The sequence below is a fragment of the Vibrio sp. ArtGut-C1 genome, from assembly GCF_002105475.1.
GTDB lineage: Bacteria > Pseudomonadota > Gammaproteobacteria > Enterobacterales > Vibrionaceae > Vibrio > Vibrio diabolicus.
Genome location: NZ_NCTH01000001.1, coordinates 1 through 57,671, shown reverse-complemented (window position 1 = coordinate 57,671; position 57,671 = coordinate 1). Strand labels below are relative to the sequence as shown.

The window sequence follows — 57,671 nt, the reverse complement described above, 5'->3', positions numbered from 1 at the left end:
CGCTGCGCTCCGCAAGCGTGACGTTAATGCGTTGCGCAGTTGCCGTTGAACCAGTGAATGCCACACCAGCAATAGCATCATGAGAAGTCAGTGCATGACCAATCTCAGCGCCGCGACCAGTAAGTAACTGAATCACACCAGCAGGGAAACCCGCATCAAGCATTAATTCAATAGCGCGAGCGGCAATTAAGCTTGTTTGCTCAGCAGGTTTTGCAACCACAGTGTTACCTGCAATCAGTGCTGCCGTTACCTGACCAAGGAAGATAGCCAGAGGGAAGTTCCAAGGGCTGATACACACAAACACACCAAGACCTTCACGGCTAGAAATGCGTTTCACACCATCGAAACCCTCTAGCTCAAATGGCTGTAGGTTTTGCGCTTGTTTCGCGTAATAACGACAGAAATCCACTGCTTCACGAACTTCATCAATACTATCGTGAATCGTCTTGCCCGCTTCTTTGTGACAAATCGCCACCAGCTCAGCTAGGTTTTCTTCCATTAAGTCAGCAAGCTTTTCTAAACAAGCCGCTTTTTGCTCAACAGGAACACCTTTCCAATCAGAGAAAGCGGTTTGCGCCGCATCAATTGCAGCGGAAACATGATCAAGTGTTGCAAATGCCACCTTGCCGACTTCAATTCGGCGATCGTACGGTGCGGTGATGATCTCAGCCGCATTTTCCTTGATCATGCTTTCGGCAAAACGCTCACCATTGATCATCGGGCCTGCAACCCACTGATTGTCCATGAAGCTTTCTACTTGCGCTTCAAATGGCTTCGCCTCACTGTCGATATCAATGTTGACGCCGTATGAGTTCTTACGCTCAGGGAAGATATCGGCAGGTAATGGGATCTTGTCGTTGTGTAGCGTGTCAAAACCCGTCAACACATCAACAGGATGATGAGTCAACTCGTAAATCGGACAACGCGCATCAACCAGACGGTGTACAAACGAGCTGTTTGCGCCATTTTCCAGCAGACGACGAACCAAGTACGGAAGAAGATCAGCATGGCTACCGACAGGAGCGTAAATACGTACTGGCTGACCATACATTTCCATTACATGGTTATACAGAGAATCACCCATACCATGTAGACGCTGGAACTCGTACTCTTTGTGCTCAGCCATAACGGCGATTGCCGTCACCGTGTGAGCATTGTGGCTTGCAAATTGCGGATAGATATTACCGCGAACACCTTCGCTAAGTAGGAAACGAGCACAAGCTAGGTACGCAACGTCCGTCGCTTCTTTGCGAGTGTATACCGGGTAATTAGCGTAACCCGCTTGTTGAGACCACTTGATTTCGCTGTCCCAGTACGCGCCTTTAACCAAACGCAGCGGAATAAGGTCACCCTGCTCTTTTGCCAATGCGTTTAGCCACACCAAGACTGGTAGAGCACGTTTTGAGTAGGCTTGAATAACCAAACCAAACTTGCCCCAACCTTTCACAAGATCGCTACGGTACACTTTCTCAAATAGCTTCAGAGAAAGCTCAAGGCGATCCGCTTCTTCTGCATCGATTGTGATTGCAACGTCGACTTCGATTGCACGTTTCAATAGCTGCATTAGTGAGTCATACAACTCTGTCATTACACGTTCTTCATTTGCGACTTCGTAGCGCGGGTGTAATGCAGAAAGCTTGATGGAAATCGAAGGCGCAGGACTGGTGTCATTGCCGTAAGTCTCTCGACCTACCGCTTCGATCGCCATTAGGTAATCTTTGAAGTACTTGTTCGCGTCCGCTGTGGTTAACGCCGCCTCACCTAACATATCAAATGAGTAGGTGAAACCTTTGTCGCGCATTGGGCGACCGTTCTTTTGCGCTTCTTCGATCGTACGACCACGAACAAACTGGTGACCCATGATCTTCATTGCCTGATACATGGCTTTACGAATCACAGGCTCAGAGAATTTATTTACCAGACGGTTTACAGCCTGACCTGGGCTCTGGGTGCCTTGCTCACCAAGACCAACCACTTTACCTGTTAGCATGAGGCCCCATGTTGATGCGTTAACAAACACAGAGTCAGAGTTTTTCAGGTGAGATTTCCAGTCTGCGACGCTCAACTTATCTTTAATCAAAGAATCTGCTGTCGCGGCATCTGGGATGCGCATTAATGCTTCTGCAAGACACATCAGCAAGATACCTTCTTGAGTATCTAAGCTGTATTCCAACAACAGAGCATCAATCATCTGGATTGACTTCTTATCGGCACGAATGGCTTCGATAAGTTGGGTCGTTTGGGTAGTGATCGCCGATTTTTCATCCTCTGTCGGCGTCGCTAGTGGCAATAGTTGCTCTAGCCATTGAGACTCGTCCACCATATACAATGGCGAGATCAGTGACCACAACTTATCAAGCGGCTGCCCGATAAATTCCGGTGTCAACACGTTCGTAGCTGTAAACATGTGTGTTCCTCAATCTCACTCCTCGAAAACCGCTTCGAGGATTATCAATGGCTGGCAGTGTATTTTGAGGCCGATAAGAATACTTGTCAAAAACTACGACATTTTTGCCAAAAACTCGCTTTTATAACAAAACATCCACATAGTCACATTCAAATAGGTAATATTTTGTGTTGTAAATTTTAATTTTTTCATTGCATTCACAACAAAATGTCAGGAATATCAATAAGATTTTTGTGAAGCGCTCGTTCTAAGAGAAAATGTAGGATCAAGTGGCATATCAGTCACACCAAAGGACAGAGAATTTAACAAAACGAGAGATAGGTCACGTGAATAAAACACAAAAAAACCATGCATATTGCATGGCTTTGTTCTGATTGCTGCTAATTTGACCTAAAAATACGCGTTGTTATCCAACTTGTTTTTTATAGCGGGATGGCGATATTCCCTGTAAGCGAGTAAAAGTATGAGTAAACGTACTCTGGCTTGAGAAACCAGTGAATTCGGCAATTTGCCCTAAAGAAAGGTGGCCTTGCTCGATTAATTCACGAGCCATGTCGATACGCTTTCCGAGAACATATTGATGAGGTGTAATCCCCATCTGCTCCTTAAACAAGCAATGGAACTGACTTTCCCCTAGAAACACTCGTCCCGCTAACTGAGCCACACTGATTTTATGGCTAAGGTGCTGCTCGATGTAGCGATCAATCGCCTCCAAATCAAAGCGTGACTCTTTTCGGCTAGTCTCAAATGCCGAGATATGGCGCTGCATTAATGCAATCACGGTGTCGTTGCACGCGCGACTTAACAGCAGGTCGTCCGGATGGTTTCGCATTTCCTGAACCAACATCTGTATCAGCTTCTGAATTTGACCGTCTAACTGAAAGTAGACATGGTCTCTTTCTAGATTATTGATTTTCTGCAGCATTTCAGGATCATCATTTGTCGGTTTTGGCATATTCAGCACCAAAATATCCGATTGATTAATGACGCCACCGAAAGCATGATCAGAGCATGCGGTTACCACACAACCTTGGCCAGGACCGACAAGATTACCTCGTCCACGCACTTCAAATTCGGCTTGTCCTTTTAAACCAATCACGATCTGTGTGTAAGAATGATCATGGCAGTCCATATAAGACGGAAGTGTGATCAGTTCTGCTGGCTTAGGCAGCATAATCTCTTGATATGGCGGGGCTTTGGGGTTATCTGAATCACTCATTTTAAACAGTCGTCTTTACACGGTCAGCTTACGTCTTGGCATCATATACCTTCCTTGTTGGGTTGCAACTTTTCCCCAACTCAATCGCACAAGATCAAAACAGCATGATCAAGTTCGTTTACATGATCATAGTTCCGGAACGATGATCATGCGAGGTTAACTTACGGTCAATGAGCAACCAATTTTATTAACAAAAACGGATAGATAGAAGCACCTTACGTATACATAACCAATAGATATAAAGATCCTTGTTACCGAACAATCCGTTATTTGGTAGAACACTGCGGTTCAAAATAGATAAATCGCCTCATAAACAGATCAAAGCCACATCTTGAAATCAACATAGAGGGATTTCCCCCCTTACTAATATGCTTCTGATTCAATACATTAGTCCTCGAGCTTTAAGATGCATACGATCTAAAGCTCTCGGTATCTCATTGATACCTCTAACTTACTTAGCAGACCCTCGCTAGGTAATTTAGAACCTCTTCTACACGTCGACAAGATTATATCTTGTGTTGCCAGCCCGTCTTCAGGCTGGCTTTTTTTTTCGCTTCTCAACAATGAAAACAATGGCATAAGCTGATATTATAGCTTTCGTCTCACTGTCCCTCTCATATGACTTAGGCGCCGTTCTCCCTCTCGATGAGTGATATGAACGCCAACTAAATTACAACTGAGTTGTAGGAAGCATGATCAAGGACGATACGAGTTGTAAGCCGAACCTCAGGCGGACATCCGTGAGCGCACATATCTGTAATGAAACAGACCATTTTCCCAATTAAATTCTTCGTTCAATTTCGTTGTTGTTTATCACTGTGTGACGAAAATATCGAACACCATGAACTTAATTGGATTGAGCGCCAATCAACGAACGTGTTCTAGCAACATGACTGCCTACTTGGCAATGTCAATATTAACAACGCAACACGGACGTCTCTGTATTGGTAAAAGCAGTATGTAGTGAGTCCTTTTGTGAATATTTCAGTCGATACCATAGAACAATCCCTCCTTAAACAGCTACCAGGTTGTTGGGGATGCAAAGATAAAGATTCGGTATTCCGCTACGTAAACCAGGAATACGCAGAACTGTTGGGACACACGTCGCCCGAGGAGTGCGTCGGTAAAACTGATTTTGAGATGGCGAGCCCAACCACTGAATGTGCACAAGAATTTCAACGCCAAGATAAACACGTTATCGAAACTGGTGAGTCACTCAAAATTCTTGATATCCACCCTTATCCAGATGGCCGATGGCGAGCCCATATCTTTACTAAAACACCGTGGCGAGATGACAATGGTAACATCGTAGGGACCATTTTCTACGGAAGAGAGCTCACCGACACCGCCGTGATTGAAGTCGGGTATTGGGTTTGTCGTGCAATCAGCACCAACCCTAATCAGCAATCCATCTTTCGTTTCTCTGATTTACAACCAAAACCAGAGAAGCTCACATGTCGCGAGCAAGAAACGCTTTTCCTCTTGCTCTACGGCAAGAAGCCACAATTCATCTCTCAGGTCATGGGCATATCAACAAAAACCGTTGAAGGTCACGTCGCACGCTTACGTAATAAGTTTGCAGCGAACAGCAAGAACGAACTAATAGATAAAGCCATGGAAGCAGGCTACGGCTCTGTTGTACCCAAAACGCTGCTTAAGCATCAATTATCGGTAGTGTTGAATGGAGAGCGATAATTCGCGCCACTTTCTACCTACAAAAACACCGCCCAAGTGGCGGTGTTTGTTTATTCATGAGGCAAGAGAGTTTATGGCGCTAGACGGTCAATATCCCAACTTCCATCATGTTGGGAGAAAAGAAAGCGATCATGAAGACGGTGTTCACCACCCTGCCAAAACTCAATGCTCTGTGGTTTTACGCGAAAGCCACCCCAGAAGGTTGGAACCGGTATTTCACCCTTCGCAAATTTCTGTTTTAGCTCTAAAAACTTACCTTCTAATACACCTCGAGCAGAAATACGGCTACTTTGCTTGCTCGCGATTGCGGCTAATTGGCTCTCTTTTGGACGAGAAGTAAAGTATTTCATATTTTCTACGGCGGTGAGCTTTTCCGCCACACCTGTAATATGAACCTGGCGCTCTAACGGATGCCAAGGGAAGTGCAAACTAATATTGCTGTTATGCTCAAGCTGCTGGGCCTTGCGACTGCCTAGATTGGTGTAAAATACAAAGCCATTTTTGTCGACGTTTTTTAATAGAACAATGCGTTGAAACGGCATGCCATTTTCATCAACCGTTGCAACTGTCATCGCAGTCGGGTCCGTTAAACCCGCTTCAACTGCTTGCTCTAGCCACAGATTAAATTGATCAATAGGATCAGCTTTCAAATCTTTACGACGTAGCCCACCTTTGGTGTACTCACGACGAATATCAGCAAGTTCCATCTTTACTCCTTCACTCGTTTTTGTCGATTGTGCTCCCGATACTGAGGAAATACAAGGACATCATTGTGCTTGTTATCGTTGCCGCTCACAGCATCACAGTGTGTCATTTGATACCATGACACAAAAAACCAGTGAGCTGATCGTGAACTTACTCAACCCTAAAGCCCTACGCCATTTTCTACTGCTGCTGTATGCCGTTGGCATTTCAGGGCTTGCGCTTACTCATCATTACGCAACTCAATACCAACATGATCAGTGGCAACAAAAGCTAGAGAGGCAAGCGGCGCAAGTGTCGCAAGAAGTCGACTACGAGCTGGCAAAGTTTGAACAGATACCAAACCTATTAAGTCACGATCCGAGATTACTCAAAGCAGTAGAACGCGGATCGCCCTCTCACGAGCTCAACCTATTGTTAGCAGATTGGTTGAAACAAAGTTTGGCCGATACGATTTACGTTCATGACCGCACAGGGTTAGTCATTGCCTCAAGTAACTTTCAGCAAGAAGATACGTTTGTTGGTTCCAGCTTTAGCTATCGTCCCTATTTTAAAAATGCGCGACGCGGTGAACCCGCTCAATATGTCGGGTTAGGCGTTCGTTCAAATAAACGTGGGTACTTCTTCTCATCTCCGCTTTGGGTAAATGATGAGGTCGTTGGCGTGATCACGGTAAAAGTGAATTTGGAGCAGTTAGAACAGCGTCTTTCGCAAACCACGACGGACGTACTCATCACGGATAAACACAATGTCGTGTTTATGAGCAATTTGCCTAACTGGCGCTATCGTGCACTTTTCCCGCTGTCACCAAGTGCGATAAACGAGCTTACCGAAACGCGTCAGTATGGCGATACCTTACCAGAGTATTTTGGTGAGCTTACCGCGCAAAGTGGCGTCACCGAGTTTGCTGATAATCAATTGCTCCTCTCACCCAATTACCTCGCATACGCGACACATGTATTGGATAAAGGATTTCGCGTCGTTGCCTTGATAAACCACAACACCGTCCTTGCCGCCGTTTTACAGGCTGATATCGTCTTCCTGATTCTATATGCGCTCATTGCGCTGATTGCGTTGGCGTGGTTCCAAACACTCGTGAACAAGGCACGCCTAACCGACCTTAATGTGAGCCTAGAAGAAAAAGTGGTGCAACGGACACTAGTGCTGAGTGAAGCCAACCAAAAGCTACAACAGACCATCCGCCAATATGAGCAAAGCCAACAAGAGCTTAAACAAACACAACAAGAACTGACTCAAGCCGCGAAATTGGCATTGTTGGGAGAACTTTCTGCCAGTATTAATCATGAGATAAATCAGCCACTTTCCGCACTAAGAACCTATACCGAAAACTCGCAGCGTTTGTTGGCAATGGAAAAATACCCAATGGTCGCCGACAACTTGGGCAAAATGCTGACACTCAATGACACCATTTCGGAAGTGATCGCTCGCTTAAAAGTCTTTACTCGGAAAGCCACGCACGATTCACACAATGAAATCGCGGTACTGCACGACGCAGTACATACTGCCACCAGCATTTTGAGCAACAAACTCATTAAACAAGGGGTGACATTAAAAGTCCCAGCCATCGATTATAATGTGAAGCTAGCAATTCACAGCGTTGAGTTAGAGCAAGTTCTGATCAATCTCTTCCACAACGCTGCACAAGCGATGGAAAACTACTGCATTGATCCGCAAATATCTATTGCCGTTCAGTGTCATGATGACAGCTGTGACATTCTTGTTTCCGACAACGGGCCCGGCATGTCGGACGAAGCCCTAGCAAAAGTCTTTGACCCATTTTTTACGACTAAGCCAGAGGGCTTAGGATTAGGTTTGACCATCTCCAAACGCATTTTAGAAAGCTATCACGGTTCACTCAGTGCTTATAAACATCAGAACACGGAACAACAAGCAGGAGGCATGACCTTTATCGTGACACTGCCAATCGCTATCCAAAACCAACGCAACCCAGAAGTGGAAAACAACCATGAATAATCCCGTTTTCTTTGTTGATGATGAACCACATATTCGTGATGCCGTCGCTCAAGCACTGCTTATTGAAGGGATAGACGTCACCTGCTTACCAAACGCCGTGGAAGCCTTACGCGTTATCGACCCAAATACGCCAGCGATCATCATCACCGATATCCATATGCCCGTGATGGATGGATTGGAGTTCATGCGAACGTTGCGAAGTAAAAACGATCACTTTCAATTTATCGTACTTACCGGACATGGAGATGTGAAAACCGCGGTAGATGCGATGAAAAGCGGCGCGTACGACTTTCTCGAAAAGCCTTTTTCAACGGAACAACTTATGAAGTCGCTCAATAACGCTGGTGATAAGTTGAATCTATTGCAGGAAAACATCTGGCTTAAAAAAGAGCTCGACATGCAAACTCACGTTGGTCCGAAAATGATTGGTCACAGTAAAGCCATGGTGAGCATTCGTCGCGCTTTGATCAGCGCACCAACGAACCAGCCGCTCATTTTTGTTGGTCAAGATGGCACAGGTCGCCGGCTCGCCGCGCAATTTGCCCACGACATACATGCAACGCCAGACAGCGAGTTAATCGCCGCTTCTGGTGAGGATCTCTATGAGCTTTCATTAGAAGCCCTCGATAAAGCCATACATCGCTTGATTGAAGGAAAAAGCCATTGCAGCTTGTACTTACATAGTGCTGAGCATGTCTCATATGAACAATGGCAATGCTTATTTAACCACCCGAAACTTGAGCGTGTTTTTGGTGCGACAACCCAAGTTGATCCGTCTATCAAAGCCCTGGCTACTCTAATTCACTTGCCGACACTCGATGAAAGAAAAGAAGACATTGGGCCTTTATATAAGCACTTTGTACGCCACGCAGCGAGCCGTTATCAGCTTCAACCGCCACACATTAGCTTAGAAGAAGTCAAACATCTGACCGATTTAGAATGGCCAGAAAATATTAAGCAGCTACGCCAATTTGCAGAACTTCGCGCGCTCAAGCCAGATACCTTCCGAATGGAAGATTGGAACAGTGAAAAAAGTATCGAAATTCAGAGTATGACTCAGCGCACAGAATACTTTGAATATTGCTTATTATTCGATGCACTACAAAGACACCGAGGCAGACTCAAAGAGGTTCAACTAGAATTACAGGTATCACGCAAAACCTTGTACGACAAACTAAAAAAACATCAGTTGGATAAAACCAAGTTCAAGGCGCAATAGCCATACTCTGACGATATCTTCACTTTTCTTTTGCTAGAGAAGCATTGAAAACGCTCATTCGGAGAGAGAATGGTCTTCGTCTCATATTTTTATTCGCCGAGCATACTGACATGATCGGTTAATAATAATAAGATCAAAAAGATAATCAGCATTTATATAAGCAGGGACTGTGATGAGCCGAGATAACTACAACAAACTCAACAATGAAGAGTTGGATTTTGTTGACGACAAAACTGCAGCATTGCTCCTCAACACCCCCAACAGCGCACGTTTGATGCTCTGGGTGATGGTGTTGTTTTTTATTGCTGCAATAGGCTGGGCATCTTGGGCTGAAATCGACCAGGTCACTGTTGGTCAGGGAAAAGTCATTCCCTCTTCACAGATTCAAGTTGTACAAAACTTAGAAGGTGGCTTAGTCAAAGAAATTTTAGTCAAAGAAGGTCAGTTGGTTGAAAAAGGTCAGCAGTTACTTCTTATCGATGACACTCGCTTTCGCTCTGATTTTCGTGAGCGTGAACAACAAGTTGCCAACCTAACTGCGTCTGTGCTGCAACTCTCAGCTTCGATCAACAGTGTTGCCGTGAATCGTGATTTTGAAACGGAAAACTGGCGCCAAAGCGTAGTACTCGATTATGGCAAACTGACCTTTCCGCCAACTTTAGAAGAAACTCAGCCGAAACTCACTCAGCGCCAGAAAGCAGAGTACCGCGAAGATTTAGACAATTTACGCAACCAACTTTCGGTGATTGACCAACAAGTTCAGCAAAAGCAGCAGGACTTAGTAGAGATTGAAGCGCGAGTAAGGAACTTACGTCAAAGCTATCAATATGCAAAGAAAGAATTAGACATCACCAAACCGTTGGCTGATGAAGGTGTTGTACCTCGTATTGAATTACTCAAATTACAACGCCAAGTCAACGACACCCGCCGCGAAATGACTTCCAGTGAGCTCAAAATCCCGGTACTAAAGTCAGCAATTCGAGAATCCATGCTTAATCGCATCGATGTTGCGCTCAAATTCCGCTCTGAACAGCAAGAGAAACTCAATAGCGCCCAAGACCAGTTATCTGCCTTGGTTGAATCAGCAGTGGGTTTAGAAGATAGAGTTAATCGAACCGTTGTGAACTCGCCAGTAACAGGCAAAATCAAAACGCTGAACATCAACACCGTTGGGGGTGTTATCCAGCCAGGCATGGATATCGTCGAAATTGTACCAACTGAAGATACGTTATTAGTAGAAGCGAAAATTGCGCCCAAAGACATTGCATTTTTGCGCCCGGACCTACACGCCATCGTGAAGTTTACGGCTTACGACTTCACTAAGTACGGCGGCTTAGAGGGTGAATTGGAGCACATCAGCGCAGATACAACCCAAGATGAAGAGGGAAATAGCTTTTACATCGTTCGTGTCCGCACCGATAAAACGAATTTTGGTCAAGATGCAGATTTACCAATCATTCCAGGAATGACGGCATCGGTCGATATCATCACAGGGAAGCGAACCGTTTTGGAATATCTACTTAAACCGATTTTAAGTGCCAAAACGAACGCCTTGAAGGAGTAAATCACACCAAGGTACTCACAACGGCGAGTATTGAGCGATAAGTGATTAAATAAAAAGCACTTGTTTCTCACTGACGAACCCTTTAGAAGAGTATACTTGTGATATGAGTCGAATATGCGATCCAATTTGAAGCGTAAAGTTACATTATTAATCAGTTTAAGTTGTTTTTCGTTCCAAATTGGTGCGTTAAGCAGTAAAGAACAACAATGGGTCAATACGGTCACAGCGGTGTACGGCGAACGTGCGGGATTGCGCGTAAATACATGGCGAAAAAACCTCGACTTATTTAAACAATTAGAGACACATGAACAGCTCGCTGGCGTCAACGACTTTTTTAACCAGCTGTATTTTGTTGACGACATAAAACTGTGGGGAAAGACAGATTATTGGGCTACGCCACTCGAATTTTTAGGGAGTAATGCAGGGGATTGTGAGGATTTCACCATCGCCAAGTACTTCTCGTTACTCGAGCTAGGAATACCAGATTCTAAGATGCGTTTGATCTACGTAAAAGCCATCGAACTGAATCAGTTTCACATGGTATTAGCTTACTACCCAACCCCAAGCTCTGAGCCGCTCATTCTCGACAATATCAACCCTGATATTGTCCGAGCCTCTAAACGTAGCGACTTGCTACCGATATACAGTTTTAATGGTACAAACCTGTGGTTGATGAAGTCTTCTGCTAGCACTGGAGAGCTGGCAGGGAAAGCATCACGGTTGAGCCTTTGGAATGACTTACGCTCGCGCGAACGTAAGTTGCAGTTAAATAAACCTAAAATTAACTATGACGAGTGAGAAACATGACCCTATATAAGAAGCTTGTAGTGGGAATGGTTACGGTCTTTATACTCTTGTTGGCATCAGTATTCGTAATCCAATTCAACACAACTCGAGACAGCTTGGAACAACAGCAACGTTCAGAGGTCAACAACACCATTAACACCGTAGGTTTGGCATTAGCTCCTTACCTTAAAGACAAAGATAAAGTCGCGGTAGAATCCGTGATTAATGCTCTGTTTGACGGCAGCACCTACTCGGTTGTTCGCCTTACCGCTTTGGATTCTGACTACCAAATCGTGCGCACTTACCCGGTTAAACCAAGTACGGTGCCACAATGGTTTATCGACATGAATCTATTCAAAGCCATTCACGATAAGCGCGTAGTGACCAGTGGTTGGATGCAACTTGCTGAAGTGGAAATCATTAGCCACCCAGGAGCTGCTTACGAGCAGCTCTGGCAAGGCTTTATTGGTTTGTTATCTGCATTCAGTGTCATTTTCCTGGCTGGTTTAATTGCTATTTCGTACATCCTCCGTCGCTCACTAAAACCATTAGCGGCCATCGTGAAGAAAATGCATGAAATCGCTAATAACCAATTTGGTGAACCACTTGCTCGTCCAAGAACTAAAGATCTGATCGCGGTCGTAGATGGCATTAACATGATGTCTGCTCAAATTGAGCTGTCATTCAAAGAGCAAGCGAAAGAGGCACAACGACTGCGTGCTCAAGCTTACCTCGACCCTATCTCCAAACTGGGTAATCGCTCGTTCTACATCAACCAAATAGACCAATGGCTTGCAGAGCAAACGCAAGGGGGTATCGCGCTACTCCATGCAGAATACATTGGTGACATTTACGAGACAAAAGACTACCAACGCGCCGATGCCCACGTAAAAGAGCTGTCTCAACGTCTGAAAAACACCATTGATGTGCCGGGAGCTACCATTGCACGCCTGTCTAGTGATGAGTTTGGCCTGCTTTTCCCACACATGGATGAAAGCGAACTACGCATTTTGGCGGACAGCATCGTGAACTGCGTTAACGGGTTGAACACTGATCCAACCGGTCTAGCCAAACCAAAAGCAGCCTTAGGTGTTGCGCATAGTAAAGACCAAAAAACGCGCTCTGAAATCTTATCTATGGTGGATAATGCGCTCTCGAAAGCCAAAGCTCAACCAGACAAAGCTTACGGCTTTATCGGCAGTGACACACCTTCTAACTTAATGGGTAAACAGCAGTGGAAAGCGCTGGTTGAAGAAGCGATTCATAGCGATTGGGTTAAATTCCGCTTCCAAGCAGCGAAGAACACTTGGGGTAAAGTGTTCCATAACGAAGTGTTCTCAAGCATCGAAAAAGAGGGCGAAACGTTCCGTGCCAACCAATATTTATTCGCACTAGAGCAGTTAGACGCCACCAATATTTTCGACCAGTACGTTATTGAGTCGATGATTAAGATGCTAGAAAGTGGCGAGCTAACCGATCCTGTCGCGATCAATATTGCGCAAAGCAGCTTGTCTCAGCCATCGTTCATTCGCTGGACCACCAGCATGTTAGAAAAACACGCAAAAGTGGCCTCTAAGCTACACTTTGAAATTCCAGAGGAGTGTTTTATTGATCAGCCTCACCACACGGCGCTGTTATGTAATGCCATTCGCCAATCCGGAGCTGAGTTTGGCGTAGATAACTATGGACGTAACTTCCAATCATTGGAGTACATCCAAGAGTTCCGCCCTAACTATGTGAAGCTCGATTACCTATTCACACACAACTTACACGACGAAAAACAGAAATTCACGCTAACGTCGATTTCTCGTACTGCCCATAACCTAGGCATTACGACTATCGCGTCGCGTATTGAAACTCAAATCCAGTTGGACTTCCTCACCGAGCATTTTGTTGAGGTATTCCAAGGATTCATCGTCGACAAGGAATAAAAAGGTTTACCACAGATGAAAGACCCTTTACTGAATTCGCTCATCTACGTTAGCCGTTACTATGGGTTAGCTAACTCGCCAGAAGCGCTGGTCAATGGCCTTCCGCTTTCAGACGGCAAGCTAACTCCATTTTTGCTACCAAGAGCAGCGGAAAGGGCCGGATTGGTTGCCAAGGAAAACCGCGCAGAGCTGGAGAACATCTCCAGCCTGATTCTGCCGGCAATCTTAGTTCTTAAAGGCGGTGACTCATGCGTTCTCAACAGCATTAACGCGGAGACACGCGAAGCCGAAGTCACCACCTTAGAAAGTGGAATGGTGCCAATCTCCATTCCATTAGAAGACCTACTTGAGCAGTACACTGGTCGCTACTTTTTAGTTAAAAAGCAATTCCGTTTCGATGAGCGCTCTCCCGAGGTGCTCAAAACCAACGAAGGTCACTGGTTTTGGTCAACCTTGTGGCAGTCAAAACGTATCTACCGCGATGTTTTAATCGCCTCACTTCTCATCAACCTCTTTGCCGTTGCCGCCCCGCTGTTCACTCGTTTGGTGTACGACAAAGTGGTACCGAATCTCGCGTTTGAAACCTTATGGGTATTGGCAAGCGGCATCTTTGTTGTCTTTCTATTCGATTTCATACTCAAATCGTTGAGAAACTACTTTATTGATGTCGCAGGAAAGAAGTCTGACATTCTGATTTCCTCCAAACTGTTCAGCAAAGTGATGGGCATCCGAATGGAGTCCAAGCCGCCTTCGGTCGGCGCATTCGCTCGCCATCTTCAAGAGTTTGAATCTATTCGAGAATTCTTCACGTCTGCAACCGTCAGTGCCCTAATTGACCTGCCTTTTGCTATTCTTTTCTTAGTGATTATATGGCTAATGGCTGGCGATCTTGTATATGTTCCAATGGTCGGAGTGGTCATTTTGATTGTCCATTCGCTACTGATACAAGGACCGCTGCGTCGCTCTATAGAGGAAGGGTCACGCTTAGCATCGCAAAAATACGCCAACTTAATTGAGAGTCTAGCGGGGCTAGAAACCGTAAAAATGCTCAGCGCGCAAAGCCAATTCCAATACCGTTGGGAAGAAGCGGTGGCGCACATGGCGAACTGGAACATCAAAAGCCGCCGCATTACCGACAGCATCCAGAATGCGGCAGGCTTCGTGCAGCAAAGTAGTAACGTTGGGATGATCATTCTCGGTGTTTATCTGATTGCAGAGGGCGAGCTCACTATGGGTGGCTTAATCGCCGCAACCATGTTGAGTGGTCGCGCCATAGGGCCTTTGGTTCAGCTGTCTTTGCTCTCAACGCGCTACAACCAAGCGAAGTCTTCTATGACGATTATCAATCAAGTCATGGAAATGCCAGACGAGCAAGAAGAAGGGAAACGCTACATCCATCGCCCAATCATCCAAGGTAAGATTGAAATTGATCGCGTAACGTTTCATTACCCAGACTCTCCTGTCGCGTCTATACGTAACATTTCTCTCACGATAAATCCTGGAGAAAAAGTCGCGATAATCGGTCGGATTGGTTCGGGTAAGACAACGTTAGAGCGCTTGATTATGGGCTTGTATAAGCCAACAGAGGGGCACGTACGTATCGATGATACTGATATTGCACAGCTTCACCACGTTGATGTTCGACGTAACATCGGCTGTGTGCCTCAAGATTCGAATCTATTCTTCGGTTCGATTCGCGACAATATTACCTTGGGTCGTCCACTAACCGATGACCGAGACGTGCTTGATGCAGCAAACCGTGCAGGCGTGACCGCATTTACACAATCGGATCCAGCTGGTTTAGAACGTCAAGTAGGTGAAGGTGGTGCGATGCTTTCTGGTGGTCAACGTCAAGCCGTCACGATCGCTCGTGCATTTTTGGGCCGTCCTCCCGTCCTACTCATGGATGAACCGACCAGCGCGATGGATAACCGCTCTGAAATGCATATTAAGCACCAGCTATCTCAGCTCAAACCGAGCGAAACATTGATACTGATTACGCATAAAACGTCGATGCTCGACATCGTTGATCGAGTTATTGTGATGGAGAAAGGCAGCATCATTGCTGATGGTCCTAAAGCGCAAGTGCTGAATGACTTGAAGCAAGGCAAAGTACGTGCGGTTAGCTAACCGAAATTAGCATTTAGAAAAGAGAAAGGCCCCGTTTACACTCATGTTTAACGGGGCTTATTTTATTGAGAGTCCAAGATAGTTAAGCTCTTCAAGCGCTATCCAAACGAGCACTAGCCCCACAATCACGACCAACATCATAATCGCCTTTTCATCTTCTTCCATTTGATAGATATCCTAGCAAGCCATTTCACTCAACACGTCTTAGGTTATCAGGACAAAAATCATATTCAGCACGTTTATACGCTCCTATCCTCATACAATACCGGATATGAGATACAGCTCAAATATTAAACACTTTAAAACCGCATCAACTTTGGTTGAATATATGCGGTGAGCGCAAACAGAAGTAAAGCTCTGCACACTATTGATAAAACTCTACAACTCTCCGTAGGCTCTAGGGCTAAATTCCTAGGTAGAGAGACGAAAATGGAGAGAAAAATTTGTGATTACTTACATCAGAAAATCAGCTATAACAGCGGTTTTCTTAATATCGTCGAGTTGAAGAAATGAATGATTGGATCCATCTAGATCAAGTGAGCCAGTATTTCACCGCTGGCTCTCTCGGGTACAAAGTCTTAATGGGCATTATTGTCCTGATTGCTTATCGCATTCTGAAGAGAATCGTCAATCGAGCCATTTTAAACTTAGCGACCTCAAAAGGTGTAAAAAAGGCCCGCCTGAGTTTTATTCAGCGTTGTTTTAACGTCGTGCTTTTATTTTTAACCGCGTCTGTTTTTGCCATTATCACCGGGATTGGCTATGGCGATGTGTCATTGTTCCTATCGTCCATTTTCGCCGTATTGGGTGTGGCGTTTATTGCGCAGTGGTCAATTCTGAGCAACATCACTGCCAGCTTTTTGATCTTTTTTGTCTTCCCATACCGAGTGGGCGATCGCATTAAAGTCGTAGACAAAGACGAAGACATCAGCGGCGAGATTCAAGAAATCAGTATGTTTCACGTGTTAATTAAGCACGATAACGGTAACTTGATCACTTACCCAAACAACCAGATTTTGCAAAAAGCGGTACTAAAGCTGGCGAAAAACAAGCCAGAGCCAAGTAAAGCAAAGTCTCGGATTTATACTCGCAGAAAGAAATAACCCACTAAAAAGCCGATGTATCTACATCGGCTTTTTAGTATCAACTGGTGGTCACAAATAACCCAAAGTTAATGGCGAAAAACAGTGAAGAGACAAAACGTATAAGCTGAAAGGTCACCACTGTATTCTTTCATGATAAAAACATGACACATCGCCGAAACCAAAAGCGCCACTTTAACCAAAGTAAGCTTCTTCTTTACGAACCTTAAATAAATACAAAAAATAGAGATGGTGCAAGCAAAGAAAAAATCGTCACTAGTTCCGCCTATTACTCATCACTAGTATCGGTACCTTTATCATCGTTTCCAAGAGAGTTTTCTACATAGGCTTTTTTATTCCACTTTCACCCTCTAATAAAGAGTCAAAAATATTGGTATGGTAATTAATAAAAAGTAACCGATGACCGCGCCCCTCATAACAGGAAACTGTAGCCAAATACCTGCGCACTGCACCACAGAGACCAGAAAAGCCATTACAATAATCGCTTTAAATTTGAGCAGAACCGAATTGGTAAGCAAAGGCAATGAATAGACCAATGCAAAAGGGATAAAAACATAAATAGTCGAATAATCGCCGCTAATAGAAAGCTCAGTGTGCAGCATAACTACCAACATCAATAGTAGAAACAGTGATACGCCCCTCGATAAAACGATCATCTACTCATCCTTTTTAAGTATACCTTTAACACTTTAATACACGACATGTCAGCGCTACATCATTGAGCTCTATCCTTTATGCAACAAGAGCTAGCACCAATACTTCCGTAATACGTTAATTTATATACATGTTAATAGAGGGATATACTTACAAAATCCTGCTTCGGTTATATACTGATCTTGATAGATCATTTCTTTTCCTAAATATATCTGTTGTAACTCAATATTTTTTCCCTGATCATAACTAGCATCATAGGCACCGGAAGCAGTTAGTGTTGTTGTACTTAAAAGTTGTGTTTGTAACCATCTGCACATCTGCGGTGACAGGCTATCTGCATAATATAGTAGATTGCTTTTTTTATCTTTAATTATCGCAACTTTTGTCCCATTTCCCCATCCCCTAGAATCAGCACAAAGCACCTCATCCAAGCTCAAGTTTACAGTCTTAAATGTACTAGTATCAGGTGTTGTACAAAATAGCCAAGCTAAAAATAGGGAGAAAAACGTAAAGAGACTACCTATTTTCAAAAGTCTTACTATTCTATTCATTATATTCTCCTATTGTTTTTATTGTACCAACGCCATCAGTCAAATTAGAGATTGAATGCTGATCACTTACCCAAACAACCAGATTTTACAAAAAGCAGTGCTAAAGCTGGCGAAAAGCAAGCCAGAGCCAAGTAAAGCAAAATCTCGTATTTATACTCGCAGAAAGAAATAACCCAAAGTTAATGGAGAACAACAGTGAAGAGACAAAACGTATAAACTGAAAGGTCACCGCTGTATTCTTTCATGATAAACACATGACACATCGCCGAAACCAAAAGCGCCACTTTAACCAAAGTAAGCTTCTTCTTTACGAACCTTAAATAAATACAAAAAATAGAGATGGTGCAAGCAAAGAAAAAATCGTCACTAGTTCCATCTTCCTTAAAATACAAGGACATGGTTTTAGTTAAGCTTATATTTTTAGCTTCATTATGAGCCACCCACTAATATTTAGCGAGATAAGGGCAGAAAAGAGGTAAAAAACAAGACTGACCGAAACAAAAAGTAGTGCATGCACTTTTTCTTCTAAGCTCTCTGGATGAACATTCATATCCACATCAAACACCCCCGCTATAAAGTGTGCAAATACCGTGGAAGAGGCTGTAGAAAGGCCTCCTACCATAATGATAATAATCCCTCGCCTTAAGAAACGATGAAATGTACTTTTCCCGCCTTGGATCAGGTCTGAGTTTACATATTTTAATCTATTTTTCCGCCTATTAATCATCACTAGCATCGGTACCTTTATCATTGTTTCCAAGAGAGTTTTCTACATCTTTAAGATCTTCCTTTAACGCTTTTATACACGACATTCATCGTCGTTGCATTCACTGTAGTTATGCCGTCGACTTACCCTATAAGAAAGCTCTTTAGATACCAATTCGTACTTTATCTATCTCAAATCTCTTCTTGACCTCAACTTAGCTTGAGGTTTTAGCCTTAGTCGCACGATTAAAAATCAACAATGAAAAAAGGAACCATTGTGTCCAAAATTGCGATTATTTATTTCTCTAAAACCGACGTTACTGGTCAGCTTGCTCGCGCGATTGCCGCAGGTGTTGAACAACAAGGCATTAAGCAGCAAGATGAATGTGAAATCCTCTCTCACCGAATTGAAGGCAGTGAGATTATTGAGGGACGTTTTGTGAACCCTAAACTAATGGATGAACTTGCTGAGTGTGATGCGATTATCTTTGGCTCACCGACCTATATGGGCGGTGTAGCAGCGCAGTTTAAAGCATTTGCAGATGCAAGCAGTGAATCTTGGTATTACCAAAAATGGGCGAGCAAAATCGCGGCTGGCTTTACCAGTGGTGGGGCAATGAATGGCGACCAATCTTGCACATTACAATATCTACAAACGCTCGCTAACCAACACGGCATGATGTGGGTCGGGTTGGATAAGATCAGCAATTCTGGGGAGCAAAACCTGAATCGTTATGGTGTACAAGGTGGTATTGTTGCACAAGGTGGTGAAGGTGGTCAGTTGCATGCTTCTGATGTTGCAACGGCGGAGTATCTTGGCAAACGAGTCGCAATGCTAGTGGACAAGCTCTCCGCTCGCTAACAATAAACAGAAGCCCCGTAAGACACATCTTCGGGGCTTCTGTTTATCGCTTGTTTTGAGCGCTACTTCTTGATGTAGAGATCTTTCGAGTAGATGCGCCCTTCTACGTTATTCTTTGCAAAGCCACCCACGGTTGGACGAACCAAACGTGCTTGCATGTAGTAATAGATTGGCGCGATGGGCATATCTGTCGCCAGCAACCGTTCAGCTTGGTCGTAAAATCCTTGGCGCGCTTTCTCATCGGTTGCAGCCAATGCACTGTTCATCGCGTTGTCGTACGCTTCACTGCTGTAACGTGCAAAGTTACCCGAAGAACCTGAGCGAAGTAAGCTCAGGAAAGTAGACGCTTCATTGTAATCACCGCACCAGGAAGCACGCATCACATCGAAATTGCCTTGTTTACGCGCCACTAAGTACGACTTCCACTCTTGGTTTTCTAACTCCACGTTTGCACCGAGATTTTTTTGTAGCATCGACGCTATCGCAACCGCGATCGATTTGTTTACCTCACTGGTGTTGTACAGCAATTTAAAATCGAGCGGCTTGTCTTGGCTGTAACCCGCTTCTTTTAACAACTGACGCGCTTTCTCGTCACGTTGTTGCTGACTCCACTTACTGTATTCAGGCGGCGTCGCATCAAACCCGGCGGTGTACTGATGCGCAAAGGTATAAGCAGGAAGGTTGCCCACTTGCGTGACACCATTCGTAATCACATCACGCATGATGGAGTACGACACCGCTTGACGCACTCGCGCATCATCAAATGGCGGACGAGTGGTATTGAACGCGTAGTAATACGTGCACAGTAATGGCACCACCGTGTAAGCCTGCTTATAATCTTGTTTAAGCTTCTGCGCCATATGAGTCGGCACATCTGACGTGATATCCAGCTCTCCTGCCGCATAACGATTGATCGACGCGTTTTGGTTTTCAAACGGAATGTAAGTCACTCTGTTTAAATGCGTATCTGCGTTGTCCCAGTAACTTGGATTCTTAACCAGTTCAATGCGCTCATTCACGACCCACTTATCCAATGTGAATGCACCATTGCCAACAAATTGGTCTGGATCGCTCCACGGCTTTTCGCGGTTTTTCACTGTGGCTTGATGCACTGGCATCATGGACGTGTGCCCAGTCATAGCAACAAAGTACGGAACTTGACTGTCCAACTCAAAACGTAGGGTGTATTTATCCACCGCCGCGATACCGAGATCGTCCAGAGGCTTTTTGCCCTCTGCCACATCGGCGATGTTTTTGATCTTGGTGAGCTTGAGATACCAAACATTTGGAGACGCGGTCTTCGGATCCACCGCTCGGCGCAGTGAATAGACAAAATCATCCGCCGTCACAGGCTCGCCATTCGACCATTTTGCGTCTTTGCGTAAGTGAAAAACAAAGGTTTGGTTGTCCTTGGTTTCCCATGATTCTGCCACACCGGGAATGATGTTTCCGTCACTATCTTGAATCACAAGACCTTCAAATAAGTCACGAATCACATGCATTTCTGGCAGACCTTCGGCTTTCGCTGGGTCAAGCGTCGCCGCCTCTGCGTCATTCGCACGTACTAAATGCTGTTCTGCGGCAAGTTGAATGCCTTTAGGTAAGGTCTCCGCAGCAACTGATGTAGCAAGAAAAGGGGTGAATAAAGAGGAAATCAGCAACGCCGTTGAATGTTTTTTAAAATCCATATCGTTTTTCGTTCTCCTAACGCGTCTTGTGAAGCAAGTGCCACAATTAACATTTCAACCGTTGACGAGTTTAAACGGTTCAGTTTAGCTAGGTGTAATTAGCTTAGATATTGATACTACTTCATCAATCAGGAGATTACGGTGAGTCTAATTCCAAGAACGGAAAGAGCGACATTTTTAATTCGGCCAACAACATACGGTCATTCCGTGCTTGGTGCGCCATTACTGTATTTTCCGGCGCAAGTCGAAAGTGCTTCGCGAGGTTTGATTTTGGCAGGCACTCACGGGGATGAGACAGCCTCGATTACAGGTTTGTCCTGTGCGCTAAGAAGCTTGCCAGCTAAAAACTTACGACATGATGTGATTCTGTCACTGAATCCGGACGGCAACCAGCTAGGCACACGCGCAAATGCAAACCAAGTGGATCTCAATCGCGCGTTTCCAACCCAAAATTGGACTGAGCATGGCACCGTGTATCGATGGAGCTCTCACACACCCATTCGAGACGTAAAGGTGAAAACAGGCTCTAAAAACCAGCTAGAGCCAGAAGTTGGCGCATTAATTAACTTGATTGAACTACGCAAGCCAAAGTTTGTTGTGTCGTTTCATGAACCGCTGGCGTTTGTGGATGATCCCAAACATTCCGTCCTTGCCAAATGGCTCGGCGAGCAGTTCCAACTGCCAATCGTTGACGATGTCGACTACGAAACACCCGGCTCATTCGGCACTTGGTGTAGTGAACGTGATTTACCTTGCATCACGTTGGAGTTACCGGCAATTTCTGCCGATCTCACCATTGAAAAGCATCTCCCCGCCTTTATTGCTTTACTGATGCACGATCCGGATCTTTAGTTCGCTGTTGGTTAAGCGATCATGTGAGGATCTGTTTGATGTCGGTACTGATATCGCTGATCAACTGACGGGCACTGTCGTCTCTTTGCTGAACCAAGATGATAAACAGCAAATCGGTGATCACGTTTTGCGCGGTGCGTGAAGCAATGGATGAGCTGCGATGTTCCGTTTCATTGGCAATCGTATCAAACGTAATATCGGCAATACCGCGCAAGCGGCTTCTCCCAGGAGCAGATAACGCAATCACCTTCGCGCCCTGCTCTTTTGCCGCTTCTGCCGCGACGAGAATTTCTTTGCGCTCACCCGAAAACGAGATTGCGATCTGAACATCTTCTGGAGAGAGCGTGCGGGCAACAGCAATCTGCACGTGGCTGTCTTGTTCAGAAAGCGCCGTAATACCAAGTTTAAGCAGTTTAAAGCTTAAATCCTTCGCGGTCAGGGCTGAGCCCCCAATCCCGACCACTTGCACTCGACGCGCTTCACTCAACCATTTCACCGCTTGGTGACACGCTTCGTAAGACAGCGTATTGGTGGTTTGAAACATAGCATCGGTTTTCGCTTTCACCAGTTTCTGTGAAATAACCGCAATGGGGTCGTCAGCCAAAATATCACTGTGCAGCGGTGTCGACTGCATCGCATGCTTACGGCCAATCTCTTCATTCAGAGCTAATTTAAACTCGCTGTAACCTTTAAAGCCGATACGCTGAGTAAATTTCACAATGCTCGATTGACTCACTTTTACTTGCGCCGCAAGTTCTTGGCTGGTGAGCAGCGCCGCCTTTTCTGCGTTTTCAACAATCCAATCGCCGACCAAACGACCACTTTGCGAAAGCTGAGTACGCCTCGCGACTATCTTATTGATAACTGACACAACAAAAACCTCAAAAATTTTAAATAAATTATTCCAAAACAAAAATAATTGGAGTTTGATTTAACTCCATGATTATTCTAACCAAGCCAGTTTATACCGGATGTAATGGACGTATATTTTCTCTCATTATTCCAAATTTCGCCTGCACAAAGAATAACCTCAAGTGTGATTTTTATCACCAAAACAGAATATTTTATTCCATAGAATCGCCCTCAGATTGAACATTACGAAGAGTGTAAAACATGAAAATTGATTTAAGCCGATTGGTGACAGAAAGCCGTAATCCAGCCAGTGCCGAGATTGATACGCTTTCGACCATCGAGATGCTGCAAGTCATTAATGAAGAGGATCAAAAAGTCCCGCTCGCGGTAAAAGCGGTGCTACCACAAATTGCAGAGACAGTTGATGCAATTACCCAAGCTTTTGCAAATGGTGGCCGTTTAATTTACATGGGAGCTGGCACATCAGGCCGCTTAGGAATTCTTGATGCGAGCGAGTGTCCTCCTACCTACGGAACGCATCCAGATATGGTAATTGGCTTAATTGCTGGTGGACATCAGGCGATTTTGAAAGCGGTAGAAAACGCAGAAGACAACGCGAAAATGGGTCAAGACGACTTAAAGGCGCTTCACCTCACCAAGCATGACGTGGTTGTAGGCATTGCAGCAAGTGGCCGCACACCTTATGTGATAGGTGGTTTGGAGTACGCTAAATCCATCGGAGCTACGACCGCATCTATCGCTTGTAATCCAGAATGTGCCATGGCAAAAGCGGCCGACATCGCGATTCTGCCGATAGTTGGCGCAGAGGTTGTCACTGGATCTTCTCGCATGAAAGCCGGCACCGCACAAAAACTGGTGTTAAACATGCTTACAACAGGCGCAATGATTCGTAGCGGCAAGGTGTTTGGTAACTTAATGGTGGATGTAGAGGCCACCAACGCCAAGCTCATTCAACGCCAAACCAACATTGTTGTGGAAGCAACCGACGCCTCAAAAGAAGAAGCAGAGCGAGCATTAAATGCCTGCGATCGCCACTGTAAAACCGCCATCTTAATGATTTTGGCCAATTTGGATGCCGAACAAGCCAAATCACGCCTCGCCGCGCACAACGGTTTTATTCGCGCAGCACTAAATAATAACTAAATAATCCGAGTTCTGAAGGATAGACCCTATGGCAAAAATAACTTCAAACACAGTATCGCAGTTGCTGTCCGCAGTGGGTGGCAGCAGCAACGTAAGCAAATGTGGTAACTGTATGACGCGTTTGCGTTTATCGCTCGCCAACAATGGCTTGGCTGACCAGTCTGTTATCAAGCAAATTCCCGGCGTAATGGGTGTGGTGGAAAGCGATGAGCAGTTTCAGATCATTCTCGGTCCCGGAAAAGCTCAACAAGCGGCTGAGATGATGAATCAATTGATCGACAGCTTAACCTCTAGTGACAGTGAAGAACCAGATATGCCGCAACAAGATCTTTCTGCCGTCGCGGCCGAGCAAAAAAAGCAGATGAAGAGCAAACAAACCAGTGCGGTTCAGCGTTTTTTAAGCAAGTTTGCTACCATCTTTACGCCGTTGATCCCTGGTTTTATTGCCGCTGGTTTGTTGCTAGGTTTTGCGACGTTATTGGAACAGATGTTTGTTCTCGACCAGACACCAAGCCAGTTTATGCTGGATTTGATCGCCTACATGAAAGTCTTTGGTAAGGGTCTATTTGCTTTCCTAAGTATTCTGATTGGTTACAACGCGCAGCAAGCGTTTGGCGGCTCTGGTGTTAATGGTGCCATTCTCGCCTCTTTGTTTGTACTGGGTTACAACCCAGAGGCTACATCCGGCATTTACTCTGGCATGAACGAGTTTTTCGGCTTTGCGATTGATCCGCGCGGCAACATTATCGGCGTACTTTTGGCGGCGATCATCGGTGCGCAAGTCGAGCGTAAGGTTCGTCAATACATGCCAGATGATCTGGACATGATCTTAACGTCCGTTATCACTCTGTTGATCATGGGTGCGGTAACCTTCTTGATCATCATGCCAATCGGCGGCGAGCTGTTTAAAGGGATGTCTTGGTTGTTCCTCAACTTGAACGATAACCCATTAGGTGCTGCAATCTTGGCAGGTTTGTTCTTAATTTCTGTGGTATTTGGCATCCACCAGGGTTTTGTTCCAGTGTACTTCGCATTGATGGAAGCACAGGGCTTTAACTCGCTGTTTCCTATCCTAGCGATGGCTGGTGGCGGTCAGGTTGGCGCGTCAATGGCGCTGTATTTCAAAGCCAAAAAAGACGCTCTACTGCGCACTCAAGTTAAAGGCGCTATTATTCCTGGCCTTCTAGGTATTGGCGAACCATTGATTTACGGCGTGACATTACCACGCGTAAAACCATTCGTTACCGCTTGTATTGGTGGTGCTGCGGGCGGCTTCTTTATCGGCTTAGTTTCTTACCTTGGCTTGCCAGTTGGTCTTAATACGGTGTTTGGCCCGTCCGGTATCGTGGCGATTCCTCTCATGACATCAGAAAATGGCATCTTCCCGGGCATGATGGTGTTTGTTGCTGGCCTGCTTATCTCTTACATCGTCGGCTTCCTCGCGACTTACTTCTTTGGCTGCAAAGACGTCGATTTAAGCTAAATCATTCTTCCCCTATAGGAATGGACTAGCTCGCGCCCTTGGCAAACAAGGGCGCACCCTCTCTCTACTTCACGACAATTTTTCTTATTCCGTTACTCGGAAGGGGCTTTGTCGTACCTAAAACAACAGAAATGAAAGGTCGTTAATCATGAAAAAGCACATTTTGACTCTACTTATCCCAACATTGATGGCATCAAACGCAATGGCAGCGCAGCTGTATCAAGCGGAAGATGGGTCAGTTTTAAATATTTACTCTCGTCTTGGTTTCAATGTCACCAGTAAAAATGATGAGCACGGCGATGCAAATGGCGAGTTTGATGGCCGTATTGGTTTAAACGGTTCACAAACCATCAACGAGTACGCGTCGATCATCGGCCAAGCGCAATACCAAGTGGGTGCCGCTGAATACGCAAACCAAGTAAACGACAAACCGTCTCTGACCGCACGTTATGTATGGGCGGGGATTGATGCGAAAGATTATGGTCGCATTACCGGTGGTCGCGTGGCATCTGGATTGATTATGTTTACCGACATTGGTGATGTGTTCGCCTCTTCCGATGTTTCTATGGCGCGCCAAGCGAATAAAGTCGACAAAACCGCGACGCAAGTTTTCCGTCAAGATGGCACGCTGCAATACCAAAACAGCCTAGGTAATTTCGATTTTTCTGTCGCGTACATTTTAGGAAACAACACTTCTGAACTCGACTACGGTTACAACACTGCACTGCGTTATACGCTAGATATGGGGAATTTGGGTACCTTGGCACCAGTGGTGGCGATGCAGAAAAATAAAGGTGATGCACGTGAAAGCAACGACACCGATTACACATTCTGGGGCGCAGGTACGCGTTACTACCTAGGTGATTTGATGTTGGGTGCGTTGTACTCGGAAGATGAACTAGAGGGCTATTACTCACAAACCAGTACCGACAAAGTGATGGAACTGACGGCGGTTTACAGTGTAAATGACAAATGGGCACTGCGTGCTGGTTATCGTTCTTTAGAAAACAGTGAGGGTGACGAGCTAGAGCTGAAAGATACAACGCTAGAAGTGCAATACAAACTGACGCCTCGTTCTTCTATCTACACAAACTACGTTGATCGTAACGGCTCGCGTGGCTACAGCAATGGACAAGAAGTCTCGTTTGGCGGTGCGCACGCAGACGAAAGCTACTACCACTTAGGTCTGCGTTACGAGCTGTAAGCACGATACTTAATGTAAGTTAGCTGGATCCATGAGCTTCTTCTGTGTCCGATCAGTAGTTATTGCCTTTAATGCTGATTTGAAGAAGCTCACCCTCGTAATATGTTTTCTTCGTTACCTGTTTTAACCAACACGCCTGCACCAGGAAAACTGGTGACAGTATTTTCGCATTCCTTTGCTTCCTCTATTGTTGCTAAGTTTGTTGTCGCAATTCGCCGACAGAATATATGTTCCTAAAGTGATCAATGAACGCTCGCGTTCTTCTTGGTAAGTGCTCACGTTTTGGGTAAAGCAGATAAAGCGGCAAAATCGCATCCGTTTGCCAATCTGGCAGCAAACTCACGAGTTGTTCTTTTTGTGCAAGTTCGAGTTTAGCCAATGCAAATTCATCTAACATGGCAACACCACAGCCAGCCAAAGTAGCATCCAACATGGACTGGACAAGATTAAAACTCAGCACACTTTCTAACTCAATGCTGCACTGCTGCTGAGTTTGCTTATGCGTAAACGTCCACTTATCTAACACCAAGTCGCGACTTTTATAGAGGATGTGCTCCAAGTCACCAAGCTCCTCTGGCGTACTTACATTTGGTTTATCAGCTAAATACGAGCGATGAGCGATCGGTTTACAGTGTAAAGCGCGTAACTGATGGCCGACGTATCCCTCAGGAGGAGTATCGATAAAGTAGAATGCGATATCAAACCCAGCTTCAATCAAGTCGAGAGGTGTCTCTGTGAAGATCACTTCGACGCTCACTTGTGGATGCTGCAATCGAAACTCGATCAATGTTTGGCTGAGTAACGCGGCTCCGAAAGAAGCAGACGCCGCTATTCTCAATTTTCCCGATACGATCTCGTTTGCCATGACTTGCTCATTGATCTGCTCAGCGCCTTCGAGCAGTTGCTTTACCTGCTGATAAAACCGCAAACCATCGTAGGTCAAATTAAACTGGCGCGTAGTTCGCTGAATAAGCTGCACCGACAATATCTCTTCAAGCTGTTTAAGTTGCCGACTTACATGCGCATTCGAACAATTCAGGCGCTTTGCCGCGCCAGCAATACTTCGCTCCTCACACAAAGCGACGTAAAGTGGTACGTAGCTGAGCCATTTTATTTCCATACAGTAATTCTGAATCTCTAAAATCAAACTACTGGAAATAATAGAAAGCCTCTAAACTCTGTACAACCTAAATTTGAAAGGATGAGTTATGAGTGTTTTCGACACGTGGTTAAAAGGTCAAATCATTAAAGATCACATCACTAATCCCAATATCATCGTTGGCGATTACAGCTATTACTAGGGCTTCTATCATCAAAAAAGCTTCGAAGAGCAAGCGGTACGCTACTTGTTGGGTGACCCCGTCACACTTCAAGAATGGCAAAGTAGGGAACCCGATAGCATCGACAAATTAATCATTGGCAAGTTTTGTTCCATCGCTTCTGGAGCCACCTTCATGATGGCAGGAAATCAAGGTCATCGCATTGACTGGATTTCGACCTTCCCCCTCTCTCCTGAAGAATTTGGAGAAGGCGTACAAGACGGTTTCGAGCGTGCCGGAGACACGGTGGTGGGGAACGATGTTTGGATTGGCAGTGAGGCGATGATCATGCCCGGAGTAAACATCGGCGATGGAGCCGTCATCGGAGCACGCGCCCTAGTGACGAAAGACATCCAACCTTATTCGGTGGTGGTTGGAAACAACCAAGTCGTACGTCAACGATTCAGCGATAAAGAGATTGAAACTCTACTCAATATCCAATGGTGGAACTGGCCAATAGAACAAATTAAACAAGCAATGAAAGTAATGTGTAGCAGCCAAGTCGGTGCGCTTGCGGACTACTATCAAGAGCACATTGTCGATTTTTAGTTAAACAAAAGCCCACACATCTTGTTTCGACATGTGGGCTCAGTAAGTAAGAAAGCTTAAACCGCAGCGACGTCCTCTTCTTCCAAGTTCGCCGAGACTTGAATTTCGTATTGATTGAAACGGAACGAACAACCGCCATGAGTACGCTTTGTCGTTACTTGCTCGTCGCCAAACTGCACCGTCACACGAGTGAAGACACGCTCTTTGGCTTCGACAATATTTTCTTCTAACGCGACTTCAAAGTCATGTTCCGTTTGTTCTAACTTTTGCTTTATCGCTTCAAGCTGCTCGTTGTTTTGTGTTTTCATCACATCAATCTGAGCTTGTTCTTCGTTGGTACGTTCGGCTTTAGGACGTTTCTTAAATTCGAGCTCTTTACGAATCACATCCATCGTTCCTTCTTGAGCACGTTTGTATCGATCTTTGAGCTCTGCTAATCGCTCCTTAAATGCAGAATATCGCGCGAACGCTTCTACCTTAGTGGCGGTGTCGCCTTCTACGCCCAATTGTAAACACACCACTTTGTCACCGACTTTTGCATCCCCGCCGCTGAGCGTACCGTTCCTACCGTTCGCATCCAGCACCGTCAGATTGCGCCCACAAACAATATCGTTATTCATGCTGTGCACCGCCAACTCAATATCTTCGCCGGCTTGCAAATCACAATATTGGGCGTAGCTGGCACGAATCGAACCTTTGGCTTTGACGTGACAACTCTTTGGCTGACCATCACTCACGGTGTGGCCAATGATCCCTTTACCGACTTGGATGTCGTCTTGTGCTTGTACGTCAGCCGATTCAATGAAGCCGCCTACAGTAATAGAGCCCGTCGCTTTAACAATCATTCCGGATTCAATGTTGCCACCGATAATCACATTCCCTTTGAATTTCACGTGACCTGTATTCACGCCAACGCTATTGAGACAGAGTGCGTTATCAACTTCAATGGTTTTGTCTTTAATTAGAGGCGTACCGGATACCGATGCAATCAATAGGTTTGGGTCGTGCTTGCTTATCTCGGTGCCCTTGCCTGGCTTCATTGGGCTGTCTTTCCCGGCTTGTGGAGGAATCACTCGCCCTTGAACAGTAAAACCTGGCGTACCTTTGGTCGCAGGCGTGCGGCGCATCACCTCATCGCCTACGTCAACCGCGATAGTTTCACCGAGGTTACGTAAATCAATTTTGTCGCTAGCAGATTGGCCGTCTTTGGGTTTGAGGATGCGTTTGGTGATGTCTTTAACGAGAGGAGTAAAAAGAGCGTCTTTGCCTTTGATAGGTTGCTTACCAACCGCTACAGGTTGAGAAAAAGTTTCGCCTGGTTTGAGCTGAGTGCTGACAACCAACACTTTCTTCAAAGCCAGTTTGTTGATGCCTTTCGAAACTCGCGCTTGAGCAAGGGCTTGAACAATCTCGGGGCCACGTAAACCTCGGCCTCCGTACGCGCCGACAACGTTCATACTGGCGAGCATGTCATTATTCGATAATTCAACCTCAACTTGCGCGTTGCGTTTTTCCGCAATGACGATGCCTTCGTAGGCCTCGGCTTTACGTTCTTTGGCGCAGTTAATGAATCTCACGACTTCCCCCTCAACAACAAACATCTTTTCAGCGTTCATTGCGACGAGCTGCTCGTTTAATTCATTTTGATTTAGCTCACCACCGAGGTCCACTTCTCCCGGAAGACGGGCTATCACCTTGGTCTTATCTTCAGATAACTCAAGACACAGCTTCCACATACCCTTACCACTTTGCTTCCCATCAACACTTTCAGTCTACCCAAATCCGTTTTCTGAACAAACCTCGCATTTCTTATTATAAGGCTCACGTCACTAAAGAAAGTAATCCATCAATAACGGTTAAACAGATATTAAGAGAGCATTTCGATTTAACCTAAAGCTCAATCAAAATACACACTGAAATAAAAAGGAGCTGGATTTACAATGTAAAATCAGCTCCTAATAATTTCATTTACAGTGTAAATCTCACCTTATTGTTTACAGTGTAAATCGTTCCAAATGTGCTTTACTTCGTCCCTTAGCTGCTGCTCAACTTGCTTTCTTCCAGGTAGCCCAAATTGCTGAGCACATTCAGTCCAACTACGGTTAAGAAAAAGCTTACTGATCATCAAGTCGGAAGCGGAGTTCAAACCTAAGTTAAGTAACCACTGCTGAAGCCAAGCAGACACGGACTCATAACTGTTACCACCATCAGCATAGCATTCAATTAGTAATAACTTAGCGGGATGAAGTGGACTCATTCCCAAAGGTTGCGGTAATAGAGCTCGAAAAATTGAGGCTTCTAATTTTGGATAGACGTCAGCCACATTGTTAGACAACATTTCTTCAAATAGCGCCTGAGATTCATCGACCCAAGCCGTCTGTTTGGAATCACAAGCTTTGACCATCAAGACTGAATAACAACCGCTAGCAGCATCGCGCATTGATCCTAAGCGAATTGTACGGAAGTTCGATTGTCGCCAAAAATGGACCAATTCTTCAGTCGCACCGAAACTCGTGGATAAGTAAGCAATGTGTTTAGCCGCCATTTGCTCAAGTTTCTGCAGCATTTTTTGACCAATGCCTTTTCCTTGCAATGCTGGATGAACAGCAATTCTCATGACTCGCTGCATCGATAACTTCGCGACATTCGGAAATCCTAGGTGGTTTGCAATCGTAACTGGGGCTAAGTGTCCTTTAGGACGACGCTTACCAAGCTGGATTCCTTCAACCAATTCATCGTCAAGCCCACCCTCTTCGACCGCTAATATTACCCCCACAACCATATTGTCTTGTTTAGCAAAATAGAGATGACTATTGTCATCCTGCAAAAGGTGAATTAAATCATTCGGCGAGGTCTGATAATGAGCATTAACCAAAAGAGCAAAGCACTCGCGCAGCAAACTAGGCTGCGATATCAAATCGTCCTTATCGGCTTTAGAAAGGGAAATTGAGTCGACCTGGTTAAGTTGATGGTGCGTTAACTCCGCATCCAACAAAAACGCGTCATAGAGCCATGATTCGAGCGCATCATTCATGCTCCAGCGGATGGGCTGTGTCATGTGCCATGTTTTCATTCCCGAACGCTGTTTCTGAAGCCAATCAACAAATTTAATCGTAAAGCCCCGGCCACAACCTTCATAACCGTGAATAGTCGTAGAAAAAACGAGTCGATGATAATGTTCGGTAATGCTTTTAAGCATAGGAACTGGAATTGCAGCCGCTTCATCGACAAGTAACAAATCACATTCAGGTCGGCTCGATAGAAGTTCGTCAGGAGCAATGAATTGAATGGCTCCCTGCCCTGATTCTAATCTGTCCTTCCTAATACGCTGCGCATTAGGAAGTAACCGCAAAGCATGTTGGTAAACAGGCTCAACAGCTTTTATAGATGGTGCCGTGATTAAGATTCTAAGTGGCTTCTGCTGTAATAAGTTCGCACACGCAATACCAAGTGCGCTTGTTTTTCCACGCCCACGATCAGCGGTCAAAATTAATGGTCGCTTTCGATGTCCTGTCACCACCTTTTCAATTAGAGAAATGGCATGTTCTTGTTCCGTGTAGTGGCTTTCTTTTTCTGCTTGCTTGATGTCTGGAGCCGTTGGCAATGGTTTGTCTTGCTCAATAACAACGAGCTTCTCCCATTGTTTGTGCATCCATTGCTGAGCAAAATTCGTAGGTTGTCGCGACTCAGTAATGATAATAAGAAGACCACCGCCAACCAATGAGCCAAGCGCGGCGGTAAAGCTATTTGCGTCAAAACCATTTCGAGCATCAAACAATAGAACGTCACACTCTCTGCCTAACAACATGTGCCCTTGTTTAGGCGAAACACTGTATGCGTTTTCCAAACCAAAATCGCCGACACAAAACCAACGTTGATACATCTGTGTTTTATGGAACTCTGACACCAATGCATCTTGCCAAGAAGACTCGCCTTGAATGACGATGCCGAATCTTTGGAAAGATTGGTGAGCTTGTTGTTGAAGTGATGAAAGGAAATCAGATTGTGTCTGCATTTTGTCTATCCAACGTTGAACTGACGCAATGGTATCACATCTTTAATTTGACGCTTCTCAGATATAAAAAAACCGCCCGGAGGCGGTTGATTCAATCATCTTTTGTTATTGCAGCTTGTTTTGCACAAAGGCAAGAATCTCTTCCATCAAGCTGTCGTCAACTTTCTTCAAGTTCAACGCCAGACTGCTACCTTTTCGGCTATAGCTTGCTCGACCTTTTACTAAGTCGACTTTTTCGGTCTTCTTGCCAGGTTTTGCTGGTGCAAGCTCAGCAATCCAGTTTTCGATGCTTTCCGTGACTTCTTTTGTCAGACGAGCAACGCCTTGAGCTGTGCTTCGCTGCCATAAAAAGCCTTCGCTAGAGCGACACTTATCTAACAGCTCTTGCTGTTGCTCTGGCGTCAACGTTGAAAACTGTTTGTGCAGTTTCACGATAGTTGGACGACCAAGATCGCCAACATTGGGATACGCTTGAAGCAGTTCTAACGGCAATGCCGCCGCTTTTAAAGCGCCACTTACTAACGCTTCACTGCACTGGAACATTTTCGCCAATGCTTTCTGATCTTCAGCTTCACCACTATCTAGTTTAGCCTGCATCTCTTTACCTTTTTCGTACAAAGAGAGCGGCTTGTGAGCATTTGCCACATCAGACAAAAACTTTGCATGGTCAGTATTGATGTTGTCAGCAACATAAACCAAAAAATCTTGCTCCGCGAGGATACAAGACATGCGACGACGGCTACCATCTAAAACTTCAATCTTGCCATCTTTAGTTCTACGACCCACCGCTGGATATTGTTGGCCACGCTCTTTGAGTGTGACTAAAACATCAGATAAAGCATGTTCGTTTAAGAACGATTGCTCACGAGCGTTATCAACAAACACCGTTGTTTCTGTCGCGACTTTCTCTGCAGGAATACGAACAAGTTCAAACTGAACAATGTTTTCACCTGCGACAGCTAGCTCAATCGTTTGAGCTTTTTCTTTTGCCGCGGTTTGCGCCTCTTGTGGAGTCACAACACGACGTTTATTCGTTTTGCCAAATAATTTCGCGTTTAATTCAGACGTTTTCAAAGCCATTTACTTATTACCCCTGATTCAATGACGGCCAATTAGAATGCAGCACACGCTCTAATTCCAGTGCGCTTTTATGAACAGCATCTTGTGCGGTGGCTAGCGTCTTCTTACCGCCTTCAAAATCGCTTACTGTCAGATCAAATACTGTGCTGTAGGTATCGGCACAGGTTTCAAACGCACGGCTACGAGGGATAGTAGCCATCATAACTTGGTCACCTAGAAGATAGTTCATTTCAGTTAAAACAGAAACTTGCTTCTTATTGTCGTCCTCAAACATGGTTGGCATCAAGCGAACAAACTCAAGACCATTCCAGTCTTCCGGAAACATTTCATATACCGTAGGCAAATGCTGGAAGAAGTTTACTGTTGAAGCCCAGTCCAGACGCTTAGCCGCACAAGGGATTAACAACGCATTTGATGCATACATCGCATTCCATACTAGTGGGTCAACGTGTGGGCCGGTATCAATCATGATGATATCGAAGTCATCAGCAATTTTATCAATCAGTTGCTCTTTTAGCAGACGAACGATATCGAGTGATGGGTCTTCAGATAGCGTTTGCCATGCTTCAGCATTAAACATTGCGTCTTCTGGAAACGCTGAAATCGACTTTAAGTTCGGGTATTGCGTTGGCAGTAATACGTTTTTACGCAAAAATTCACTGTCAATTTCTACACCATCAGGCACGTTACCCAACATAATGTCTACAGCAGAATAGATATTGTCATGCTCTGCCATGCTGATTTGTGGGTTGAGGAATAAACGTAGCGAGCCTTGTGGGTCTAAATCGATTAAACAAATACGGTAGCGTTTATCCAAATTTAGCGCTAAACATGCCGCTAAATGGACCGCTGTCATTGATTTACCTGTACCACCCTTCTGGTTCTGCACGTTAATAATCCAAGGTTTGTTACCTGAATTCTTCTTACGCTCATGAAATTTAGGCACTTCAGCCGCATCCATAAGCATATGTGCTTCTTCTAACGTAATTGAATAATGATTCGCGTTATTTTTAGTAAATTGATGGCCAGCCGCTTCCATTTTACCAATCGCGTCATCGAGCTTACGACGAGTTAAACCTGAACGGGTTTCCATCATCGCCTTAGACATTGGTGGGAAATAGTTATCGCTTCGCTCTTCTAAAACAATTTCAATACGGTCAGCTTGAACCTGCTGAGTCAGCTCCGCCAACTCAAGAAGGTTTTCAATCGTTTTTTCTCTTTTCATGCCAAATTCCGTTGGAAGGATTTATGCTTGCAATTGTACAGCAGTAAAGACCAAAAACAACAAAAAGGTGCACGAACATTTTGAATAACCATCACATAAAAAAACACTCAAATCGACGCTTTTATGATTTATGGTAAAAAACATAACTATTTTTAATTAAATAATCTTCGAATAAATGGACACCTTAAACTTAAAAACAAAAGTGTTACAGCGTCACACATTTACATTGTAAATCAATTTTCTACCGGAACGATTATATTCTTAAGCTAAATTACGGATTATGTTAGGCCAACCTAATTTAAACAAAAAATAGAAAGCAATCTTTCAACATGAACGCTAATAACAACCTTGATCATGTATCCGAGCCAAAAAGGGCAGTTCAAGTGATGTTCCTATGGAAGTATGATCAAGGTATGCTTATGATCATGCTTCCATGATAAAACACAAATACGAAAGCATGATCATGGAAAAATAGAGTAGACGAGGGTGTAAACACGCGGATTAAATAAGATCCATCAATCGGAAATATGATCAAGCTATAGAATCTCTCGGAAGCATGAGTTTTTGTCTCTAATTTACGGTTGAATGCAGTCAGAATGGGGGATGGAGAAGAAATTAGTGGATAGAGAAGCCGGAACAATGAAATTGTTCAAGTGACTATGATAAATCTTACTCTCATGATCATGCTTCCTAATAATAGTCCGAAACTAGGTTTTACTGCGGAATAAGAGCTACTTGGATGTATTTTCATCACATGAGTAATTTATCATCAATATTGTCTCCAGAACGATAGCTATCTCAGCTCTTGATCATCGATCCGAGTATCAATAACATCGACAATGCTCAATAAAATCCTCATTAAGATCATTATTAAACACAGCATCTGTGGATAACCTGTAAAAACATCATGATCATCGTTTCAAGACTCTTTTGATCATCTTTTCATAAACTTAATGATCATGCTTACGAGCAAATGTGATCATGCTTTCAGGCTATTGTTGATCATAGTTTCAGAATCAACATGATCATAGTTCCGACATGCCTGAAAATAATCACTTTATAGAACATGTACTTAGCGGCAAAACGATAGCCAGATCATTAGATCATATAATCAATTAAGATCAGATTAATCAAAAAGATCAGTTATTTAAAAAACAATATTTTTTCTTTATTTATGATCTGTTTTTCTTTATTCTTCGGAACCATAGCACAACTACGGCTAGTGTGATCTGGATCTAAAATGACGGCTGATGAAAAAATTCTGATTAAAGCACCTAGAAGCCATAAGGATGGCCATCTTTTTGAGGTACATGAATCCTCTGCAGATTGGGTAGAGCAGTACCAACATTTCAAAGGGGTGACCAAAAGCATCTTAGAGTTGCTTAATCTGATCTCATTGCGAGGTTTCAGCAGCAAAGATGGATTGGTTTCAACCACAGAGATTGTGGAAGCAACGGACGGACAACTCACTCGTGCAGCTCTGCAACAACGCTTACGTGCAGCAGTAAACATTGGTTTGTTTACTCAAACTCCAGTGCGGTTTGAAGAAGGACTTGCTGGTAAGACGATGTTACATAAGTTTGTTAATCCTAATCAGCTTATTTCAGTGTTGGGTGCAACAAGTCTTGTTACAGACAAAGTACGCCAAAACGAAAAGCAAAAACGTTCAAAAGCATTGGCTCAAACCCAAGTCAACAAGCGTTTGTTGAATGAACATGGGTTGAATACCCCTCCAACGATGAAAGATGAAGCCGATCAATTTGTCGTGTCTCCAACGAATTGGGCTGGGATCATTGACCAAGCACTTGCACCACCAAGAACTCGAAAAAGTTATCAGAAATCCATGGTGTCGATCTCTGGTACCAAAGCGGTTATTGAAACGAGATCATCCAAAAATATCATGACTGTGGATGATCTGATGACCTTGTTTGCTCTGTTCACGTTGACCGTGCAATACCATGATCATCACAAAGATCAGTATCAACTCGATGCAGCACACGTGCCGAACAAGACGCCGTTATACATTACTGATATTTTGTCGCTTCGAGGCAAAAAAGACAGTGGTCCAGCACGTGATTCTATTCGCGACAGCATTGATCGTATTGAGTTTACCGATTTCCAGCTGCATGAACTTACTGGTCGTTGGCTAAGTGAAAACATGCCAGAAGGATTCAAAAGTGATCGTTTTCGTTTTCTTGCTCGAACCATCACTGCGTCTGAAGAAGCGCCTGTAGAGGGAAGCGATGGTGAAATTCGTATCAAACCAAACTTGTACATTTTGGTTTGGGAGCCTTCGTTTTATGAAGAACTATTAACGCGTGATTATTTCTTCTTGTTCCCACCAGAGATCTTGAAGCAACATACTTTGGTATTCCAACTATATTCTTTCTTCCGTAGCCGCATGGTGCGTCGTCATACTGACTGCATGCTGCTGAGTGAATTAAACCAGAAGCTGGCACGTAACATCGAATGGCGACGATTCTCGATGGATTTGATCCGAGAGCTGAAGCGTTTATCGGATGGTAAGGGAACGGATGAGCTGTTTGTCGTGAATTTGTGGGGTTATCACCTGACGATCGAAACTATGATCGAGAATGACAAAGTGATGGACTACCAGATCGATATTAAATGCGATGTGGAAGAAGTCTTACGTTATTCACGTGCGCGAACAACCAACGCAGGAAAGCGTAACATGGCGCCTACGCTGCCAAACCCACTTCGTAATGAGATGGTTACCCGACAACAGCTTGAAGAGCTCTCAGGCATCATAGACGGCGAATTTGAGCCTATCCAACGCAAAGCGCCATCTCCAAGAGGGAATTTAGGCCGCCGCGTGAAGCAAAGAAAACACCTGGTAGAGATCAATGCAGACGAGATCACCATTACTTTATCTAAATATACCTCACCAGAGGCTCTAGAACGCAGTATAACGGCTTTATCTGCGATGACAGGGCACTCGTATGCCTCAATCAAAGAAGAGTGTTCTGATTACATAGAGAAGCTTGATTGGCTAAGGGTAGGGGATGAGCCAATTCCTTATGAGACATTAAGCAAAACCGTCGAGCTGTTTAACACTCAAAATGATATTAAGCATCTTACCATTGAGCGCTTGATTGCTGGATTAGCGGTACGTCGGAAGGTGTGCCGTCAAATCTTCGATGGCCATATGGATGAAATGGTATTCCGCGCTCTGGATGAAATGGCGATTTAAAAGCGTTGCTTGATGTGTATCAAGCAATAGGCGTGGCGTATTGATTTGAAATGTAACAATGTCTTTCGATGATAAAAAACAGACTTAACTCTAACAAATCACTGACATTAGGAGCTAAGCCTGAGACTACTATTTATAACGAATAGACAACCTTTTGTCCTTTCTGATGATTAATAGATTGGCTCATATTGTTACATTCATTCTGAATAGACTTCGCGAGTTTCTCCTCAGGAAACTCGCTTTTTTTTACCTCAAATTCCTCAAAGTAAGCCTTGATCATTTTTCCAGATTAATGAGATAAACCTTGATCATGCTTCTTGTCTTCATTCCAATGTAAAGAACGCATCAAAGCAACATGCGACTCGATTAAGTTATGTGCTTGTTGTTGCCACTCATTTTGATCGCATTGCTGATTACAAAACTCTAAAGCTAAAACGGTAAGGTGCTGAAGTCGCTTTAAACACCAATCTTTGATCAGAATATCGGTCGATACCTGACATGCCGCTTGCTCGAGCTTTGCGCTCGTGTAAAGCAAGGTTCGATACGCTTTTTGAGGATCTCGGTACCTAGCATGTTGAAACACACGTAAACAACCGTCTAGCCAGCAAGCAATCGCTTTGCTTTGAACTTCGTTCAGTTCTGGGCCAAACACGCCGTCGGGCGCTTGATATAAGAGCGTTTCCAGTTTTTCAACTTGATCATGCTTCCGATGTTCATACCACATGGCGATCTGATCTTGCCAAGTCCTCAATTCCATTACGCAGCCTCAGTCCATTGTTTTACATAGTGATTGGGTCCTATTTGATCAAATTCGTCGACAATGATGCTGCTACGACTACGAATTTCATCGGCATCTATCGAATAGTTTGGCTCACTTTTCACTAAGTTACCAAAAGGAAGATCTGGATCGGGAACGGCTGAAATCAATAGTTTGGTGTACGGGTGCTGCGGATTCTTCAGTATTGAGTGTGTATCACCCCATTCAACGATTTGCCCTTTGTACATCACAGCTGTTTCTTCCGCGATGTAGTGTGCGGTCGCCAAATCATGAGTAATGTACAAAAAGCCGATTCCTAGCTCTTGCTTCATGCGCTGCATTAGATTCAGTACCCCGAGGCGAATGGAGACATCCAACATCGATGTTGGCTCATCCGCAAGAATGATTTGCGAACCGACGGCGAGAGCACGTGCTAAGTTTACTCGCTGACGTTGTCCACCACTAAGCTCGTGAGGAAACTTATTTAATGTCTCTTCAGGTAGTTCCACCAAATTTAAAAGCGCTTCCAAACGGGCAGGAATGTCACGTTCACTTTTGATTTGCTTATGAATCTTTAAAGGGCGTGTGAGATGATGGCGAATGGTATGAGTTGGATTGAGTGAACCAAACGGATCTTGAAACACCATTTGTACTTTACTGCGATACTCTTGGAGCGCTGAGCGTGACGTAATCTCATTGATATTAGTGCCATTGAAAAGGATCTCGCCTTCTGTTGCCGGATAGACTTTAGTGATCAAGCGAGCACACGTACTTTTACCACAGCCTGATTCTCCAACCAAAGCCAGCGTTTTTCCTGCATACAGATCAAAGCTCACGCCTTGGAGCGCACGGAAGGTTTCCTCTTTCGCTAAACCACCGCCTACTCTGAATTCTTTAATCACGTTTTTCATTTGGATGATAGGCTGATTCATGATTGCGCTCCTGGTCGTTCTGGTTGTTTGTGGACGTCGTGGATGTTTGGAAAAGAAGCCCATAGCTTTTGTGTGTAGGGATGTTGAGGATTATTGCGAATTTCGTATGCCTGATTGACTTCGACGATTTCTCCATGCCGCATGATGGCAATGCGATCACACAATTGGCTCATCAGCGCCAAGTCGTGCGTAATAAAGAGTACTGAGAAGCCAAATTCATCTCTAAGCTGATAGATTTGCTGTAAAATCTCCCTTTGTACCACCACATCTAAAGCGGTTGTGGGCTCATCCATAATGATCAGCTTAGGGTTCAAAGACAAAGCAATAGCAATCACTAAGCGCTGACGCATTCCACCTGAAAATTGGTGAGGGTATTCCGTTAACCGTTCTCGTGGAATATTGACCAAGTCCAATAGTTTTTCTGCTCGATCTTTCGCTTGAGCGTTGGTGAGTCCTTGGTGATGACGCAATACATCTGCGAATTGCTCTTGGATCGTTAAGACAGGGTTGAGTGAGTTCATCGCGCTTTGAAACACCATGGCGATTTCACTCCACCTCAGAGCGGTTAGCTCAGAATCTGAGAGGCTAAGAATGTCTTTGCCATCAAACAATATTTTACCGCCAGAAATGAACGCTGGCGGCTTATGGAGACGATTGATCGAGAATGCGATCGTGCTTTTGCCACATCCCGATTCACCAGCAAGCCCAAATACTTCCCCTTTGCCGATATCGAAGCTGACGGATTTTACCGCATTGAAATCACCATTATCGGTGATGTAATCGACGCATAAATCTTGGATCTGGATGACCGGATTATTGTGGTATGCATGATTTAAGTTAATACCATCCATATAAACACCTTAATAATGTAAAAGATAATTATTATCATTATCAGGTGCGGTGGTTTTTAGAAAGTGGCAAGCGGCGAATCAGTGAAGTGACTCGAAAGTTAGGCGAAATAAAAAGTGGTATCCGGCGTTGTTAATGAAGTCAAGGAAGACGAGAATTGAGAGCTGGATCAGCACACTTTTCTTAGGGGGAATTACTCAAATCTAATCGTAAATTTGCCCCTTGGCAAAACTTAAATGATGGATCTATTAAGGAGTTAACGAAAGGGCGGGAGGGGTCACATTTCCCTACAGTTTTTCTTACCACCTCGTTCCTGTTTTGCTATAGATTACGCATCGAAACATGGTGTGTTCGGAGGAAATATGTCCATTAATTCTATCGACCATGACGAGATGACCAACATCGCTCACAAATGGGAATTACCTGATGAAGAAGCCGTTGTGAAGCCTGAGAAAACAGTGAAATCAGCAGAAGCCAGAAGACGCATTGAAGCGCTACGTGAAATCCGTGAAAGTGGATTGACCATTGAAGAAGCAAGGGAGCTTGGCTTGATACACTGATTGCTCTAGTTTGGTATAGCAATCCATAGGGTAGTCGTCGGGCTGCCCTTTTTATTTTTCGCTCCATTTTAGCCATAGCGTCTCACTACAACATCTCACATCTCTTTATTTTTCTTATCCAAACGTTCTAATTCACCTCTCTTTCACCTAAAAAGTTCTAGATCCAAACTCATTTTCATCTGTGTAGAAGTTTGACAATCTTACCTAGCGTTACTAAAAGATATATCAATAGCGATATGCTTTTTGTTGATTATCGCGACCACAAAGCAAGGAGCGCGAGTATGGTTGACCAAATCCTTTTTTATGAGCCCGATGAGCCCCACGGTTTTCTTTCCAATTTTTGCCATGCCCCAGTCAATATATCCTCCCAAACTTGGCCCACCAGCGAACATTATTATCAAGCCCAAAAGTTCCTCGATGCGCAGTTACAAAGCAAAATTCAACACGCGAGCACTCCCGATGAAGCATTCGCCTTAAGCCGAAAATACGAACATTTCGTCAGAAGTGACTGGGAGGATATGAAGTTGGCCGTTATGGCTTTCATCGTTAGAGAAAAGTTTCTGCAAAATCCACCTTTAGCGCAGCAGTTAATGAGAACGGGTAACGCTTGTCTCACAGAGCATTCTCACAAAGATGCCTTTTGGGGGGATGGGGGAGACGGTAAAGGAGAAAATCATTTAGGAGAAATTCTGATGAACGTTCGGGCTGAGCTGAGACATGTCGAGCCCTACAATCTCGTGAAGTTCATCGATAAAGCCAAATTGCCTACCCAATGGGGCACATTTATGATGTATGGCTTCGTTGAAACTGCCACGAACAAAGAGCATCTTGCCCTCGTGTATGGAGAGCCTGCAAGCAGCGCTGCACCGCTTATTCGGTTGCATTCGGAGTGCCTTACTGGCGATGCCTTGTTTAGTACGCGTTGCGACTGTGGTTTTCAGCTCAATAGGGCGCTACAAAATATTGTCGAAGAGGGATGTGGTGTACTGCTTTATTTGCGTCAAGAAGGACGTGGTATTGGCTTGATTAATAAAATTCGAGCTTATCACCTCCAGGACGATGGCGCCGATACTGTAGAAGCCAATGAACGTTTGGGCTTTGCTGCCGATATGCGTGATTACGCATTCTGTAAAGGGATGTTAGAGCATTTGGGCATTGATGCGGTGCGACTAATGACGAACAACCCACGTAAGCTGGCTGCGTTAAAAGCGGTTGATATCAACGTCATTGAGCGTGTGCCCTTGCAAGAAGGAAATAATCCAAGCAATCAACACTACTTGCAAACTAAGGCGAGTAAATTAGGGCACATGTTTGATCCTAAGTTTGTCAATCACACCAAGTAAAGCATCATCTATGTCTCAATAGATGAAAACGCCAACGATAGAATCGTTGGCGTTTTCATTCGTTAGGTCATTTATTGATACCTTTGAATGATCTCATCAATTTCACCCGATGTTTTTAACTCAGCCAAACGTGTATTAATGTAGTCCTGAGTTTCTGGCTGCATTTGGGGCGAAAAGGCCAAATAGATTGAGTAGTCAGGGATAACTGAGTCGAAAGATTGGATCTGAAAATCTTCTAGCGACAAATTGAGGCGTTTTAAGTTGTACATAACGCGTGATTCCATTTCGACGAAGGCTGTATCTCCTGGTGTTCGGGTTATCACTCGATATGCGGCATCATAATCTTTAACGCGTATTTCATTCACACTACCATCCTCAAAGAATGGGATTAAATTCGGATAATCAAAACCGAGTAGTAATACGATAGATCGGCCATGCATGGTGTCCATATTCTTGAACTCTAACGGTTTCTCACTACTCGATACCAATACATGTTTTACAGTGTAAATGGGCTCTTCAGACAAGTTTTCTGATTGCACCTTGCCCCAATTTGGGCTGCCGTAAGTTAGCCAGTTTGGTTCGCCACCTTCTTCTAATATGGAGATCATTCGTTTAAACGGATAAGTATGATAATTCACCTGATAATCCGATTCAGCGAAAATGGCACTGACGATGTCAGTCACAATCCCGGAATGCATTTGCCCCTGTTGTTCTATTTGAAATGGCCTTGCTTGGTCGGCGATAACGTAATAGTTCACTTCAGCGGCAGTAGCATAAGTTCCTATCGCAATAAAACTAAAAGCCAATCTAAGTAGAAGTCTTTTCATCGTATCCTCGATTATTATTTGCGCGTGGCTATATTTAGAGTAGCGCAAGTTTATCGGAGCGATTTCATATGGATGAAAAAGAGCGATCTCAACGTCGATTTAGTATCGGCAACCAACTTATGTTGGCGGTGTTAACGTTGAGTTTAATCTTTACTGTCATCATTTCCGCTGTGAGTTTATATCGAGTTTTTAATGAAGATTTAGCCCATTTGCACGTCGAGCTAAAGCAGGTCGAATCCAGTTACTTATCGAGCTTTTCTGCCAGCTTATGGGTGGAGGATAGGGAGCTGTTACTCACTCAAGCAGAGGGCGCAATGCGCATGCCCTCTGTGGATTATTTACGTATCGCTAATGAAGATGAAGTTATCGTCGAACTGGGCACCGCGCTTTCTGAGGATGTCGTAGAAAGAAGTTGGCCGATGCAATATCGTGTTAGTGATAAAACCTATGATCTGGCGACATTGACTGTTCAGGCGGATCTGAGCTCGATTTATGAAGATCTTTGGCAACAATTTTTTTTCTTGCTCACGACAGAAGCGATCAAGATCCTATTGCTCATAATTGGCGTGCTTTGGGTCGCCTTCCGCCTCTTGGTCAATCCTCTCCAACTGCTTTCTGGCGCCGTGAGCGATTTTAGTGGCGGGAAGGTCCCAAGCAAAGTTACGCTCCCAAAGCGTTGGTGTTTTGACGAAGTGAGTGTGTTGGCGGAGAAATACAACCGAAGCGTTGAGAAAGTCCGTGAACATCAGACTGAGCTTGAAGAAGAAAGAGATAGAGCGGAAGTCGCCAACCGCAAAAAAAGTGAATTTCTTGCAACCATGAGCCATGAAATTCGAACACCGATGAATGGCATTATTGGTGTCGCTTCATTACTGGGTGACACCAAACTCGATCCTCAGCAAAAAGAGTTTGTAGAGATCATCGATAGTTCTTCTCACTCTTTAATGACGATCATCGACGATATTCTCGACTTTTCTAAAGTCGAAGCAGGTAAAGTCGAATTAGAAAATGTAAGCTATGATCTGCGCCGTATTTTGGATGATGTGATCAGCTTACATACCGTCAAAGCCAAGCAGAAGAATCTGCAATTGCTTAGCGATATTGATCCTCACTTGCCAGCGGAAGTGCAAGGTGATGCTGCACGCTTAAAACAGGTATTGAACAATTTGTTGAGCAACGCGATCAAATTTACTGATCGTGGTCATGTGAAGCTTCTTGTTGAGTTAACGCGTCAAGAGCATGATGTCGCCATGATTCGATTTCGCGTCGTTGATTCTGGCATTGGTATTGCGAAAGAGAATCAACAAGCGATCTTCGAACGTTTCCAACAAGCCGATGGCAGTACAACCAGAAAGTACGGTGGTACCGGCCTTGGTTTGGCGATTGGTGCTCAGTTGGTGAACTTAATGGGAGGAGAAATCCAGCTGACAAGTGAGTTGGGGCTCGGTAGTTGTTTTGAGTTTTCGATTCCAGTTGTAGTAAAAGCACGGTTTACCTACTCGGAACGACCTAATGTTTTGACGTTTCCAAAAGTTGAAGATAATGAAACCAGCCTCCAGCATGACAATCAACCTTGGGTATTGATTGTTGAAGATACCATCGTAAACCAGAAAGTCGTGCGTATTATGTTGGAAAAGCTCGGCGTTCGAGTGAGCGTCGCAAATCATGGTGAAGAAGCGCTTCAGCTATGTGAGAAGCAAGCTTTTGACTTGGTGTTTATGGATTGCCAAATGCCAGTGATGGATGGCTTCATTACTACTGAGCGTATTCGACAAATGGGTGAGTGGGGGAAACACGTTCCCATTATTGCGTTGAGTGCCAATGTTATTAAAGAAGATCAACAACATTGCTTTGACATCGGTATGAATGAGTTTGTCGCCAAACCTGTGACCAAAGATCGGTTGCATCAAATATTCGAGCAGTTTTTACCAAAAGCGCTGAAAATCAGTACGGGTCCCAAATAGTTAACTTGAAATTGATCAAGTTAAGTGCGTTTCTATTCTGCAATTGTAACTCTGTATGCTATAGTGCGCGGCTAGTATTTAAAGTACCTTGAGGCTGTAAATGTCGTTCAATCTATCCCTATTGCCGCCTGATGAAAAAAACAAAATCGAACTGGATAAACAAGCGTCGTTTTTGGTTTGGAAGCTCAGAGAGGCCAAATCTGGTCCTGAAGCAATAGAAGAACAGTTGTCCAAGATTAACGATGCTGATGAAAAAGCGTTTTTTCAGCAATCGGTCGAAAAGTACAAACGAGTAATGGGTGTCGCTTAACGCGAATCGTGACAACGGTATAAAACTATGTGGCGAATGAGGTAACCTCCCCATTCCTTTGCTAAGCGAAATTGAAAAGGTTTCGCTTTTTGCTAAAATCCTTCGCATTAAATTTGAATTTAGAGAGACATCCCGATGGGAAGAAGTTTTGAAGTGCGCAAAGCCTCTATGGCGAAAACTGCAGGCGCGAAAATTAAAGTTTATTCCAAATACGGTAAAGAAATTTACATGTGCGCGAAAAACGGCGGTAGTGACCCAGACATGAACTTGTCTCTTCGCCACCTGATCGCGAAAGCGAAAAAAGATCAGGTACCAGCGCACGTTATCGACAAAGCACTAGACAAAGCGAGTGGCGGCGGTGGTGAAGATTACCAACCAGCGCGCTACGAAGGCTTCGGCCCTGGCGGTACTAGTGTTATCGTTGACTGTCTGACCGATAACGGCAACCGTACTTTCCAAGATGTACGCCAATGCTTTGTTAAAGTGGGTGCGAAAATTGGTGTTGAGGGCTCAGTTTCTCACATGTTCGATCACCAAGCGGTATTCCAGTTCAAAGGCGACGATGATGAAATCATCCTAGAAACGCTAATGATGGAAGATGTGGACGTAACTGACGTTGAGCTAGAAGACGGAGTGATCACTGTATTCGCTCCTCATACAGAGTTCTTCAAGACGAAAACAGCACTAAATGGTGCGTTCCCAGATCTAACGATCGATGTGGAAGAAATCACTTTCGTTCCTCAAACTCACACTCCAGTAGCGGGTGAAGATGCTGAGAAGTTCCAGAAATTCTTAGATCTTCTAGATGACTGTGACGACGTTCAGCAGGTTTACCACAACGCAGAGCTATAATTTCTTAGCTTCCACCGTTGTAAAAAGGCTTCCCGAGGGAAGCCTTTTTTGATCGCACTCTTTGCTAGCAGCATTATGCGTTGCGATATTTGGAATAACACAGTGACATGATCACACCAAAACAGATGCCTTGCGTCAGCATGGCCGTGCCGCCGTAACTAAAGAACGGCAAAGGGCTTCCCATTACAGGCAACAAGCCGCTCACCATGCCTGTATTGATAAAAGCATACAGGAAAAAGCTCATCGCTAATGCACCACTCACAAGCCGACTAAAAAAGTGTTCAGACTGACATGCAAGCAACATGACGCGCGCGGTAATAAACAAGTACAGTGCGAGCAAGACTAAACTACCAACAAAACCCCACTCCTCGGCATAAGTCGAAAAAATAAAGTCCGTATGACTTTCTGGAATAAAGCCAAGTGTTCCTTGCGTAGCATTCATCCAACCTTTGCCTTTCATTCCGCCGGAGCCTATCGCAATTAAAGATTGGATGATTTGGTAGCCCGAACCTAACGGATCCGACTCCGGGTGCAAGAACTGAGTAACGCGGCTTTTTTGATACGTTTCCATGACGAAGAACCACAAAATAGGCGCCAACGTTAATATACTCGCGACAAAGCCACCGATTATTTTCCAGCTCATGCCAGCTAAAAATAAAACGAATAAGGCGTAAATGACGGTAAAAACTGCACCGTCTAAATCCGGTTGTAGCGCGATTAACCCGGCAGGAATCATTGTGATGAGTAAGCAGAATGCGATTTTTCTACTATCTGGTCTGCCACCTTCAATATGTAGCATCCACGCGATCATGATTGGAATCGAGAGTTTGATTAGCTCCGAGGGTTGAAAGCGAAAAAAGCCAATATCGAGCCAACGTTGAGAGCCATTAGTGCTATCGCCAAACAAAGCGACAGCAAGTAGCAGCGCAACCGCAATAATGTAGAGATATGGAGCTGAGCGTTGATAGCTAGCGGCGGGAATCGATGACATGACCAATATACAAACCAAGGTCAGTCCGCAGCGTGCTAAATGCTTGAAGAGCATGGCCTCATTAAAGCCACTGGCACTCCAAAGTGTTAGTGTACTCAATAGCATGATCGGAATGATCGCCATCAGCAGTGGCAAATCGACCCTGGGGAAAAAACGCTTATTCATTTTCTACGACCTAATAACGCACCCAGTTCGAGCGCGAAAACAACCAGAACTCGAGAGTTCGAACTATTCCGATGCTAAGAATCCTATTTGGAAATAACAGACACCATGCAAAGGTGTGTATGAGAGGAGCGTCGATGTCGTCTGTTATGGGTAAGCTGCTTGGAAAGCTGTGGAATGGATAAATACACTAGACGCAGGTTTTAAGCCAGTATTTTTATTCCTATTGTGGTGAAAGACAGACGCTTACAAACAAGCTGGGATAAATGTTCTCTTTAAGAAGGGAATGTCATTCATCGCAGCAAACAACCGTTCACTCCACATAACTGCCATTGGTCGCATGCAAAAGCAGCGTGCGATCTTCTCCATTAATCTGAAACCATCAAATCAAGTTCAACTAAGGACAGTACATGATGGTTTCTCAATCTCGCTCAATCAAAGCTCTTAAACTGGCAAGTACGTTTATCGCCGCATTTGCACTTAGCAGCAATCTGGCTCTGGCTAACCCAAGCGAGCGCACACTCAGTCAATTCAACCAAGCGGCGCAAGGTGACTCTGGTTTGGTTGATACCGTTTACGGCGAACTATCCAAACAACTCGAAGAGCAGGGCGCAACGCCGGTGACCTTGGTGTATTTAGGCAGTGCTGAGACGTTGCAAGGTCGTGAGGCGTTTATGCCTTGGAACAAGATGAAGTTCACCGAGCGCGGCCTTGCCACAATCCAAAAAGGTTTGGATTTAATGGCGAATCAGCCACTGCCACTGCAAGAGCAACAACGCTTACAAGGCTTACCGGAATACCAATTAGCCACCGCCATGGCAGCCACTACCTTTACCTCTCTGCCAGACATGTTCAATCACTTTGAGCGCGGCTACGAGCTGTACCTTTCTCTGCTCGATGAACCGAGTTTTAGTCAGCAACCTTTCGCGGCTACTTCGTGGATTTATCGCTACGCCATTGAAGCAGCACTACGAGCTGAAGACGTTCAACAAGCCAAAACATGGTTAGAGCAAATGGAGCAGTTGGGTGACAGCAATTTAGAAACGCAAACCGCGAAAGCGCTGCTAGCCAAGTATTAGGGAGGCGTCATGATCGTTTTTAATCAACTTAGTCGCGATTACGCCCTTGGCAGCCAAACCGTACGTGCATTGCGAGACGTGTCTGGTGAAGTATTTGCGGGCGAAATGGTGGCATTATGCGGACCGTCTGGCTCAGGCAAAAGCACCTTACTTAACGTGCTTGGCATGCTGGATACTCAATACCAAGGTCAGGTGACATTTGCAGGCAGCCCATACCCAACCGGACAAATGCAGGCTGCGAAAATGCGCCGTGAAAAGCTTGGTTTTGTGTTCCAAAAATTCAATCTTGTTCCCGTGATGACGGCGTTAGAGAACGTGGCGTATCCGTTACACCTCAACGGTTTTTCAAAAGCGGAACAAATCGAGCTCGCCACACAAATGTTAGAACACGTTGGCTTGGGCGAGTTTATTCATCATATGCCCGATAACTTGTCGGGCGGTCAGCAACAACGTGTGGCAATTGCTCGTGCGTTAGTACACAAACCAGCATTGGTGATTGCCGATGAGCCAACCGCAAGCCTTGATAGCCAAACTGCCAACAAGGTCATCGACATTATGAAAGGGCTCGGACACGAGCTTGGCACCACTTTTATTGTCGCCACTCACGACCCTCGCATGGCATCCCGTTGTGATCGCACCATTGAATTGGTGGATGGCAAAATTACCCAAACGCACGCAAGTGTGGAGGAGGTTTCATGGGCAAGTTAATTCCTGTTTCCGTTCGTCTTGCTTGGTTGAACCTGCAACGCAATCGCCGCCGCAGTTTATTGTCGATGCTGATCATTGCCATTGCCGTGTTTGCCTTAACCAGTGCGGGCGGTTTTGGTCTGTACACCTACGACAGTTTGAAAGAATCGACAGCGCGTGACACGGGGCACCTGACGTTAACCACGCCAGGTTACTTCGCTAAAGAAGAAGAGATGCCGTTGAGTAACGGGTTAACTCACGCCCACGATATCACCAAGCAATTGATTGGGTTGAATGAAGTGCGAGGTGTGCAGCCTCGAGTTGAGTTCAGCGGTTTGATTTCCAACGGCAACAAGTCCTCGATCTTTATCGGCATTGGCGTTAACGAGCGCGAATTCGATATGAAAGGACCGTTTTTGGATGTGCGCGAAGGGCAGACGCTGTCCAACATTCATGCATCGCGTTATGACCCAGCAGAGCCAGAAGTGATGCTCGGCGTTGATTTAGCGAACAACCTAAGCGTGCACGTTGGCGATTGGATTACCTTACTGGCGACCACAACCGACGGCGCATTGAACGCGTATGACTTCAAAGTACGTGGCATCTACTCAACCGGCGTACCAGAGCTTGATAAACGCCAACTTTACGTACACATCAACAGTGCGCAATCGCTGCTCGGTTCAGACAAAGTCAGTGCGTTATCGGTCTTCCTGTTCGATACCAGTTTAACGAGCCAAGTCGAGCAACAAGTGGCTTCGGTTCTGAGTAAGCAAAAGCAGAACTTTGGTGATCAAGATATTGAGATTACGCCTTGGCAAAAACGTGCGTTCTTCTATCTCAAAGTGAAAGATTTGTACGACCGCATCTTCGGCATCATGGGCGCAGTAATGGCGTTGGTGGTCTTTGTCGCCCTGTTCAACACCATGACCATGTCGGTCACCGAGCGTACCCGTGAAATTGGCACCTTGTCAGCACTTGGTAGCTACCCTCGCGAAATCATTGCTGGGTTCTTGCGCGAAGCTGGGTTACTTGCGGTGATTGGCAGCTTAATCGGCGCTTTGTTTACTGCGTTAGTCACCGTCTTACTGATGGTCGTGGATGTGCAAATGCCTCCACCGCCGGGCCGCACCGAAGGTTACCCATTGACGATTTACTTCTCTTGGGAGCTGGTGGCTGTCGCAGGATTCGCAGTATTGATGATTTGTTTGGTTGCGGCGTTTTTCTCGGCGCGCAAAGGGGTGAACAAGCCAATTACGGAGGCACTGATTTATGTTTAATTTCAAATCACTATTACCAATTGCACTGCTGACGGTAAGCGGCATGGCAAGCATGAATGCCAGTGCGAATGAAACAGCGCTAGATGCACAGCAAGTCGCGCAATTGATTGAAAAAGCGGATAGCTACCGCTTGCAAGATGATTCCTCCAAAGTGGTGTCTCTGGTGCGCTTATATCAAGACCAAGAGTTAGATAAAACCCGCCTTTACCACGTGTACACACGTCCAAATCGTGAATCGCTGGTGGTGTTCAAATCGGCAGTCGAAGCTGGGCAAAAGATGTTGATGATGGGCGACAACTACTGGCTACAAATGCCAAAGAGCCGCCGTCCGATTCGCATTACGCCGATGCAGAAGCTGCTTGGTGAAGCGTCTATCGGCGACATCTCAACCCTGACGTGGAGCCAAGATTATCAAGGTGAATGGAAAGCGACAGAAACTGTTTCGGTGAACGGAGAAAGTGTCGCGGCTTATCACCTTGCGTTAACCGCGAAAACCAAAGGGGCGAGCTATCAGAAGATCGACTTGTGGTTGTCTGAGCAAGATGCGTTTCCAATCAAAGCTGATCTTTACTTGCGCTCGGGCAAACTCGCCAAGCAAGCGCAATACGGACGCGCAACCGACAATGGCGAAGACTATGTCAGTGAGATGACCTTGCTTGATAGCATTCAGCCGAGCAAAAAGACCGTTATTGAGTACCAAGAAATCGTGCCTTGGCAGCTGGACAATAAGTTCTACAACCCAAGCTATTTGCCTAAAGCCAACACGACTCAGCTTTAGTCTCAATTTTTTAAGTAGATCCATGAAAACGAGCAAGGAAGTCACATGAAATCGCGCCAGCCTATCTTTACCAAAAGCACCAGTCTGTTGATTGCTGCGTCATTGTATGTGGCCGCTGCAGCCCCTGTTTTTGCCAATGATGAACTGAGTTTTGAGTGGGATTGGGCTGTCAGTTACGAAACTGCCAAGCAGCGTGACAGCGCATTTATGCAGGCGCAGGGCAGTTCTCGTGATTCACTTAATGCACTCTTGGATGTGCAGGTGAATTATCAGAACTTCAGTGGTTTGTTCGCTCTGTATAGCCAAGGTTTGTACCTCAATCAACAAGGAAAGAGTGACTGGTGGAGTGAAGCTGATAACCAATTGCTGATTCGTGAGCTGGCTTGGCTAGGGGAGTGGCAAGTCGGTGATACCACTCTTGATGTGAGCTTAGGTAAGTTGCGCGTGGATTGGGGCGTGGGTTATGGCTACCGACCTTTGGATCTGTTTAAGCCTTATCGACAAAATCCTGTTGGCTTAGTCGCAGAAGAGGGGGCGGGGGTGTTTTCACTTTCACACTACGATATGGCAGGCGAGTGGACCGTCATTGCGACGGATTCAAGCTGGGGACAACAAGACCAAAGTGCACTTGATCAAGCCGCAGAGCAACAAGGTATTGGTATTCGTCATTATGCGCTGGTGGGTGACACCGAGTATCAACTTATTGGTTATTACGATGATGTGCGCCGAGGTTTGCTTGGCGCCAGTGCCATTGCGGTGTGGGATGAATCCATCGCCATGCACGGCTCATTGCTGTGGCAAAAACAGAGCGTCGGCTATCAGTTTCAGCAGGATGATCTCTACCAACCCGTTTCGGTTGAGGAGCAGGGCAGCGCATTCCAGGCCTTAGTTGGACTGAACTGGGCAAACCAAGCTGGACACAACGTGATCGCTGAATATTGGTACGACAGCCGAGCATGGTCGAAAAGCGAATGGCAACAAGCAACAGAGCGTGGCGAATTTCTCTCTCAGATCCCTGATCCTAACAACTCTCTGTTGGCTAGCAGCGCTCTACTTGCGACAAGCTACGCCCAAGGGTTTCAGCATGCCAATATCGTTCAGCATAACGTAATGCTGCACTGGAGTTGGGATGTAGAAGCATGGGCTGCATGGAACGGCAAAGCGGATATGGGCTGGCTAAGTGATGTAACCCCTACGTTGGATGTGATGTTGTCGCCGCAAGATGGCGGTGTGATCGTCACACAGTGGCTTAACTACCGATGGATTGATACTGGCGATCAAAGTGTAGAAGTGGAAGTTGCCGCACGCTTTTTAACCGGAGACGACCAATCTGCTTACGCACAAATCAATGATAAGCATATGATTGTATTTAATATCAAAGGGAAATTCTAAATGTATTCAGCTAAGTTAATGGTAGAAAGTGGATGGCTACGCAGTGTGGTTGTCACGACTTTATTCTGTTTGTTTATCTCGGTAATGACATTGTCTGTTTGGGGGGGGCCTTACTATGTACATGTATTGGTGAGCTTTGGTTTTGGTTACTCCGCCTTGTTCTTCTCTTGGTTAGTCGACAAGTTGTTTCCTAGCATCCCTCGTAGACTAGAAATTGCTTTGTCACTGACCGCCTGTTTGTTGTTTGGCGTCATTAATGCGCAGTTTTGGCTCGGTGAATACTTCGGCATTTCGGGCATGCTGCCAGTGTTGCTGATGGGCTTGTTATTCAGCGGCATGTGTTACTTTTATTTCCACTCACGAGAGAAAGAAGCGATTGCTCAGCGTGAATTAGAGAGTATCAAGCGTGAAAAGGCAGAGCAGGAACGTGCACTGTTGCTAAGTCAGCTTAAACAGATGCAAAGCCAGATTGAACCGCATTTCCTATTTAATACCTTGGCAAATATCAGCGCGTTGATGTCCCAGGACGTTGATAAGGCCAAGCAGATGTTGGATCAACTTACCGCACTATTACGTGCGACGCTAAAAAGCTCACGTGAAGAGCACACCACGATTGAGAATGAAATTGCCTTAATTGAAGCCTACTTGAGTATTCAGAAGATACGTCTGGATGGACGTCTAAGCTACAAAATTGAAGTAGAAGACGGTTTAGGAACAACAGAACTGCCACCGATGATGTTGCAACCTTTGGTGGAGAATGCCATTGTTCACGGTATTGAGCCAAAGCGAGAAGGCGGCGAACTCAGTTTACTCATCAAGCGCGAACAACAGAACTTGCAGATTGAAGTCAGAGACAATGGTGTTGGCTTAAATCATGTTAGTGGGCACATGGGCTCTGGCGTGGGTTTGAGTAATCTCAAGCAGCGAGTTGAAGCTTTGTTCGCAGGGCAAGGAGAGATTTCTATCAGTGAGTCTGCTCAGGGTGGCGTTTGTGTTCGCTTGACCTGGCCAATGGAATCGTAAGCAAGGAAGAAAGGAATGAATACAGGGTTTACTGCCATTATTGCTGATGATGAACCGCTATTGAGGCGTCATCTTGATAAAAGCCTAGCTGAAGTGTGGCCAGAGCTAGAGGTGATAGCCAAAGTCGCAGATGGTGAACAAGCGTTGCAAGCCATTGAGCACAACCAACCTGACATTGCGTTTCTTGATATTCGTATGCCAGTTTTGGATGGCATGACACTAGCGCAAAAACTCAATCAACTCGCCAATCCACCTTTGATTGTGTTTGTTACCGCGTACGATGATTACGCCATCAAAGCCTTTGAACAAAATGCCGCCGATTATTTGCTCAAGCCTATCTCGGATGCGCGCCTCCTGACGACGTGTGAAAGAGTGAAAGCACGCCTTGCTAAGCGAGAGCAAGAAAGCAGTAATGTGCAGATGAGCAGTCTATTAGAGCAGCTGCAGCAATTATCCGCGCCACAAACGCCGCAATATCTTCAGTGGATCAAAGCGACGCAAGGGGAAGATATTCATCTGATTGCTACGTCTGATGTGTTGTATTTCAAAGCGGAAGAAAAGTACGTTTCTGTGTATGCCCAACAAGGACAAGGCAAAGTGCAGGAGTATTTGATTCGTACATCGTTGAAAGAGTTGATAGGGCAGCTTAATCCAGAACAGTTCTGGCAAGTGCACCGTTCAAGCGTGGTGCAAGTGTGCAAAATTAGCAAAGTAAACAAAGACTTTGCTGGCAGAATGTTTGTTCACGTTGGAGAAAACAAGCTCCCGGTGAGTCGTGCATCTCAAAGTTTGTTCAAAGGGATGTAATCGCTAGAACTGCTCACTCTTTACACTGTAAACTCGCTGCTCTTAACCCACATTATCAAGGAAGATAAATGAGTTATCGCGTAACCCTGTTAAATGCAACGGGAGAGTTGTCTCCAATCTCTGAGTATTTGCATCAGAAACTTGATGATCTGAGCTCACAACTTTCTAGTTACTTTGATCTCAGTAACATCGACCTGACCGTTAGCCCGTTTGATCGCAATGACGTACCGCAGACGGGGATTGGTGGCTATTGCTTAAGCGCCTATCGTGTAGAGATTCTGCTTGATACTCAACGTGCTGATATTAAAAACGTGATTGAGAAAGAACTAGCTGCGGTGCTAGCGCATGAGTTGCATCACCTGTTCCGTATGCGAGCAGGAGAGAATGGCGTTGCACTTGGTGATGTGCTGATTATGGAAGGGTTAGCTTGTCATTTCGAACGTAAGGTGAATGGTGGCGTCACTCCGAGCTTGTTTGAGAACATCAAAGATCAAGATTGGCGTCCTTTCTATGCTGAGATGAAAGACAAGCTGACCAGTTTAGATTACAACTTCGATGCTTACTTTCTTGGCAGTGATGAAAGCCGCTGGCCGAAGTACATGGGGTATTGGGTCGGGTACAACCTTGTCGCGGAATATCTGGCTGATTTTCAGGGCTCTGAGCTGGATTTGGTTGGAGCAAAAGCCGAGCTTTTCTATCAATAACTCCGTTACTAAACTTAAACTAATAAGCTGAGCCTTCAAAACAAAAAGCGCCTAAGTCATAAGACGTTAGGCGCTTTTATCGTTTTATAGTGACGACTTCTTCGAAGAGGCGAGTGTGCTTATTCGCTGATCGTCACCTTCTCAATAATGATTGGATCGCATGGCACATCATCATGACCAAGCTTAGAAGTTGTTTTCACTTTCGCGATGCGATTTACGACATCCATACCCGCGGTCACTTTACCAAATACCGCGTAACCCCAGCCTAGGTTGGTGGTTGCGGTGTGGTCTAGGAAATCGTTGTCTTCCAAGTTAATGAAAAACTGTGCCGTTGCAGAGTGCGGTGCATCGGTACGCGCCATTGCGATAGTGCCAACAAGGTTCTTTAGACCACGGTTTGCTTCGTTTGCGATTGGGGCGCGTGTTGGCTTTTCTGCCATGTCTTCGGTGTGACCGCCACCTTGGATCATAAAGCCGTCGATAACGCGGTGGAAAATGGTGCCGTCGTAAAAGCCATCTTCACAGTATTTTTTGAAGTTCTTTGAGCTAACTGGCGCTCGTTCTAGATTCAATTCAATTTCGATGTCACCGAAATTGGTGGTCATGATAATCATCTGGTTTTGCCCTTATGGGTGCTTAGTTGGCGGCATTATAGCTAAGTCGCTTGAGGATAGCAGAAATAAAAACAGCGACGTTAAGGCGTCGCTGTTTCTACTATTAAGTATGGTTAAGGAAGTTAAACCGTGAAGCGTCCCACCAAGTCGTAAAGCTCGTTGGCTTTGTGATTGAGGTTTTGGCTGCCCGAGCGATTTTGATTGGCAAGGTGTGCCGATTGACTACTTTGCTGAGAAATGACTTCGATGCGTTGTGAAATCTCTTGTCCAACTTGGCTTTGCTCTTCGGTCGCGGTAGCGATCAGCGTGTTCATGTCCATGATATTCGCAATCGCTGCTTGAATATCTTGCAGCGCAACCGATGCAGCACGTGCTTCCTCTACTGTCGCTTCGCCACGTGCTTGGCTAGATTCCATCGCTTTTACTGCGGCATCCGATCCTGCTTTAAGTTGATCGATCATCTTGTGAATGTCACCGGTGCTGTCCTGAGTGCGGCTTGCAAGCTTACGCACTTCATCCGCGACAACTGCGAATCCGCGTCCTTGGTCGCCCGCTCGTGCCGCTTCAATGGCGGCATTTAGCGCAAGCAAGTTGGTTTGTTCAGCAATATCTTGGATGACTTCAAGTGATGATGAGATGTTCTGCACGTCACTCTCTAGACGTGAAATTACAGTGCTTGCTTCAGATACCTCATTTGCTAGCGCTTCAACGGAATTAGCGGCGGAGTCTACGATGTGCTTCGCTTGTTGTGCGTTGTCATCGGCGTTTTTAGCGGAATCGGCGGCTTGGTTTGCATTGCCAGAGATCTCGTGAGCGGTAGCCGTCATTTCTGTCATTGCGGTCGCGACTTGTTCCGTTTCCTCACGTTGACCAGAAGCCAACTCATCCACTTGTGAGGCGCGTTGAGACATGTTGTTAGTTTCTGATACTACCTCTTGTCCGACATGGCTGACGCTCTTAATAATTCCTTGCAAGCTTTCAACGAAGATATTGAAGTTATGCGCGAGCTGCTTAAATTCTGGCACGCTAGATTCTTCCATACGCGCGGTTAAGTCGGCGTCACCTTGCGCGAAAGATTGGATTGAGCTGTCAAACTGTTCGATAGGGCGCATAATGCTACGGTTGACGAGTACGGCAAAAATGGCCACGACAACGGCAATAGAGACACAAAACATAGCAATAGCGGCTAAGGTATTGTTTAGCTCATCGTTTGCTGTGTTTTCCATCTCTGTAATGATCGCATCGATATCATCAGTATAAAAACCTGTGCCAATCATAATATCCCACTTGGGAATGAACATGGAGTAGCTGAGTTTAGGTAATGCTTCGGTTTGCCCTAACTTAGGGAAGTAGTAGGTTGTGAAGTCACCCGTTTTGGCGTTTTTCAACAGGTCTTGGATCAGGTAGTTGCCTTTTTTGTCTTGCAGGTTATAGAAGTTTTCTCCAACCCCTTTATTGTTTTTTCCGACAACAACACGCACGCCTTTTGAGTCGTACGCAAAAATTTTCCTAATATCAAGTTTGAGTAATAAATGTTGTCAATTTGAGGCTTTGAGTGTTGTCCGATCTAGTGGAACGCATCGCTTCAGATGCTAGCG

The 57,671-nt window shown here is 45.1% G+C and carries 46 protein-coding genes and 3 pseudogenes (1 of these 49 running past the window's edge); 29 read left to right on the top strand and 20 right to left on the bottom strand.

All coding sequences use genetic code 11. From position 1 onward, the window contains the following. Window positions 1–2,407: the 5' portion of a bifunctional proline dehydrogenase/L-glutamate gamma-semialdehyde dehydrogenase PutA gene (gene putA, locus B7360_RS00245; RefSeq protein WP_085342449.1), read on the bottom strand. It extends 725 nt beyond the left edge of the window; the window shows 2,407 of its 3,132 coding nt (coding positions 1–2,407); its start codon is at window positions 2,405–2,407; its stop codon lies off the left edge, out of view. 406 nt (window positions 2,408–2,813) lie between these two features. Continuing rightward, window positions 2,814–3,626, bottom strand: coding sequence for an AraC family transcriptional regulator (locus B7360_RS00240; protein WP_006740882.1), 813 nt, complete (start codon window positions 3,624–3,626; stop codon window positions 2,814–2,816). A 975-nt stretch (window positions 3,627–4,601) separates the two neighbouring features. Between B7360_RS00240 and B7360_RS00235 the strand changes: the two genes are divergently transcribed. Next, window positions 4,602–5,321: a PAS domain-containing protein gene (locus B7360_RS00235; RefSeq protein WP_005392144.1), complete on the top strand. Its 720-nt coding sequence runs from the start codon at window positions 4,602–4,604 to the stop codon at window positions 5,319–5,321. A 71-nt stretch (window positions 5,322–5,392) separates the two neighbouring features. On the opposite strand, the gene pdxH is transcribed toward B7360_RS00235, so the two are convergent. After that, window positions 5,393–6,028: a pyridoxamine 5'-phosphate oxidase gene (pdxH, locus tag B7360_RS00230; protein WP_005392142.1), complete on the bottom strand. Its 636-nt coding sequence runs from the start codon at window positions 6,026–6,028 to the stop codon at window positions 5,393–5,395. 115 nt (window positions 6,029–6,143) lie between these two features. Here pdxH and B7360_RS00225 point away from each other — a divergent pair, with 115 nt between their 5' ends. From B7360_RS00225 to B7360_RS00195, 7 genes are all read left to right on the top strand, one after another. Next, a complete protein-coding gene (locus tag B7360_RS00225; protein ID WP_085342448.1) occupies window positions 6,144–8,018 on the top strand; it encodes an ATP-binding protein in 1,875 nt (624 codons plus the stop codon). Beyond that, window positions 8,011–9,237 carry a sigma-54 dependent transcriptional regulator gene (locus tag B7360_RS00220; RefSeq protein ID WP_054866765.1) on the top strand — a complete coding sequence of 409 codons (1,227 nt, stop codon included), beginning with the start codon at window positions 8,011–8,013 and terminating at the stop codon, window positions 9,235–9,237. The genes B7360_RS00225 and B7360_RS00220 overlap by 8 nt, the downstream gene beginning before the upstream one ends. 172 nt (window positions 9,238–9,409) lie before the next feature. Next, window positions 9,410–10,801, top strand: coding sequence for an HlyD family type I secretion periplasmic adaptor subunit (locus tag B7360_RS00215; RefSeq protein ID WP_005392136.1), 1,392 nt, complete (start codon window positions 9,410–9,412; stop codon window positions 10,799–10,801). A gap of 114 nt (window positions 10,802–10,915) precedes the next feature. Continuing rightward, entirely contained in the window at window positions 10,916–11,599 is a 684-nt protein-coding gene (locus tag B7360_RS00210) for a transglutaminase-like cysteine peptidase (protein WP_005392134.1), read from the top strand. 5 nt (window positions 11,600–11,604) lie between these two features. After that, window positions 11,605–13,518, top strand: coding sequence for a LapD/MoxY N-terminal periplasmic domain-containing protein (locus B7360_RS00205; protein ID WP_031780239.1), 1,914 nt, complete (start codon window positions 11,605–11,607; stop codon window positions 13,516–13,518). Window positions 13,519–13,533: 15 nt separating this feature from the next. After that, window positions 13,534–15,648, top strand: coding sequence for a type I secretion system permease/ATPase (locus B7360_RS00200; RefSeq protein WP_006740888.1), 2,115 nt, complete (start codon window positions 13,534–13,536; stop codon window positions 15,646–15,648). 509 nt (window positions 15,649–16,157) lie between these two features. Next, window positions 16,158–16,751 carry a mechanosensitive ion channel family protein gene (locus B7360_RS00195; protein WP_012842403.1) on the top strand — a complete coding sequence of 198 codons (594 nt, stop codon included), beginning with the start codon at window positions 16,158–16,160 and terminating at the stop codon, window positions 16,749–16,751. A gap of 350 nt (window positions 16,752–17,101) precedes the next feature. Here the strand turns inward: B7360_RS00195 and B7360_RS00190 are convergent, their stop codons facing one another. Both B7360_RS00190 and B7360_RS00185 read right to left on the bottom strand, forming a co-directional pair. After that, window positions 17,102–17,407 (bottom strand): hypothetical protein, encoded by a 306-nt coding sequence (locus B7360_RS00190; RefSeq protein WP_029832907.1) that lies wholly within the window; start codon window positions 17,405–17,407, stop codon window positions 17,102–17,104. Window positions 17,408–17,527: 120 nt separating this feature from the next. Next, on the bottom strand, window positions 17,528–17,956 hold the full coding sequence (locus tag B7360_RS00185; RefSeq protein WP_085342447.1) for a hypothetical protein: 429 nt from the start codon (window positions 17,954–17,956) through the stop codon (window positions 17,528–17,530). Window positions 17,957–18,014: 58 nt separating this feature from the next. On the opposite strand from B7360_RS00185, the pseudogene B7360_RS25165 reads away from it, so the two are divergent. After that, window positions 18,015–18,128 (top strand): annotated as a pseudogene (locus B7360_RS25165) (mechanosensitive ion channel family protein); the annotation flags it as partial. A 240-nt stretch (window positions 18,129–18,368) separates the two neighbouring features. On the opposite strand, the gene B7360_RS00175 reads toward B7360_RS25165, so the two are convergent. Then, a complete protein-coding gene (locus B7360_RS00175; RefSeq protein ID WP_085342446.1) occupies window positions 18,369–18,707 on the bottom strand; it encodes a hypothetical protein in 339 nt (112 codons plus the stop codon). A 231-nt stretch (window positions 18,708–18,938) separates the two neighbouring features. On the opposite strand from B7360_RS00175, the gene B7360_RS00170 reads away from it, so the two are divergent. Next, window positions 18,939–19,523 (top strand): flavodoxin family protein, encoded by a 585-nt coding sequence (locus B7360_RS00170; RefSeq protein WP_085342445.1) that lies wholly within the window; start codon window positions 18,939–18,941, stop codon window positions 19,521–19,523. 62 nt (window positions 19,524–19,585) lie between these two features. Here B7360_RS00170 and B7360_RS00165 read toward each other — a convergent pair whose 3' ends face one another. After that, entirely contained in the window at window positions 19,586–21,211 is a 1,626-nt protein-coding gene (locus tag B7360_RS00165) for an ABC transporter substrate-binding protein (protein ID WP_085342444.1), read from the bottom strand. Window positions 21,212–21,352: 141 nt separating this feature from the next. Between B7360_RS00165 and mpaA the strand changes: the two genes are divergently transcribed. Further along, the gene (mpaA, locus tag B7360_RS00160; protein WP_085342443.1) at window positions 21,353–22,063 is read left to right on the top strand and encodes a murein tripeptide amidase MpaA; all 711 of its coding nucleotides are present in this window, start codon (window positions 21,353–21,355) and stop codon (window positions 22,061–22,063) included. A gap of 19 nt (window positions 22,064–22,082) precedes the next feature. Here mpaA and B7360_RS00155 read toward each other — a convergent pair whose 3' ends face one another. After that, the gene (locus tag B7360_RS00155) at window positions 22,083–22,934 is read right to left on the bottom strand and encodes a MurR/RpiR family transcriptional regulator (RefSeq protein ID WP_033907250.1); all 852 of its coding nucleotides are present in this window, start codon (window positions 22,932–22,934) and stop codon (window positions 22,083–22,085) included. Between the two features lie 242 nt (window positions 22,935–23,176). On the opposite strand from B7360_RS00155, the gene murQ reads away from it, so the two are divergent. The 3 genes from murQ (at window position 23,177) to B7360_RS00140 (ending at window position 26,766) form a co-directional block, all read left to right on the top strand. Then, the gene (gene murQ, locus B7360_RS00150) at window positions 23,177–24,079 is read left to right on the top strand and encodes an N-acetylmuramic acid 6-phosphate etherase (protein WP_085342442.1); all 903 of its coding nucleotides are present in this window, start codon (window positions 23,177–23,179) and stop codon (window positions 24,077–24,079) included. A 28-nt stretch (window positions 24,080–24,107) separates the two neighbouring features. Then, window positions 24,108–25,562, top strand: a complete 1,455-nt coding sequence (gene murP, locus B7360_RS00145) for a PTS N-acetylmuramic acid transporter subunit IIBC (protein WP_025551980.1) — start codon at window positions 24,108–24,110, stop codon at window positions 25,560–25,562. Between the two features lie 148 nt (window positions 25,563–25,710). Next, the gene (locus B7360_RS00140) at window positions 25,711–26,766 is read left to right on the top strand and encodes a porin (RefSeq protein ID WP_074190281.1); all 1,056 of its coding nucleotides are present in this window, start codon (window positions 25,711–25,713) and stop codon (window positions 26,764–26,766) included. A gap of 193 nt (window positions 26,767–26,959) precedes the next feature. Here the strand turns inward: B7360_RS00140 and B7360_RS00135 are convergent, their stop codons facing one another. Then, window positions 26,960–27,886 carry a LysR family transcriptional regulator gene (locus B7360_RS00135; RefSeq protein WP_085342441.1) on the bottom strand — a complete coding sequence of 309 codons (927 nt, stop codon included), beginning with the start codon at window positions 27,884–27,886 and terminating at the stop codon, window positions 26,960–26,962. A gap of 88 nt (window positions 27,887–27,974) precedes the next feature. On the opposite strand from B7360_RS00135, the pseudogene catC reads away from it, so the two are divergent. After that, window positions 27,975–28,634 (top strand): annotated as a pseudogene (catC, locus tag B7360_RS00130) (type C chloramphenicol O-acetyltransferase). A 56-nt stretch (window positions 28,635–28,690) separates the two neighbouring features. On the opposite strand, the gene B7360_RS00125 reads toward catC, so the two are convergent. The 4 genes from B7360_RS00125 to B7360_RS00110 all read right to left on the bottom strand — a co-directional run bounded on the left by B7360_RS00125 (window position 28,691) and on the right by B7360_RS00110 (window position 34,954). Next, entirely contained in the window at window positions 28,691–30,370 is a 1,680-nt protein-coding gene (locus B7360_RS00125; RefSeq protein ID WP_085342440.1) for a DUF342 domain-containing protein, read from the bottom strand. A 251-nt stretch (window positions 30,371–30,621) separates the two neighbouring features. After that, entirely contained in the window at window positions 30,622–32,649 is a 2,028-nt protein-coding gene (locus B7360_RS00120) for a tRNA(Met) cytidine acetyltransferase TmcA (protein ID WP_085342439.1), read from the bottom strand. A 105-nt stretch (window positions 32,650–32,754) separates the two neighbouring features. Next, a complete protein-coding gene (locus B7360_RS00115; protein ID WP_006740903.1) occupies window positions 32,755–33,729 on the bottom strand; it encodes a ParB/RepB/Spo0J family partition protein in 975 nt (324 codons plus the stop codon). A gap of 7 nt (window positions 33,730–33,736) precedes the next feature. Then, a complete protein-coding gene (locus B7360_RS00110; RefSeq protein ID WP_005374503.1) occupies window positions 33,737–34,954 on the bottom strand; it encodes an AAA family ATPase in 1,218 nt (405 codons plus the stop codon). A gap of 1,240 nt (window positions 34,955–36,194) precedes the next feature. Here B7360_RS00110 and B7360_RS00105 point away from each other — a divergent pair. Continuing rightward, window positions 36,195–38,165 carry a replication initiator protein RctB domain-containing protein gene (locus B7360_RS00105; protein WP_005392102.1) on the top strand — a complete coding sequence of 657 codons (1,971 nt, stop codon included), beginning with the start codon at window positions 36,195–36,197 and terminating at the stop codon, window positions 38,163–38,165. A gap of 289 nt (window positions 38,166–38,454) precedes the next feature. On the opposite strand, the gene B7360_RS00100 is transcribed toward B7360_RS00105, so the two are convergent. The 3 genes from B7360_RS00100 to B7360_RS00090 are packed head-to-tail and all read right to left on the bottom strand — an operon-like array spanning window position 38,455 to window position 40,705. After that, window positions 38,455–38,922 carry a transcriptional regulator gene (locus tag B7360_RS00100; protein ID WP_085342438.1) on the bottom strand — a complete coding sequence of 156 codons (468 nt, stop codon included), beginning with the start codon at window positions 38,920–38,922 and terminating at the stop codon, window positions 38,455–38,457. Beyond that, complete coding sequence (locus B7360_RS00095; RefSeq protein WP_006740905.1) at window positions 38,922–39,854, bottom strand: ATP-binding cassette domain-containing protein; 933 nt, start codon at window positions 39,852–39,854, stop codon at window positions 38,922–38,924. Before B7360_RS00095 ends, B7360_RS00100 begins: the two co-directional genes overlap by 1 nt. Beyond that, a complete protein-coding gene (locus B7360_RS00090) occupies window positions 39,851–40,705 on the bottom strand; it encodes an ABC transporter ATP-binding protein (protein WP_085342437.1) in 855 nt (284 codons plus the stop codon). Before B7360_RS00090 ends, B7360_RS00095 begins: the two co-directional genes overlap by 4 nt. A gap of 360 nt (window positions 40,706–41,065) precedes the next feature. Here B7360_RS00090 and B7360_RS00085 point away from each other — a divergent pair, with 360 nt between their 5' ends. After that, window positions 41,066–41,263 carry a PA3496 family putative envelope integrity protein gene (locus tag B7360_RS00085; protein ID WP_005392088.1) on the top strand — a complete coding sequence of 66 codons (198 nt, stop codon included), beginning with the start codon at window positions 41,066–41,068 and terminating at the stop codon, window positions 41,261–41,263. Between the two features lie 281 nt (window positions 41,264–41,544). Then, entirely contained in the window at window positions 41,545–42,606 is a 1,062-nt protein-coding gene (gene ribA / locus B7360_RS00080; protein WP_074190277.1) for a GTP cyclohydrolase II, read from the top strand. Window positions 42,607–42,677: 71 nt separating this feature from the next. On the opposite strand, the gene B7360_RS00075 is transcribed toward ribA, so the two are convergent. Beyond that, window positions 42,678–43,433, bottom strand: coding sequence for an ABC transporter substrate-binding protein (locus B7360_RS00075; RefSeq protein WP_006740908.1), 756 nt, complete (start codon window positions 43,431–43,433; stop codon window positions 42,678–42,680). A 68-nt stretch (window positions 43,434–43,501) separates the two neighbouring features. Between B7360_RS00075 and B7360_RS00070 the strand changes: the two genes are divergently transcribed. The 3 genes from B7360_RS00070 (at window position 43,502) to B7360_RS00060 (ending at window position 46,559) form a co-directional block, all read left to right on the top strand. Then, window positions 43,502–45,397 (top strand): ATP-binding protein, encoded by a 1,896-nt coding sequence (locus tag B7360_RS00070; RefSeq protein ID WP_085342436.1) that lies wholly within the window; start codon window positions 43,502–43,504, stop codon window positions 45,395–45,397. Window positions 45,398–45,497: 100 nt separating this feature from the next. Next, window positions 45,498–45,707 (top strand): DUF3283 family protein, encoded by a 210-nt coding sequence (locus B7360_RS00065; RefSeq protein ID WP_005374484.1) that lies wholly within the window; start codon window positions 45,498–45,500, stop codon window positions 45,705–45,707. 135 nt (window positions 45,708–45,842) lie between these two features. Continuing rightward, the gene (locus tag B7360_RS00060) at window positions 45,843–46,559 is read left to right on the top strand and encodes a YebC/PmpR family DNA-binding transcriptional regulator (RefSeq protein ID WP_005392082.1); all 717 of its coding nucleotides are present in this window, start codon (window positions 45,843–45,845) and stop codon (window positions 46,557–46,559) included. Between the two features lie 73 nt (window positions 46,560–46,632). Here the strand turns inward: B7360_RS00060 and rodA are convergent, their stop codons facing one another. Beyond that, a complete protein-coding gene (rodA, locus tag B7360_RS00055; RefSeq protein WP_085342435.1) occupies window positions 46,633–47,715 on the bottom strand; it encodes a rod shape-determining protein RodA in 1,083 nt (360 codons plus the stop codon). Between the two features lie 407 nt (window positions 47,716–48,122). Between rodA and B7360_RS00050 the strand changes: the two genes are divergently transcribed. The 8 genes from B7360_RS00050 to B7360_RS00015 all read left to right on the top strand — a co-directional run bounded on the left by B7360_RS00050 (window position 48,123) and on the right by B7360_RS00015 (window position 55,459). Further along, the gene (locus B7360_RS00050; protein WP_085342434.1) at window positions 48,123–48,791 is read left to right on the top strand and encodes a hypothetical protein; all 669 of its coding nucleotides are present in this window, start codon (window positions 48,123–48,125) and stop codon (window positions 48,789–48,791) included. A gap of 9 nt (window positions 48,792–48,800) precedes the next feature. Then, window positions 48,801–49,499, top strand: coding sequence for an ABC transporter ATP-binding protein (locus B7360_RS00045; RefSeq protein ID WP_085342433.1), 699 nt, complete (start codon window positions 48,801–48,803; stop codon window positions 49,497–49,499). Continuing rightward, window positions 49,487–50,755, top strand: coding sequence for an ABC transporter permease (locus B7360_RS00040; protein ID WP_085342432.1), 1,269 nt, complete (start codon window positions 49,487–49,489; stop codon window positions 50,753–50,755). The genes B7360_RS00045 and B7360_RS00040 overlap by 13 nt, the downstream gene beginning before the upstream one ends. Continuing rightward, window positions 50,748–51,533 carry an outer membrane lipoprotein-sorting protein gene (locus B7360_RS00035; RefSeq protein WP_085342431.1) on the top strand — a complete coding sequence of 262 codons (786 nt, stop codon included), beginning with the start codon at window positions 50,748–50,750 and terminating at the stop codon, window positions 51,531–51,533. The genes B7360_RS00040 and B7360_RS00035 overlap by 8 nt, the downstream gene beginning before the upstream one ends. A gap of 45 nt (window positions 51,534–51,578) precedes the next feature. After that, window positions 51,579–52,925: a hypothetical protein gene (locus B7360_RS00030; RefSeq protein WP_085342430.1), complete on the top strand. Its 1,347-nt coding sequence runs from the start codon at window positions 51,579–51,581 to the stop codon at window positions 52,923–52,925. Further along, complete coding sequence (locus tag B7360_RS00025; RefSeq protein ID WP_085342429.1) at window positions 52,926–53,948, top strand: sensor histidine kinase; 1,023 nt, start codon at window positions 52,926–52,928, stop codon at window positions 53,946–53,948. A gap of 15 nt (window positions 53,949–53,963) precedes the next feature. After that, on the top strand, window positions 53,964–54,755 hold the full coding sequence (locus tag B7360_RS00020) for a LytTR family DNA-binding domain-containing protein (protein ID WP_085342428.1): 792 nt from the start codon (window positions 53,964–53,966) through the stop codon (window positions 54,753–54,755). Between the two features lie 68 nt (window positions 54,756–54,823). Continuing rightward, entirely contained in the window at window positions 54,824–55,459 is a 636-nt protein-coding gene (locus tag B7360_RS00015; protein WP_085342427.1) for a DUF2268 domain-containing putative Zn-dependent protease, read from the top strand. A 119-nt stretch (window positions 55,460–55,578) separates the two neighbouring features. On the opposite strand, the gene B7360_RS00010 is transcribed toward B7360_RS00015, so the two are convergent. Beyond that, window positions 55,579–56,073: a peptidylprolyl isomerase gene (locus B7360_RS00010; protein ID WP_005374458.1), complete on the bottom strand. Its 495-nt coding sequence runs from the start codon at window positions 56,071–56,073 to the stop codon at window positions 55,579–55,581. A gap of 122 nt (window positions 56,074–56,195) precedes the next feature. Beyond that, window positions 56,196–57,578: pseudogene (locus B7360_RS00005) on the bottom strand (methyl-accepting chemotaxis protein); the annotation flags it as partial. Between the last annotated feature and the right edge of the window lie 93 nt (window positions 57,579–57,671).

Bases quoted from the DNA above. Each gene is read 5' to 3' on its own strand.
- B7360_RS00240 (WP_006740882.1), bottom strand. From the start codon at position 3,626: ATGAGTGATTCAGATAACCCCAAAGCCCCGCCATATCAAGAGATTATG.
- pdxH (WP_005392142.1), bottom strand. From the start codon at position 6,028: ATGGAACTTGCTGATATTCGTCGTGAGTACACCAAAGGTGGGCTACGT.
- B7360_RS00225 (WP_085342448.1), top strand. From the start codon at position 6,144: ATGACACAAAAAACCAGTGAGCTGATCGTGAACTTACTCAACCCTAAA.
- B7360_RS00220 (WP_054866765.1), top strand. From the start codon at position 8,011: ATGAATAATCCCGTTTTCTTTGTTGATGATGAACCACATATTCGTGAT.
- B7360_RS00215 (WP_005392136.1), top strand. From the start codon at position 9,410: ATGAGCCGAGATAACTACAACAAACTCAACAATGAAGAGTTGGATTTT.
- B7360_RS00210 (WP_005392134.1), top strand. From the start codon at position 10,916: ATGCGATCCAATTTGAAGCGTAAAGTTACATTATTAATCAGTTTAAGT.
- B7360_RS00205 (WP_031780239.1), top strand. From the start codon at position 11,605: ATGACCCTATATAAGAAGCTTGTAGTGGGAATGGTTACGGTCTTTATA.
- B7360_RS00200 (WP_006740888.1), top strand. From the start codon at position 13,534: ATGAAAGACCCTTTACTGAATTCGCTCATCTACGTTAGCCGTTACTAT.
- B7360_RS00195 (WP_012842403.1), top strand. From the start codon at position 16,158: ATGAATGATTGGATCCATCTAGATCAAGTGAGCCAGTATTTCACCGCT.
- B7360_RS00190 (WP_029832907.1), bottom strand. From the start codon at position 17,407: ATGATCGTTTTATCGAGGGGCGTATCACTGTTTCTACTATTGATGTTG.
- B7360_RS00185 (WP_085342447.1), bottom strand. From the start codon at position 17,956: ATGAATAGAATAGTAAGACTTTTGAAAATAGGTAGTCTCTTTACGTTT.
- B7360_RS00175 (WP_085342446.1), bottom strand. From the start codon at position 18,707: ATGATAAAGGTACCGATGCTAGTGATGATTAATAGGCGGAAAAATAGA.
- B7360_RS00165 (WP_085342444.1), bottom strand. From the start codon at position 21,211: ATGGATTTTAAAAAACATTCAACGGCGTTGCTGATTTCCTCTTTATTC.
- murQ (WP_085342442.1), top strand. From the start codon at position 23,177: ATGAAAATTGATTTAAGCCGATTGGTGACAGAAAGCCGTAATCCAGCC.
- murP (WP_025551980.1), top strand. From the start codon at position 24,108: ATGGCAAAAATAACTTCAAACACAGTATCGCAGTTGCTGTCCGCAGTG.
- B7360_RS00140 (WP_074190281.1), top strand. From the start codon at position 25,711: ATGAAAAAGCACATTTTGACTCTACTTATCCCAACATTGATGGCATCA.
- B7360_RS00135 (WP_085342441.1), bottom strand. From the start codon at position 27,886: ATGGAAATAAAATGGCTCAGCTACGTACCACTTTACGTCGCTTTGTGT.
- B7360_RS00125 (WP_085342440.1), bottom strand. From the start codon at position 30,370: ATGTGGAAGCTGTGTCTTGAGTTATCTGAAGATAAGACCAAGGTGATA.
- B7360_RS00120 (WP_085342439.1), bottom strand. From the start codon at position 32,649: ATGCAGACACAATCTGATTTCCTTTCATCACTTCAACAACAAGCTCAC.
- B7360_RS00115 (WP_006740903.1), bottom strand. From the start codon at position 33,729: ATGGCTTTGAAAACGTCTGAATTAAACGCGAAATTATTTGGCAAAACG.
- B7360_RS00110 (WP_005374503.1), bottom strand. From the start codon at position 34,954: ATGAAAAGAGAAAAAACGATTGAAAACCTTCTTGAGTTGGCGGAGCTG.
- B7360_RS00105 (WP_005392102.1), top strand. From the start codon at position 36,195: ATGACGGCTGATGAAAAAATTCTGATTAAAGCACCTAGAAGCCATAAG.
- B7360_RS00100 (WP_085342438.1), bottom strand. From the start codon at position 38,922: ATGGAATTGAGGACTTGGCAAGATCAGATCGCCATGTGGTATGAACAT.
- B7360_RS00095 (WP_006740905.1), bottom strand. From the start codon at position 39,854: ATGAATCAGCCTATCATCCAAATGAAAAACGTGATTAAAGAATTCAGA.
- B7360_RS00090 (WP_085342437.1), bottom strand. From the start codon at position 40,705: ATGGATGGTATTAACTTAAATCATGCATACCACAATAATCCGGTCATC.
- B7360_RS00085 (WP_005392088.1), top strand. From the start codon at position 41,066: ATGTCCATTAATTCTATCGACCATGACGAGATGACCAACATCGCTCAC.
- ribA (WP_074190277.1), top strand. From the start codon at position 41,545: ATGGTTGACCAAATCCTTTTTTATGAGCCCGATGAGCCCCACGGTTTT.
- B7360_RS00075 (WP_006740908.1), bottom strand. From the start codon at position 43,433: ATGAAAAGACTTCTACTTAGATTGGCTTTTAGTTTTATTGCGATAGGA.
- B7360_RS00070 (WP_085342436.1), top strand. From the start codon at position 43,502: ATGGATGAAAAAGAGCGATCTCAACGTCGATTTAGTATCGGCAACCAA.
- B7360_RS00065 (WP_005374484.1), top strand. From the start codon at position 45,498: ATGTCGTTCAATCTATCCCTATTGCCGCCTGATGAAAAAAACAAAATC.
- B7360_RS00060 (WP_005392082.1), top strand. From the start codon at position 45,843: ATGGGAAGAAGTTTTGAAGTGCGCAAAGCCTCTATGGCGAAAACTGCA.
- rodA (WP_085342435.1), bottom strand. From the start codon at position 47,715: ATGAATAAGCGTTTTTTCCCCAGGGTCGATTTGCCACTGCTGATGGCG.
- B7360_RS00050 (WP_085342434.1), top strand. From the start codon at position 48,123: ATGATGGTTTCTCAATCTCGCTCAATCAAAGCTCTTAAACTGGCAAGT.
- B7360_RS00045 (WP_085342433.1), top strand. From the start codon at position 48,801: ATGATCGTTTTTAATCAACTTAGTCGCGATTACGCCCTTGGCAGCCAA.
- B7360_RS00040 (WP_085342432.1), top strand. From the start codon at position 49,487: ATGGGCAAGTTAATTCCTGTTTCCGTTCGTCTTGCTTGGTTGAACCTG.
- B7360_RS00035 (WP_085342431.1), top strand. From the start codon at position 50,748: ATGTTTAATTTCAAATCACTATTACCAATTGCACTGCTGACGGTAAGC.
- B7360_RS00030 (WP_085342430.1), top strand. From the start codon at position 51,579: ATGAAATCGCGCCAGCCTATCTTTACCAAAAGCACCAGTCTGTTGATT.
- B7360_RS00025 (WP_085342429.1), top strand. From the start codon at position 52,926: ATGTATTCAGCTAAGTTAATGGTAGAAAGTGGATGGCTACGCAGTGTG.
- B7360_RS00020 (WP_085342428.1), top strand. From the start codon at position 53,964: ATGAATACAGGGTTTACTGCCATTATTGCTGATGATGAACCGCTATTG.
- B7360_RS00015 (WP_085342427.1), top strand. From the start codon at position 54,824: ATGAGTTATCGCGTAACCCTGTTAAATGCAACGGGAGAGTTGTCTCCA.
- B7360_RS00010 (WP_005374458.1), bottom strand. From the start codon at position 56,073: ATGATTATCATGACCACCAATTTCGGTGACATCGAAATTGAATTGAAT.